This is a genomic window from Apilactobacillus sp. EABW-1NA (genome assembly GCF_030398685.1).
GTDB lineage: Bacteria > Bacillota > Bacilli > Lactobacillales > Lactobacillaceae > Apilactobacillus > Apilactobacillus waqarii.
In genome coordinates this window covers 1-57671 of record NZ_JAPDKO010000007.1, presented here as the reverse complement: position 1 = coordinate 57671, position 57671 = coordinate 1, and the positions used below count along the sequence as shown (strand labels likewise).

Annotated in this window: 43 protein-coding genes, 3 tRNA genes and 1 pseudogene (1 of these 47 running past the window's edge); 28 read left to right on the top strand and 19 right to left on the bottom strand. The window is 36.2% G+C overall.

Translation table 11 applies throughout. The features are described from left to right. The 3 genes from OEZ61_RS03230 to OEZ61_RS03220 form a co-directional block, all read right to left on the bottom strand. Positions 1-249, bottom strand: partial view of an ABC transporter permease gene (locus tag OEZ61_RS03230; protein WP_290046913.1) — the 5' portion only. Its footprint begins 819 nt before the window's first position; the window shows 249 of its 1068 coding nt (coding positions 1-249); the start codon lies at positions 247-249; the stop codon falls past the left edge of the window. Positions 250-260: 11 nt separating this feature from the next. After that, complete coding sequence (locus OEZ61_RS03225; protein WP_290046911.1) at positions 261-848, bottom strand: TetR/AcrR family transcriptional regulator; 588 nt, start codon at positions 846-848, stop codon at positions 261-263. A gap of 124 nt (positions 849-972) precedes the next feature. Next, a complete protein-coding gene (locus tag OEZ61_RS03220) occupies positions 973-2334 on the bottom strand; it encodes an FAD-dependent oxidoreductase (protein WP_290046910.1) in 1362 nt (453 codons plus the stop codon). Between the two features lie 398 nt (positions 2335-2732). On the opposite strand from OEZ61_RS03220, the gene OEZ61_RS03215 reads away from it, so the two are divergent. From OEZ61_RS03215 to OEZ61_RS03200, 4 genes are all read left to right on the top strand, one after another. Continuing rightward, on the top strand, positions 2733-3479 hold the full coding sequence (locus OEZ61_RS03215) for an SGNH/GDSL hydrolase family protein (protein WP_290046909.1): 747 nt from the start codon (positions 2733-2735) through the stop codon (positions 3477-3479). 328 nt (positions 3480-3807) lie between these two features. Next, positions 3808-3879 (top strand) — tRNA-Asn (locus OEZ61_RS03210). 55 nt (positions 3880-3934) lie between these two features. Continuing rightward, positions 3935-4006: transfer RNA gene (locus OEZ61_RS03205), tRNA-Asn, on the top strand. 47 nt (positions 4007-4053) lie between these two features. Next, a tRNA-Asn gene (locus OEZ61_RS03200) sits at positions 4054-4125 on the top strand. Positions 4126-4315: 190 nt separating this feature from the next. Here OEZ61_RS03200 and OEZ61_RS03195 read toward each other — a convergent pair. After that, the gene (locus OEZ61_RS03195) at positions 4316-5296 is read right to left on the bottom strand and encodes a GH25 family lysozyme (RefSeq protein WP_290046908.1); all 981 of its coding nucleotides are present in this window, start codon (positions 5294-5296) and stop codon (positions 4316-4318) included. Positions 5297-5506: 210 nt separating this feature from the next. Here OEZ61_RS03195 and OEZ61_RS03190 point away from each other — a divergent pair, with 210 nt between their 5' ends. Next, complete coding sequence (locus OEZ61_RS03190; RefSeq protein WP_140999831.1) at positions 5507-7420, top strand: ABC transporter ATP-binding protein/permease; 1914 nt, start codon at positions 5507-5509, stop codon at positions 7418-7420. 50 nt (positions 7421-7470) lie between these two features. Here the strand turns inward: OEZ61_RS03190 and OEZ61_RS03185 are convergent, their stop codons facing one another. Beyond that, the gene (locus OEZ61_RS03185; RefSeq protein WP_140999832.1) at positions 7471-8025 is read right to left on the bottom strand and encodes a TetR/AcrR family transcriptional regulator; all 555 of its coding nucleotides are present in this window, start codon (positions 8023-8025) and stop codon (positions 7471-7473) included. Between the two features lie 410 nt (positions 8026-8435). On the opposite strand from OEZ61_RS03185, the gene OEZ61_RS03180 reads away from it, so the two are divergent. From OEZ61_RS03180 to OEZ61_RS03160, 5 genes are all read left to right on the top strand, one after another. Continuing rightward, the gene (locus OEZ61_RS03180; protein WP_140967745.1) at positions 8436-9302 is read left to right on the top strand and encodes a mechanosensitive ion channel family protein; all 867 of its coding nucleotides are present in this window, start codon (positions 8436-8438) and stop codon (positions 9300-9302) included. Between the two features lie 66 nt (positions 9303-9368). Then, the gene (locus OEZ61_RS03175) at positions 9369-10241 is read left to right on the top strand and encodes a mechanosensitive ion channel family protein (protein WP_140999833.1); all 873 of its coding nucleotides are present in this window, start codon (positions 9369-9371) and stop codon (positions 10239-10241) included. 159 nt (positions 10242-10400) lie between these two features. After that, positions 10401-11102 (top strand): amino acid ABC transporter permease, encoded by a 702-nt coding sequence (locus tag OEZ61_RS03170; RefSeq protein ID WP_034531334.1) that lies wholly within the window; start codon positions 10401-10403, stop codon positions 11100-11102. Between the two features lie 14 nt (positions 11103-11116). Further along, the gene (locus OEZ61_RS03165; RefSeq protein WP_054450817.1) at positions 11117-11860 is read left to right on the top strand and encodes an amino acid ABC transporter ATP-binding protein; all 744 of its coding nucleotides are present in this window, start codon (positions 11117-11119) and stop codon (positions 11858-11860) included. Positions 11861-11873: 13 nt separating this feature from the next. Then, positions 11874-12686, top strand: a complete 813-nt coding sequence (locus tag OEZ61_RS03160; RefSeq protein WP_053795922.1) for a transporter substrate-binding domain-containing protein — start codon at positions 11874-11876, stop codon at positions 12684-12686. A 102-nt stretch (positions 12687-12788) separates the two neighbouring features. On the opposite strand, the gene OEZ61_RS03155 is transcribed toward OEZ61_RS03160, so the two are convergent. The 3 genes from OEZ61_RS03155 to OEZ61_RS03145 all read right to left on the bottom strand — a co-directional run bounded on the left by OEZ61_RS03155 (position 12789) and on the right by OEZ61_RS03145 (position 21000). After that, on the bottom strand, positions 12789-15755 hold the full coding sequence (locus tag OEZ61_RS03155) for an LPXTG cell wall anchor domain-containing protein (protein WP_290046906.1): 2967 nt from the start codon (positions 15753-15755) through the stop codon (positions 12789-12791). Between the two features lie 148 nt (positions 15756-15903). Beyond that, the gene (locus OEZ61_RS03150; RefSeq protein WP_290046905.1) at positions 15904-19125 is read right to left on the bottom strand and encodes an LPXTG cell wall anchor domain-containing protein; all 3222 of its coding nucleotides are present in this window, start codon (positions 19123-19125) and stop codon (positions 15904-15906) included. A gap of 993 nt (positions 19126-20118) precedes the next feature. Then, positions 20119-21000 (bottom strand): LysR substrate-binding domain-containing protein, encoded by an 882-nt coding sequence (locus OEZ61_RS03145; protein WP_034534234.1) that lies wholly within the window; start codon positions 20998-21000, stop codon positions 20119-20121. Positions 21001-21137: 137 nt separating this feature from the next. Between OEZ61_RS03145 and OEZ61_RS03140 the strand changes: the two genes are divergently transcribed. Next, positions 21138-22766, top strand: a complete 1629-nt coding sequence (locus OEZ61_RS03140; protein WP_034534231.1) for a malolactic enzyme — start codon at positions 21138-21140, stop codon at positions 22764-22766. Positions 22767-22826: 60 nt separating this feature from the next. On the opposite strand, the gene OEZ61_RS03135 is transcribed toward OEZ61_RS03140, so the two are convergent. Then, positions 22827-23594: a methylenetetrahydrofolate reductase gene (locus tag OEZ61_RS03135; protein ID WP_034534228.1), complete on the bottom strand. Its 768-nt coding sequence runs from the start codon at positions 23592-23594 to the stop codon at positions 22827-22829. A gap of 421 nt (positions 23595-24015) precedes the next feature. Here OEZ61_RS03135 and OEZ61_RS03130 point away from each other — a divergent pair, with 421 nt between their 5' ends. Next, positions 24016-24387, top strand: coding sequence for a GtrA family protein (locus OEZ61_RS03130; RefSeq protein WP_034534226.1), 372 nt, complete (start codon positions 24016-24018; stop codon positions 24385-24387). Between the two features lie 45 nt (positions 24388-24432). On the opposite strand, the gene OEZ61_RS03125 is transcribed toward OEZ61_RS03130, so the two are convergent. Next, positions 24433-26529, bottom strand: coding sequence for an ATP-dependent Clp protease ATP-binding subunit (locus OEZ61_RS03125; RefSeq protein WP_034534223.1), 2097 nt, complete (start codon positions 26527-26529; stop codon positions 24433-24435). 409 nt (positions 26530-26938) lie between these two features. Between OEZ61_RS03125 and OEZ61_RS03120 the strand changes: the two genes are divergently transcribed. From OEZ61_RS03120 to OEZ61_RS03105, 4 genes are all read left to right on the top strand, one after another. After that, the gene (locus OEZ61_RS03120) at positions 26939-28384 is read left to right on the top strand and encodes an amino acid ABC transporter substrate-binding protein/permease (RefSeq protein ID WP_034534220.1); all 1446 of its coding nucleotides are present in this window, start codon (positions 26939-26941) and stop codon (positions 28382-28384) included. Further along, complete coding sequence (locus tag OEZ61_RS03115) at positions 28381-29118, top strand: amino acid ABC transporter ATP-binding protein (protein ID WP_034534218.1); 738 nt, start codon at positions 28381-28383, stop codon at positions 29116-29118. Before OEZ61_RS03120 ends, OEZ61_RS03115 begins: the two co-directional genes overlap by 4 nt. A gap of 114 nt (positions 29119-29232) precedes the next feature. Beyond that, positions 29233-29655, top strand: coding sequence for a MarR family winged helix-turn-helix transcriptional regulator (locus tag OEZ61_RS03110; RefSeq protein ID WP_034534215.1), 423 nt, complete (start codon positions 29233-29235; stop codon positions 29653-29655). 2 nt (positions 29656-29657) lie between these two features. After that, positions 29658-31034 carry a DHA2 family efflux MFS transporter permease subunit gene (locus OEZ61_RS03105; RefSeq protein ID WP_034534213.1) on the top strand — a complete coding sequence of 459 codons (1377 nt, stop codon included), beginning with the start codon at positions 29658-29660 and terminating at the stop codon, positions 31032-31034. Positions 31035-31077: 43 nt separating this feature from the next. On the opposite strand, the gene OEZ61_RS03100 is transcribed toward OEZ61_RS03105, so the two are convergent. Next, positions 31078-31317: a hypothetical protein gene (locus OEZ61_RS03100; RefSeq protein WP_034532307.1), complete on the bottom strand. Its 240-nt coding sequence runs from the start codon at positions 31315-31317 to the stop codon at positions 31078-31080. A 160-nt stretch (positions 31318-31477) separates the two neighbouring features. Between OEZ61_RS03100 and OEZ61_RS03095 the strand changes: the two genes are divergently transcribed. Next, entirely contained in the window at positions 31478-32488 is a 1011-nt protein-coding gene (locus tag OEZ61_RS03095; RefSeq protein ID WP_034534247.1) for a putative sulfate exporter family transporter, read from the top strand. An 85-nt stretch (positions 32489-32573) separates the two neighbouring features. Here the strand turns inward: OEZ61_RS03095 and OEZ61_RS03090 are convergent. Further along, a pseudogene (locus tag OEZ61_RS03090) lies at positions 32574-33899 on the bottom strand (aldehyde dehydrogenase family protein); the annotation flags it as partial. A 327-nt stretch (positions 33900-34226) separates the two neighbouring features. Between OEZ61_RS03090 and OEZ61_RS03085 the strand changes: the two are divergent. Together OEZ61_RS03085 and OEZ61_RS03080 are read left to right on the top strand one after the other, a co-directional pair. Continuing rightward, the gene (locus OEZ61_RS03085) at positions 34227-35123 is read left to right on the top strand and encodes an ABC transporter ATP-binding protein (protein ID WP_034534211.1); all 897 of its coding nucleotides are present in this window, start codon (positions 34227-34229) and stop codon (positions 35121-35123) included. Further along, a complete protein-coding gene (locus tag OEZ61_RS03080; protein ID WP_034534208.1) occupies positions 35116-36360 on the top strand; it encodes an ABC transporter permease in 1245 nt (414 codons plus the stop codon). The genes OEZ61_RS03085 and OEZ61_RS03080 overlap by 8 nt, the downstream gene beginning before the upstream one ends. A gap of 45 nt (positions 36361-36405) precedes the next feature. Here the strand turns inward: OEZ61_RS03080 and addA are convergent, their stop codons facing one another. Then, positions 36406-40131: a helicase-exonuclease AddAB subunit AddA gene (gene addA, locus OEZ61_RS03075; RefSeq protein ID WP_034534207.1), complete on the bottom strand. Its 3726-nt coding sequence runs from the start codon at positions 40129-40131 to the stop codon at positions 36406-36408. Continuing rightward, positions 40131-43700 (bottom strand): PD-(D/E)XK nuclease family protein, encoded by a 3570-nt coding sequence (locus OEZ61_RS03070; RefSeq protein ID WP_034534206.1) that lies wholly within the window; start codon positions 43698-43700, stop codon positions 40131-40133. Before OEZ61_RS03070 ends, addA begins: the two co-directional genes overlap by 1 nt. A gap of 358 nt (positions 43701-44058) precedes the next feature. On the opposite strand from OEZ61_RS03070, the gene OEZ61_RS03065 reads away from it, so the two are divergent. After that, positions 44059-44865, top strand: coding sequence for a manganese catalase family protein (locus tag OEZ61_RS03065; protein WP_034532316.1), 807 nt, complete (start codon positions 44059-44061; stop codon positions 44863-44865). A gap of 160 nt (positions 44866-45025) precedes the next feature. After that, on the top strand, positions 45026-45175 hold the full coding sequence (locus OEZ61_RS03060) for a hypothetical protein (RefSeq protein WP_155453936.1): 150 nt from the start codon (positions 45026-45028) through the stop codon (positions 45173-45175). A 36-nt stretch (positions 45176-45211) separates the two neighbouring features. Here OEZ61_RS03060 and OEZ61_RS03055 read toward each other — a convergent pair whose 3' ends face one another. Next, on the bottom strand, positions 45212-45562 hold the full coding sequence (locus OEZ61_RS03055) for a hypothetical protein (RefSeq protein ID WP_034534205.1): 351 nt from the start codon (positions 45560-45562) through the stop codon (positions 45212-45214). 160 nt (positions 45563-45722) lie between these two features. Here OEZ61_RS03055 and OEZ61_RS03050 point away from each other — a divergent pair, with 160 nt between their 5' ends. The 5 genes from OEZ61_RS03050 (at position 45723) to OEZ61_RS03030 (ending at position 50154) form a co-directional block, all read left to right on the top strand. Next, entirely contained in the window at positions 45723-46916 is a 1194-nt protein-coding gene (locus OEZ61_RS03050) for a PucR family transcriptional regulator (RefSeq protein WP_290046888.1), read from the top strand. 15 nt (positions 46917-46931) lie between these two features. Continuing rightward, complete coding sequence (locus OEZ61_RS03045; RefSeq protein ID WP_290046886.1) at positions 46932-47516, top strand: hypothetical protein; 585 nt, start codon at positions 46932-46934, stop codon at positions 47514-47516. Positions 47517-48306: 790 nt separating this feature from the next. Further along, positions 48307-49038 carry a hypothetical protein gene (locus OEZ61_RS03040; protein WP_034534199.1) on the top strand — a complete coding sequence of 244 codons (732 nt, stop codon included), beginning with the start codon at positions 48307-48309 and terminating at the stop codon, positions 49036-49038. Then, positions 49022-49228, top strand: coding sequence for a hypothetical protein (locus OEZ61_RS03035; protein ID WP_034534196.1), 207 nt, complete (start codon positions 49022-49024; stop codon positions 49226-49228). Before OEZ61_RS03040 ends, OEZ61_RS03035 begins: the two co-directional genes overlap by 17 nt. 353 nt (positions 49229-49581) lie before the next feature. Beyond that, positions 49582-50154, top strand: a complete 573-nt coding sequence (locus OEZ61_RS03030) for a hypothetical protein (protein WP_034534194.1) — start codon at positions 49582-49584, stop codon at positions 50152-50154. Positions 50155-50910: 756 nt separating this feature from the next. Here OEZ61_RS03030 and OEZ61_RS03025 read toward each other — a convergent pair. From OEZ61_RS03025 to OEZ61_RS03010, 4 genes are all read right to left on the bottom strand, one after another. After that, a complete protein-coding gene (locus OEZ61_RS03025) occupies positions 50911-52296 on the bottom strand; it encodes an amino acid permease (protein WP_034534193.1) in 1386 nt (461 codons plus the stop codon). A gap of 154 nt (positions 52297-52450) precedes the next feature. Beyond that, complete coding sequence (locus OEZ61_RS03020) at positions 52451-53836, bottom strand: amino acid permease (protein WP_290046882.1); 1386 nt, start codon at positions 53834-53836, stop codon at positions 52451-52453. Positions 53837-54031: 195 nt separating this feature from the next. After that, a complete protein-coding gene (locus OEZ61_RS03015) occupies positions 54032-54388 on the bottom strand; it encodes a hypothetical protein (protein WP_034532328.1) in 357 nt (118 codons plus the stop codon). 14 nt (positions 54389-54402) lie between these two features. Then, entirely contained in the window at positions 54403-54957 is a 555-nt protein-coding gene (locus OEZ61_RS03010) for an NAD(P)-binding oxidoreductase (protein ID WP_053793112.1), read from the bottom strand. A 135-nt stretch (positions 54958-55092) separates the two neighbouring features. On the opposite strand from OEZ61_RS03010, the gene OEZ61_RS03005 reads away from it, so the two are divergent. Beyond that, positions 55093-56025, top strand: coding sequence for an aldo/keto reductase (locus OEZ61_RS03005; protein ID WP_263500777.1), 933 nt, complete (start codon positions 55093-55095; stop codon positions 56023-56025). Positions 56026-56201: 176 nt separating this feature from the next. Next, positions 56202-57512: an NCS2 family permease gene (locus OEZ61_RS03000; protein WP_290046880.1), complete on the top strand. Its 1311-nt coding sequence runs from the start codon at positions 56202-56204 to the stop codon at positions 57510-57512. Positions 57513-57671 lie beyond the last annotated feature (159 nt).

Below are 57671 nucleotides of genomic sequence, written 5' to 3'. Positions count from 1 at the left end.
GCGCTTGTCCGCACTGGCCTTTTTGGCTTGTTGTGCAGTAATGGTAGATTGATCCAATGAACCATTGGCATCAGAATTTAAAACAATTTTTTCAGCATTCCATGAATCGATTGCTTGACGATTAGCTTCGCTTAGGCCGTTAGCTAATGCGGTTAAAATAAAAATCAAGTATGCAATCATCACGATTACTAAACAAATTAGACTGTATCTAAATTTGCTCTTCTTAATTTCGCGAAGTGATAAAAACACGATGGTCCCTCCTAGTTAACTAAACCCTTATTAATTAGTTTTAACAAATCAGAAAAATCTGATAGCGCTTGTTTATCGTCGCCACCGTTCAATACAGTTCGAATGGTTTGATGAGCTGCTCGACTCGCCCACTTGTATGTCAAAACAATTGTTTTTCTATCAGAAATCTTTTGACCGTTAACCATCAAAATTAGTTTGTCATCAGGTAGATTATTGTAATCATATTCGACGTGCTTTAATTCGTATTGGTTAAATAGGACGTATTTACGATAAAACTGTTCGTAATCAGAATTTTCCAATTCATTGATAAAAGACTCAGTTGCCACATAAAAAGCATGAAGTGAATCAGTTGGTTCTGCCTTCAACTGTGCGAATACATCAAAATGAATCTCTCTTAAAACCCTCTTTAAAGCGTATTGATAACTATCATTAATATCATCGAAGTACTTGTAGAAAGAACCGCGCGCGATTGAACAATCTTTAATAATTCTCGCTACTTGTGCATCCATTAAACGATGATTTGAGAATTCGTTAATCAATGCAGTAAAAATTTGGTTTTGTTTGTCTTCATTTAAATTTAAAAAAGTTTGTGTAGGCATTTGTAACTACTCCTTTTTTATGGTGACATTGTGTCATTTTTGAATATCTTACTTTTATAGTGACACGGTGTCAACTAATTAGCATAAAAAAAAACACTGAAAAATTTCAGTGTCCTTTTTATTCTTACTTGTTAATATTTCTTACAGCAGCTTGTGCAGCTTCATTCATGATGTTCCAAGGACGATCAAATCCAGGTTGGAAGAAGAAGTCAGCGTAAGCTAAATCATAAACAGTTGCATGTTGTTGAATTGCAAATGAAATGGTGTTGATGTTTGCAGTAACATCTCTAGTTGACATGATTTGGCCACCCAAGATACGACCATCAGTTGGATCAAATGTAATCTTGAAGTAAACCTTAGCATTTCCTGCTTCTTGTGAAACAAATGGAGGAACTGCCCAATCTTCGATTAGTACTGATTCTGCACCAGTAACACCGCACTTTTCTTGAGTATCTTGCTTAACACCAGTTGAAGCGAAGTGGTAGTTAAATACTGAAAGTGCTGATGAACCTGAAACAGCAGTCATTTTTAATTCTCTTCCAGCAGCGTTAGCAGCAGCAGTACGTCCTTGACGACGGGCATTTGATGCTAAAGCGATTGATGATAATTCGCCAGTTGGTGCATATGGAACCTTAGTTGCATCACCAACAGCGTAAATATCTTTAACACTAGTTTCTTGGTGTTCATCAATCTTAATACGGCCACGTTCATCTAAGTCTAATAGTCCTTTTACTAATGAAGTATTTGGAATAACACCGGCAGTTTCAACAACTAATTCGGCATCAAAAGTACCTTGATCAGTCTTAACAGCTGAAACCTTACCGTCTTTTCCGACAAATTCAGCAACGTTAACGCTACCGACAAAGTTAACACCGTTTTCCTTAAATTCTTGAGTTAATTTTTCAGTAAATTCTGAATCTAGATAGTTACCTAATAGACGAGGATTGTGATCTACGATAGTAACTTCCTTACCTGCCTTAGCAAAAGCTTCAGCAGCTTCGATTCCAATGTAACCTGAACCAATTACAAAAACATGTTTTAAATCAGGATCTACCATTTTTTGCTTCAGTTTGATAGCCCAGTCACGACCACGCATTGCGTATAGGTTTTCTAGGTCCTTACCAGGAACATCTAGTCGGCGAGGAGTAGCACCAATAGCTAAAATTAGCTTATCGTAGCTTTCATCACGTTCTGAACCATCAGCTAAGTTCTTAACATGAACTGATTTATTCTTTTCATCAATACTTGCGATTTCTTGTTGTACAAATACATGTACACCATCTTTTTCAGCGTTTTCAACAGTTTCATAAGATACTGTATTTACATCCTTTACAGTACCTTCTAAGTATAATTCCATACCACATGATAGGAAGGAAATGAAATCTCCTCTTTCATACCATTGAATTTCTGCATCAGGGTTTTCTAAAAGCATTCCACGAACGGCTTCATATCCACCGTGTGAAGAACCAACTACGATAACTTTCATTAGTGTGTGGCCTCCTAATAATTTTTAATTAATATTTATATAACATTACTTTGTGATAAATATCACATTTGATTTACAAAGGTAATTTTACCTTTTGTGCGATTATATAGCAAGCAATATTTAACAAAAAAGTAAAAAAATATGAATAATTTTTTGTAAAAAATTAAAAAATAGTCATATTAATAGTCAAAATCGCTTTAAAACACTTTTATTTTAATCTTTTGTCTAATAATATCATCTAAAAAATCGATTAGTTCTTGAAATAAATGATATTTTCATCACAAAGTTTCTGTACAAATGTTTAAATATTGCTTAAGTTTCCCTATATGTAATTGTGATGGCCATAAAATGCTAGTAAAATTAAAAACAATAATAAAAACTATGAGGAGTTAATTACAATGAAATATGGGTTGATTAAAACTGCATTATTCACTGCAGCTGGCGCTGCGCTTGTAAAGTTATCAAAGAAAAGTATTGATATTAGAAGAGCTAACAGCGATATCTATCAACCATCTAGGGATTTCTTTGTAGATGACAACCTAAACGGCAAGAAAATAGTATTCCTTGGATCATCGGTAACAGCTGGACTTGCCGCCAAGGGAATTTCATTTGTTGATTTCTTGAGAGTAGAACATGGAGTTCACGCAATCAAGGAAGCAGTTAGCGGAACCACCTTAGCCGATGTTAATGATAAATCATACATTAGTAGAATGAAGAAGAATCTAAATTTTGATTCTCATTACGACTTGTTTGCTTGCCAACTATCTACTAATGATCAAAGAAACGGTGTTGAGATGGGAAGAATCAGCAAATCGTATGATGCTGAAGATTTTGATACTCAAACTACCATCGGTGCAATCGAGTACATAACAGCCACTGTTCAGGATACTTGGGACTGTCCATTGGTCTTTTACACCTGTTTAAGAAAGCCAGAACCAGAATACGAATTTTTACGTGAAAAACTATTTGAATTACAAAGAAAATGGCATTTCGCAATCATCGATATTTGGAATAACAAAGCATTAAAGAAAATGAATGAAGAGAACCCTTCTTTCATGCTAGATGATACACATCCAACCTGTGCAGGATATCGTTATGGTTGGACTCCTATTTTTGTTAAAGAATTAGATCAAATGTTAGAATAATAAAATGGTCACCAATAAAAAGCGTTGTAATATCAACGTTTTATGGGTGGCTTTTTATTTTCATTAATTTTTAATGAAAAAACAGTTGCATTTTTATAATAATGATGTATTATTATTAACAACGACAGAGATATGATAACTACATAAGCAAAAATTTAGATTGACGTCTTTATTGAGTTTTCAAGATGCTTCGGTTAAAAATTATCGTTGTTATTTGATATTTTTAATGAATTAAAATTTCACATTTTTCTCTCATTTTATATCACATACAAACACATTTTTACTCTATTGAGTAGTTGGATTAATTTCCAAGCACATATTTCATTCTTGCTCTATGGTTCAATGGTAGAACGGCGCACTGTTAATGCGAAGGTTACTGGTTCGAGTCCAGTTAGAGCAGTTGGGTAGGATGCTACTCATCAAAAAACTTAGATTTTTATTCAATTACAGATTCTTGCTCTATGGTTCAATGGTAGAACGGCGCACTGTTAATGCGAAGGTTACTGGTTCGAGTCCAGTTAGAGCAGTTGAGTGGAATCCTACTCATCAAAAAGATAATTTTTCACCTCATTTTTGCTCCGTGGTTCAATGGTAGAATAGCGCACTGTTAATGCGATGGTTGCTGGTTCGAGTCCAGCCGGAGCAGTTGGGAGAAATCCCAAGTTAGCTTTATCCCAATGTTAACTAATAAAGCAAATTGCTTTTCCATATTTTTATTCATAATTATCTATAATTCCACATAATAAGAAGACTTAGCCATTTGACTAGGTTTTTTTATTTGATTAAAAATAAAAAACGATAGTCCACAGACTATCGTTTTTTATGATCTTGTTTTCTTATGATGTTTTTTTCTTGTGATGAATCTTCTTAACATGTTTCTTTTTGTGATGCTTTTTCTTATGATGCACTTTCTTAACATGTTTTTTCTTATGGTGTTTTTTTACTGACTTTTTTGCATGTTTTTTCTTGTGGTGCTTAATCTTCTTGGAACTAGATTTCTTAGCTGCCAAAGAAATAACTTTAGCTGTCTTTTTCTTGGAAACAGCAGTTGGCTTTATTTCTGTATTTCCATTCCTATTACCAACTTTTTGTCCTTTACTAACATCGTTGTTAGTTACTTGATTAGAAACAGTTCCCAAGAACCACGATTTTTGCTCACGTAGTTTACTTGCATCCACTTTCTTATGTAGCGCAGAAGAATAATGGCGATCTGTGTATTGCCATAGTACATGAGCAATTGATGGTTCGTTCTTAGTGTAAGACGCTAACCAATACCCATCATATTTACTTAGTGCTTGTGAAGCATAAGTCTTCATAAAAATTAGGTATGAATAAAATAGAATTTTTCTTGATCCAACTAGTGGTCGTAAAGTATTTACCCATTTAGCAGTGGCAGCATTTGAACGGCTACGACTAATTGAAGCAACTTCAAAGTCATTGACATAAAACTTTGCATTAGGTGCTCTGTGGTATAAGTCACGAGCTTCTCTTGCAGCAGAAGCTGAAGAATTATATCTACTAAATGAATATACTCCATATGGAACATTATACTTATCTAATAGAGCTTTATTATGTTTAAAAGTCCTATCACTATAGCTTGATCCATATTGAACCCTAAGAATAGCAAATGGAACCTCTTTACTTAAATTTTTTGCCTCTTTATTAGTCAAACGCCCCTGCCATTCAGACAAGTCATAGACAGTTCGACTACTTGCGTTGGCATGTGTGTTATAGCTTTCAATTGCTCCAATCCCCGTTGTTAAAGCAAGAGAAGCGACCATTGTCATCAATATTGATTTAAATTTCAACTTAATCAATATAACTCACTCCCGTTTCTATTAATGAATCTTTGGTGCAAATTATAGACGTCAAATGTTGCAAGAATGATATAGTTATATTACAAAATATGACATTTTTATAATTTTTAACTCAAAATGCAACACTTTCTTTTATTTTGATGATTGTTTTAAAAAAAATCCCGCATATAATAATCTGTACAAATTAATTAAAAATAAGGAGTGAAAATAATGTCATTCTTAGAATTAAAAAACATTCAAAAATCATACTACCTAGGAAAAGATGAATTTAAAGTCTTAAAAGGAATTAATTTATCATTTGAGAAAGGTGAAATGGTATCAATTCTTGGTGAATCTGGTGGTGGTAAATCTACCTTAATGAACATCATCGGTGGATTAGATAGTAAATATGAAGGTGACGTTTTATTAAATGGTAGCTCATTAAAACACGACACTGATAAACAACTAGACGAATATCGTCGTAAAACTATTGGCTTTATTTTCCAAAGTTTCAATCTAATTAGTCATTTAACAATTTTGGATAACGTGTTGGTCCCACTTGAAATGACTACTCTTTCTAAAAAAGAACAGGTTGCTCGTGCCAAGGAACTACTTGCTAAAGTAGGACTAAGTGATCACATCAATAAATACCCTAATCAATTATCAGGTGGTCAAAAACAACGTGTTTCTATTGCCCGTGCATTAGCTGGAGACCCAGAAATGTTAATCGCTGATGAACCAACTGGTGCATTGGATCCAGAAAACACCACCGAAATTCTACAAATTTTGGATAACATTGCAAAAGAAGGAAAGCTAGTACTAACTGTTACCCACTCTCAAAAAGTTGCTGACTACGGTACTCGTATCGTCCACATGACTGACGGTCGAATTGATGAAGATAGAACTCTTCGTGATAAATACGCAGAAAGTGATGAACCATCTCTTGAATCCAAATCACTATCCTTAAAGTCAATCGTTAAAATGACATGGGATAATATCAAATACAACTCCAAACGAAACTTCTTAATCATATTTGGTGGATTAATTGGTATTTTCTCAGTTGTATTCATGCTAGGTCTTGGTAATGGTGTTAGAGGATACATTAACCACGAAATTTACTCTCAAGTTAATCCCAACAGCATTCAGGTTTCACATAAAAACACAAATGATCACTCACCATTTAAAGATACTGACGTTAAGAGACTAGAAGCTATTAAAGGTGTTAAGTCTGTCCAAAAAGCTTACGCTTCAACCGGAATTCAAATGAAATCTGGTAACAAAACCGCTCAATCTTCATACATGACGACTAGTTTAGCTACCATCAACGAATCTAACATCAAACACGGTTCCGCACCTAAAGATGGAGAAATATTAATTAACACTACCGCTGCAAAGTCACTAAACAAGAACAATCCTAATTCCTTAGTCGGTAAAGAAATTCAAGTTTCATTCAATGCTATGAAGGACGGAACTCCATTCCCAGTGACTAAAAAGCTAAAAGTCTCAGGGATTATTGATTCACAAAGTCCACTTACTATCATTAACTATGACACTGTCAAAGAAGCTTTATCTGACAACGGAATCCAAATTAAACCAAACTTCTTAAATGTAAATATTAAGGGTGGTGTAGGTAACGTTGATCCCGTTCAAAACAGAATCAAGGCCATTGAAGTAAATGGTAAAAAAGCTTACAGTATCCAAGGTGCCGGAGCAATTGTTTCAACTCTAAACACTTACATTAACCTTGCCGTATACGTATTGGCAGCAATTGCAGGTATTTCATTATTGGTATCAGCAATCATGATTATTGTTGTTTTATACATTAGTGTTGCTGAAAGAACCAAGGAAATTGGTATTTTACGCGCACTAGGTGCTACCAAGGGTAACATTAGAATGTTATTCGTTAGTCAATCATTATTCCTAGGTGTATTTTCATCTGTTTCAGCTGTCATTATTTCTTACCTACTTCAATTCGGTATTAACTCAGCTGTTCACGGTATGATTGATTACTCAATTATTCAAATTTCTCTTGGCAATGCCATCTTCGGAATTGTTGTTGCAATAATCATCAATTTACTAGCTTCTATCCTACCTTCTAACAAGGGTGCTAAACTAGATCCAATTGAAAGTTTAAGTGCTGAATAGCTAGTAATCCCCTATATAAAAAACACGCTATGAAATTCATAGCGTGTTTTTTAGTATTCTCTTGTCATTAAAAAGTTATACACATAGTCTTTATCATACTCATCAAAATGGTGAATCCAAAAAACAATTATTCCTAACGCTGTTGATGCATTAAAAGCCGAAAAGAGTTTTTTATCTTTACTGCTCATATCATGAGCGAAAACATTAGTGGTAGAAACTACCATTTCCGAAAAAAACTTCAACATCTTAATCGGGAATCGAATATCGCCATTCTCACTAATCATGACTTCCAAAACTGGTTGATTATTTTCGATAACAGTTAAAAATCTGTAAATAAATTTTTTGGTAGCAGAGTCGATATCTTTGTTATCAGTTTCTTTTAAATCAGAATTAGCAGCCTTTATCTCCCCAATAATTTGATCTTCAATCTGTTCTTCCAGGTCAATCTTATCAGTATAGTGTCGATAAAATGTACTCCTATTAATCTGTGCTTTTTTAATAATGTCGCTAACAGTGACACCTTCAACTCCCTTTTTCCTCGATACTTCAATAAAAGCATTAACAATTTTATTTCTAGTAAGTTCGCGCTTTTTTTCGTATTTCAAAATCTATTTTCCCCCCATAAAGTTTCTACTAGTTAATCTATGCAACATTAGTGTTATTATTAGTTTATTAAATATATTGAAAAGAGATGCTATAACATGTACAAGTTTGGCCTAATTAGTGGCTTTATTATTTTCCTAATTGCAGCTGTTTCGTTTATAACATTTATCTATATTATTATCCGTAAAATTTCATTACATCAAAAATTTGGCATTAATATCTGGTTCTTATTTATATCCCTAATCATCGGAATTGCAACATATGATATGGATAAAAGTTTCATTAATTTTATTCTATCACCGTTATAAGCCGCAATAAGTTAACATTTTATTAAGTTGATTTGTTTCGCTATCATCTAATTAATGCAGATGGTAGGATATTATATGTGATACTTTTTTAAGGAGTGAAATGTATGCTAAAGGTTGCTACTAACCCTAGTTTCATAGCAAGATATTTTCAAAGCTTTAATTGGGACGAAATTTTACATAACTTAACAAATATTGTTATTGATATCGTTTTAATTTCAATCTTTTTCCTAATTCTTAAAAGCATTGGTAAACGCGTGATCAATCATCTATTTAAGAACTATGCCAAAAGAGAGCGTGGTATTCCAGCAAATAGATTGAAAACACTACACTCATTATCCGTTAACTCTTACATGTATATTCTAGTATTTTTCTGGATTTATTCTGTGTTAACTTTTATTGGAGTGCCAATTGGAACACTCCTTGCTGGTGCCGGCCTATTCTCAGTTGCCATTGGTTTAGGTGCACAAGGTCTTGCTAGTGATATCATCAATGGTTTCTTCATTCTATTTGAAAAACAAATTAGCATTGGAGACTACGTTACCATCGGTGAAGTAACTGGTACTGTTTCTGAAATTGGCCTCAGAACTACTAAAATCAGAGGTAACAATGATTCATTAAACTACATCCCTAACAGATTAATCACTAATATCTGCAACATGTCTAAGGAACGTATGAAGGCAGATATCGATATTAGAGTTAATCCTGATACCCCAATTACTCAAGTAATTAACGTCATGAAGGAAGTTAATGCTAAATACATCCCTCAAACTGAAGGTATCATTGATGAACCAGATATTTTAGGTACTGTTGATATGGGTGATGGTACTATTGCCGTTAAGGAATTTATTCCTACTACCGATGAAGCAAGATTTGATGTTCAATTCAAATTCTTACAACTTTACCTTGAAGCTATTACCGCAGCTGGTATTAAGTTGCCAAACAATAAGGTAATTGCTGACATTTCAAAATAGAGTTTCAACGCCCATTTTTGGGGCGTTTTTTACTATCATATATAAATACGAAAGGAAGTCACCATTATGTTTATTTTAGCTGCCAAAAATCCAAGTATATTAAAGCAATATGTGGATAGTTTTAAATGGAGTGATATGCTTCATAACCTTACATTTGCCATCATTGATATTCTTTTAATTTCAATTTTCTTCATAGTTATAAAATTGATTGGTCAGATTATCATTAACCGTCTATTTGGTAGATATTTACAAAAACAAAAAAAGATTGGTCCTAAACGTGAGGAAACATTAAAGTCAATCTCATCTAACACCTACAACTACATTCTTATTTTCTTTTGGTTATATTCTATTTTAAGCATCATTGGTATTCCGGTTGGATCTCTTCTAGCTGGTGCTGGTCTTGTTACAGTTGCTTTAGGTTTAGGTGCTCAGGGATTAGCCAATGACATCATTACTGGTTTCTTCATCTTATTTGAACACCAAATTGATGTTGGTGATTTCGTTGTGTTAGACACAATTACCGGAACCGTTTCAGAAATCGGTCTTCGTTCTACACAAATTCGTGGTGTCGATGATTCTCTTAATTTCGTACCCAACAGATACATCACAAATATCTGTAACATGTCTAAGGATCGTCTAAAGGCTGAAATTAACATTCGTGTTAACCCTGACAGCCCAATTCAACAAATCATCGACATCGTAAAAGATGTGAATGATAAAAACATCCCTAACACTAAGGGAATTATTGATGAACCACAATTATTAGGTACTGTTGACTTAGGTGATGGAACAATTGCCGTAAAGGAATGGATTCCATGTACTGACACCGAAAAATTCAATGTTCAATTTAAGTTCCTTCAATTATATTTGGAAGCAATTAAAGATGCTGGTATCACTTTACCTAATAACAAATTAATCACTCCAATTCCACAAAAATAGTCATTAAATAATGTATGTTTTATAAAATACACAAAAACATAACTATTTTAGATTAATTCGTGTACTAATTATTTGTAACTAAATGCAAATAGTGTAAAATGGTGATTGGATTAAATTACGTATTTCCATAATTATAGTTAAAAATAAAGGAGAAGAGATATGAGCGCATGGGATATCATTCGTGATGCGACTCCTCAATTGGTCTCGGCATGTATTGCTTACACGATTCCAATTGCAATCGTATCATTTATTATTGGTTTAACTATTGCAGTTATTACCGCGTTAGTTAAAATCTCACATCGTGGTGGCCTATTCAACATTGTAAAAGCATTCTTTTACTTCTACGTATGGCTATTCAGAAGTACACCTTTATTGGTTCAATTATTCATCGTATTCTTTGGTCTTCCATACCTAAGAATTGCGGGAATCCTACCAGATGGGATTAGATTAACACCAGTAGTTGCTGGTATTATCACTTTCTCATTAAATACTGGTGCTTATGCTTCTGAAACCATCCGTGGTGCCATCCTTTCAATTCCAGACGGTCAATGGGAAGCAGCCTACTCACTAGGTATGACCAAACGAAAGGTACTATGGAGAATTATCTTGCCACAAGCTAGTCGTGTTTCATTACCACCTTTATCCAATGAATTCATTGGTTTGGTTAAAGATACTTCACTAGCTGCTTCAATTACTATCGTTGAAATGTTTGAGGTCAGCCAACAAATTGCTGCTGAAAACTATCAACCATTAATCATGTACATTCTGGTAGCTGCTATTTACGCAGTCATCTGTAGTGTTCTTACTATCTTACAAAGCTACCTAGAAAAACGAGTTTCTCGTTATTCTGTAAGTAACTAGAAAGGAGTACGTTAATGATTAACTTAAAAAACGTATCTAAAACATTTGGTAAACAACATGCATTAGATAACATCTCCCTTCAATTTCCTAAGAACAAAACTTCTGTAATTGTCGGACCATCTGGTTCCGGTAAATCTACTCTTCTTAGATCTTTAAATCTGTTAGAAACACCAGAAACTGGTGAATATGACTTTAATGATGAAAGTATTGATTTCTCCAAGAAACTAAGTTCTAAAACAATACTAAACATTCGTCGTAAAACTAGTATGGTATTTCAAAGTTTTAACCTATTTCCTCACCTAACCGTTCTAAAGAACGTTATGGAAGGACAAGTACAAGTTCTAAACAAGAGCAAGGAAGAAGCTAAGGAAATTGCTGAACAACTATTAGATAAAGTTGGAATGCTAGATAAAGCGGACGCATATCCAAGTCAACTATCAGGTGGACAAGCTCAACGTGTTGCAATTGCGAGATCATTAGCAATGCATCCCGAATACATCCTATTAGATGAACCAACCAGCGCCTTGGATCCTGAAATTGAACTAGAAGTTCTAAAAGTGTTATTAGATTTAGCCAAAGAAAAACAATCATTAGTTATTGTTACTCATAATCTTACTTTTGCTCAACGTGTTGCCGACAAGATTGTCTTCATCGAAGATGGTAAAGTTGGTTTCGATGGTGATACAAAAGACTTCTTTGAATCAGATGATCAAAGAATCAAAGATTTTCTTGCAGCAATGACTCTACAAAATATTTAAGGGGATTAATATTATGAAATTCAACAAATTATTCAAGTCTCTAGCTGTTACTTTAGCCGTATTTGGTACTGGTGCTATCTTGGCATCATGTGGTAACAGTTCAAGTTCAAAAAACTACAAATCAGAACTAACTAACAGTGGTAAATTAACCATCGGTCTAGAAGGTACATATGCACCTTACTCATACAGACAAGATGGTCAACTAAAAGGATTCGAAGTAGACTTAGCTAAAGATGTTGCTAAAAAATTAGGACTAAAAGTTAACTTCGTTCAAACTAAATGGGATAGCTTAATCGCTGGTCTTGGCAGTAACAGATACGATGCTGTTATGAACAACATGACTGTTACTCCTCAAAGAGAAAAGTTATACTCATTCTCTGAACCATATGCTTACTCATACTACACATTGATCACTAAGAGTGATAGTAAGATGATGAGCATTAAAGACATTAAGGGTATGAACATTGTTGATGGTGCCGGTACTGATAATGCAGTTGTTGCTAAGAAATTTGGTGCTAACGTATCATCAACTCCTGATAACTCAACTGGTTACCAATTAATTCAACAAGGACGTGCAGATGGTACTGTTAACTCTGTTCCAGCTTGGAAATACTTTGCTAAGCACAACTCAACTAAGGGGCTAAAAGAAATTGATGTTCCAACAAAACTACAAGCACCTGCTGAAACTTCAATTATGCTTAACAAAAACTCAAAAGCATTAACTAAGAAGATCAACCAAGCATTAGCTGAACTACGTAAAGATGGTACTATGAAGAAGCTTTCAATGAAGTACTTTGGTTCAGACATTACTACTAAGAACGATTAGTCTTAATATAGAAACAAAAAACACTCAATAATGAGTGTTTTTTTATTTTCCTAAAAGTCTAATGCAATAAAAAAGACTCCGCTTAGCGGAGTCTTTTTACTATTATTTGCGTCTTCTTCTTGATGCGAAGAATACCAACCCTAATGCCATTGCAATTAGTGCAGTACCAATAGCAACAAGAGCATTTTCATGTGTTTGATCACCAGTTTGTGGTAAACGTTTTGTATCTTTGTTAGCAGCGGTTGATACTGAAGTGTCGTTCTTATCAATAGCTGGATTACCGTCGTTGTTACCATGACTAGATGATGAAGTACTTGGAACAACTACATGGCTTGAAGCTGAGCTTTCTGCACTACTGCTTTGTGCTGAACTTTCTGCACTGCTGCTTTGTGCTGAGCTTTCTGCACTACTGCTTTGTGCTGAACTTTCTGCACTGCTGCTTTGTGCTGAGCTTTCTGCACTACTGCTTTGTGCTGAGCTTTCTGCACTACTACTTTGTGCTGATGAACTGGCAGAACTACTTTCTTGGGATTCTCCACTTGAAGCAGCAGAGTGATTTGTATCACTTGAGCTTGATGTGGCAATCTTCTTATATGAAACTGTATCTACTACATCAGAACCTCCACCATTAAGTGTTCCAGAAACAGTAGATTGAGATGAATTTACTAATTCGTATCCATCAATTTGAGGACTGGCTACAGAGTAAGATTGGCTGGCTGGTGTATAACCATTTCCATCCCAGGTTACTTCACCATTTTGATCATTTTTCTTACCTGCTTGGGTGAATTCAAAGTCCTTAGTGTATGGATCATGAATTGCTTGCTTAGTATCTTCATCGATGTAGTTAATTGAAACATTACCCTTAGTGGTTCTGGTTACATCTGACATTGGTTTGTACAAGAATGAGAAAATAATTTCTCTCGGTTTATCCTCTGTTGGAGCAAGAATCTTATAATCTTTTTGACCATTACTTATTAGGTAGTAACCTGGAATATTTGGAGCTGTAAATGAAACATTTTGACTATCTGGAGTGAAGTTACCCCATGTGATGACATTACCAGTCTTTTTGTTCTTAGTGCCAGTTCTAGTAAATGTAACATACTTAGTTTGTTGATATCCATCAATTGGAGCTGATTCAGTACTCTGCCCATTTGTTCCTGGAATAGTGACCTGCTTAGTTTTATCTTTTGGAACAGCAGTAACTTTGACTGTGTTAGTGCTTGTTACTTGTTCAGTTGGATCCATGTAAACAGTTCTAGTTACATCATTTCCTAGTGGATAAAGTTGACCGGTAACGTTACTGTTGTCTTCTGGTACATATCCATCGATAGTTGGAACAGTGAAGTTATAAGTACCATCTCCACTTACGTTTGACCAGTTACCCCATGTCACTTCGTTATTTCTTGTGTCTTTAAGGCCACTTGCCTTAAAGACAGATGAACCAGTATCTGTTCTTAGAACATTTCCAGTAACTGAATCAATGTAGTTAACCTTTACATTTCTAGTAACTTGTTGGTCTGGAATTGAAACATATGGATTGATAACGTGTAACTTAGCACTACTGTTAACAGCACCATCAGCACTGTAAGTTAAGTTAATATCCTTTGTTGATTGTTGAGCAACGTTGATAGTTTGGCCATCGTTGACACCTTCATCGTTAGAAACATTTAGTTTGGGATTGTCAACATGAACATATTTGGCTGGAGTACCATCAATTGCCTGAAATACATTTACACCGTTAGTTAATGATCCAGAATTATAAGTATAGTTACCATCTTTGTCAGTGTAAACGGTGGTATCTGGAGAAATAATCCATGATTTTCCAACATTATCACTAGCTGGAACAATTGAAACATTGGCATGCATTGGTGGTACATTGTTAATAGTTGGGTCATCACCCACTGTATACTTCAAGTATCCATCCACACCATAGTTAATTGATAAGTCGCTATAAGTAAGATATGCTACAAAATCAACTGTGTTATCCGTATATTTAGATGCAGAATAATCAAACATTGGATTTCCATATTCAGATTTTAAGTAAACACCTGGTTCATTGGTAATATCTTTGTATTTACCATCCACGATTGCATATAATCTAAAATTATTTGTGTCGAAGCTTGACTTATCTGCATTTCTATTTAGTAAAGTAATTGCTATACCATGCACGGTATTACCTTTGGAATTTGGATTCAATTCTGCTACAACAACAAAGTATGGTTTTCCATCTTTATTGGCTACTATTGGAGCGTATCCAGCGTTCGCTGTATCTCCACTATATTGAACAAGGTTTTTATAAGTGTTACTTAGTGGATAATCAGATACATCATCTGGATAAGTGTTCCAGTTAGATGGTGTGTCAGGCTTACTGTTGTCAGGTATGTTTAAGGGACGGGCTCCCATTTGTCCAGCTTGACTATCAACAGGTCTAACATCACTCTTTTTCTTTTGAAGAACCGAAATATTACCATTTGAAACAGAAATATTTGAATTTTCCCCTGCATAGTTCATTGATGCACTTACGGTTGCATTATAGGTACTATCAGGAGCGTCTTGTGGGCCCTCTTTAACTAGTAATGAAACGTTAATTTTACTATCACTTGGATATAAATCAGTGTTTGTAGTTAACGTTACCACATTGTCATTGGTAGAAACATCAAAAACATTAGCATTTCCATACTTTGTATAAGTGCTAATTGATGAGAATAAATCACTGAAATTTTTTCCTGATTGTGGATTTACGGTAAACGTAATCTTAGTTCCCTTAGGAATTACTCTTCCTAAATTGTCATTATTATTTAAAGAAACTTCATAGTTAACAGATTTACCAGCTGTTACATTTTGGGTAGATGCATCAACATTAGTAACCGTAGCAGATACATTATTAGGATCAGCTTGATATGAGCTGTTTTGTTCGTCAGCATGTGCAACAACAGCTGCTGGTGTAATATTGTTATCTTGAGAAACAACGTAACCTGTTCCTAATAGGGCAACTGTGGACATACCAATTACAACCCAGTTTTTCTTCACCTTATGTAAAATCTTCTTTTCTTTTACTTCTCTACTCATAAAATCTCCCCCTTTATATTATCTATACAGTCAGTCTAAGATAATAATGAAATAATATCAGTAGGATTTTATTTAAGTTTTTATAAAGATTTTTAATGTTTTTTTAACAAAAAAAGCCCGCCTAAGCGGACCTTTTTATTTTAAGCTATTATTTACGTTTTCTTCTCATTGCTACCATGAACAATCCAACTGCCATTGCAATTAAAGCAGCACCAATTGCTACTAGAATGTTTTCATGTGTTTGATCACCAGTTTGTGGCAAACGTTCATGATTAGCATTTGATTTAGTTGAATTATTTTCATGTTGAGGAGTAATTGTCTTCTCATGTTTATCAGAAGTAGCTGGTTTTCCACCGTTGTTACCATGACTTGATGGCACGCTAGAGCTTTGAGGTACAGAACTGCTGCTTTGTGCTGAACTTTCCGCACTACTGCTTTGTGCTGAGCTTTCTGCACTACTACTTTGTGCTGAACTTTCTGCACTGCTGCTTTGTGCTGAACTTTCTGCACTACTGCTTTGTGCTGAGCTTTCTGCACTACTGCTTTGTGCTGAACTTTCTGCACTGCTACTTTGAGTGGCACTTGAACTTGGTTCTGCACTACTACTTTGAGCGGCACTTGAATTTGATTCAGCACTGCTACTTGAAGCAGCACTTGAACTTGGTTCTGCACTACTACTTTGAGCAGCACTTGAACTTGGAGTTGCAACCTTCGTGTATCCAACGGTAGTACCAGTAAAATCATAAGCACCATCGATAGTTCCTGTTACATATAGTTGGTTTGGATCTGTTAATTCGTATCCGTCTATCTTAGGACTTTCCACTGAGTAAGAATAAGAATCAGGACTGTAACTATCATTCCACTTAATTACCCCAGTTCTTTCATTCTTAGTTCCTGTCTGTACGAATGTATAATCCCTTTCATAATCAGGAGCAATTTTTTGCTTAGTACTGACATCGATATGGTCAATAACCAACGTATCGACAACATTTCTTTGAACTGTAGTCGTTGCATCTGGTTCATATGGAACAAGCAAGTAAACGTCGTTACCATCTTTTGTTGGGTCAACTGTTCTATTTCTGACAGCATTTTTAGCATTTACTAAATGGTAGTCTTCTAGCTCAGGCGCTTTAATTGTGAACACTTTAGTAGCAGGTGTGTATGCACCGTATTGAACAATAGCACCTGTCTTAGTGTTCTTGATATTTGTACGAGTGAACGTATATGATTCTGAGACTCCTTTGTCATACATAGGTTTTGGACCAGTATAAGAACCAGTACTATTTGTTTCAGTAATTTGTTGACTTTTATCAGTAGGAATCACATGTACAGTAATTGTTTTACTTTCACTAACTTGTTCAGTTGGATCCATATAAACGGTTCTAACAACGTCTTCACCCAAAGGATTCAATGATCCTTTAACATCAGAACTGTCTTCAGGAACATATCCATCAATACTTGGAACTTTAAAGTCGTATTGACCTGTGCCATTTGATGGTGTCCATGCTCCCCAAATAATAGAGTTATCTCTAGTATCACGAACACCAGTGGCTGTAAATTGGACTGAAGAACTATCTGTGTGTAGAACCTTCTTAGTGTTTACGTCTACATAATTTACAGTAACGTTTCTAGTAACATTTTGACTTGGAACGGATACATATGGGTTTACAACAGTTAACGTTGCATTGGCAGTGTGAGCATTTTCAGATGTGTATGATAATTGAATTACTCTGGAAGAGTTTTGATCAACATTAATCGTTTGACCATCATTAATATTGCTATCGTTATTAATATTAACAACAGCATCATTCACTTTTTCATATCCAGCAGGTTCACCATCAACGGTCTTGAACACATTAACGTCATCTTTTAAATTGTTAGTATTGTATGCGTAAGTTCCATCTGGTTGAGTATAAACAGTCTTATTAGGAGCAACTACCCATGAGCTACCGATATCATTCTTTACAGGAACAATTTTGTAGTTCAAATCACCGATTGGTAGACTTTGTTCTCCTTCAGTACCCTCTTTATAGAAGCTACCATAACCCCTTACAAAGTAAGTAGAAGATAAGTCTGAATATGGTCTGTAAGCTACAAAATCAACGAAATCCTTGGTATATGCTGATTTTGAAAAATCTGCATATACTGCACCATTAGAATCAACTCCAAATGATACTCCCGGTTCGTTTGAAATATCTTTATACGAATAACTATCTGTGGATGCGTATAATCTTAGACTATTTAAGTCAAAGTCACTTCCACTAGTAAATGAAAGACGTGAACCAGAGAAACCAGGAATGTTACCCTTATTAAATTCTGCCACAGCTACGAAGTATGGCTTACCTTCTGCATTAGAGTATGCTGGAGCATAATTAGCATAACCGTTAGAAGTATTAACATAGTTACGGTCTGAGTTGCTTCTAGGATAATCCTTTACATTATCAGGATAGTTCTTTGTAATATTAGGTTGAACGAATCCTGGTGTATCAGTGTTATTGTAAGTAACCTTTTCATCTTCAGACTTAGTATTTGGCAAAACAGAAATTTGATTTGCATCAATATTTACAGTTTTTTCACTTCCACCAGGTAATTGCAATGTAGATGATAATGTTACGTTTACTGGGTCAGGGTTGGTTTCATGTTCTTCAGTATCACCATTCCAGTTATAACGAGGTCCCTTAACAACCAATGAAAGGTTCATATTAACTGTTCCAGGATAAAAATCTTTCTTAGTAGTTAAAGTAATTGTGTTTCCAGAAACACTTTCATCAAAGTTATTTTGGCTGGAATATTTTGAATAAACAGAGTAAGCAAAAACATCACTCATATTAAGTGGAGATTGAGGGTTAACATTAATCTTAATTTGTGTACCCTTAGGAATTACTCTACCCAAATTATCGTCATTATTTAATGCAATATTGTAGTTAATTGATGCATTTTTCTTAACGTCTGTTGTTTGTGATCCTAAATTAGTAATGCTTGCAGTTACTGCACTTTGAGGGGCAGTATAATCACCTGATTTATTTGAATCGTTACTACTAGTTTGGTTATCACTACTATTTGATTGTGATGATTCATTACTTTGTTGTGATGTTGAACTGCTTGCTTGACTTGATTGGTTTGAGGCATTGCTTTGTGAAGCTGATGAGCTATTGTTGTCCGCAGCTGAACTGGTTGTACTTGCAGATGATGAATCTGTACTTTGAGTAGCAGTTTCATCAGCATGCGCAGTAATTCCAGTTGGAGCTAAAGTTGAAGATTGTGATGCAACATAGCTTGCACCTAATAAGGCAACTGAGGTCATTCCAATAACAACCCAATTCTTTTTAACCTTATGCAAAATCTTTCTTGATTTAACTTCTTTGTTCATAATTTCACTCCTTTGAACTAAGTTTCAGTGAACATTCTATGGCAAAAGGATTGTGAAAACATCATTTATAAGATTAAATTAACTATGATAAGTTTAAGTATTTATTGAAATGTTTAATTATTCTTTTGATTCTTTTAAAATATTTGTCACTAATATATAAAAACATTGTCATCATTTAGAGATTGGTATTTTTATTATGTATGATTTTCTTTAAAGTGAGATATTATATAACAATGTAAATATGTTTATTAATGCACTTTATACAATAAGTTTGTGAAAATTATGATAGATTCTATGTTCAATTAGGTAAAAAGTTGACATTTTTTAAATTGAAAAATATTGGATAAGAATTCAATTGGGTAAAAAGTTTTAATTGTGTCTTTTTTTGATGCGTTGTAAGTGAATACCCAAGCACTCCAAAAGAGCATTCCACCGGCTATCCATCCTTTTTCATAACAAAAAATTATGTTAAAATAACAATTACTACATAATTAATTATAAGGATAGGAGCTGAAAACTATTCGTTTTATTTTAAATCTAACTGAACTTATACTATTAATTTCATTTCTTTTCACGGCGTACAAAACTGTAAAGGGTTCAAAACAACTTAAGAAAATTAAAGACAAAAATAATACATTTTCTCACAAAACAAAGACGGAAACAGAATTTACCAATTTTTCCTACATGCTTTTAGGAGCATTTTTCGCATTAATACTGTTTACTATGTTTAATGTTGTTGTCGAATATGATAAAAATTTTGTAATGATAATATTAATAGCAATATCTGCAATTATAGATGAGTGCCTATATATGATATTTATGAAAAAAAGAGGTATTGATACAAATATATATATAGATTATAAAAAAATATTTTACTGGTTTTTTGCTATGGTTGATATAGAATTGCTAATGATAATTATTGCATATATATATTATACATTTAAATAAAAACAGCATTCAAAAAAGCCTAAGCTTTCGCTTGGGCTTTTTTATTTATCTCTTAAGTGAATCCCTGATAACATCCAAGACTTCCTTTTGGAAATCATTGAAGTAATGGGACTTTAAGTAAACCAGATTGGTAACAAACATTGGCATGTCTTCATCTAAGAGGTCCAATTTAACTACCCCATCTGGCACTTGCACCAATGAGTTAAAGAATCCGACACCAACGTTGTTAGAAATCAAACTCATAATATTGTTGGTTTCATTTGATCTGAAAATCACGTTTGGATGGAATGAATTTCGTTTAGCCAATTGGTTAAAGGATTCGTTTTGGGTAAAACCTTGTTTAAATAGCACAAAGTCTTCCTTGGCTAGGTCAGCAAAATGAATCTTACCTTCATTAGCTAGTGGATGGTCCTTTGAAACGTACGCACAGAATGGAATTCTTTCGATTTCCTCTGTCTCTATGTCGGGGTCGTCCAACGGATTGTTAGAACCTAGTAAAGCTAAATCTAACTCACCATTTTTCAATGCAGATTTGGTTGTTTCTGAACCGTATTCATAGGTAATAATACTGTTTAATAATTTTCTTTCCTTCAAATGTTGAGCGATTGTAGGAAAGTATCTTGTTTCAATAATTGGTGGTAGCCCAATTGAAACTTTTTTAGCTTTCAAGTTGGCGATGTTTCGCTTAGCAACGTCAAAATGACGGATGATTGCGCGAGCATGATTTAACAATTGTTTCCCACTATCGGTTACAATGAGTTCGCCATGGGTACGATGTCTGATAATCAACTTAGCGTCCATCTCTTTTTCCAATCGTTGCAGAGCAAAAGTAATGGTAGGTTGACTTACTTTAAATTCTTCAGCAACTTTCGAAAAAACTTTTAATTCTGTTAAGCTTATAAAATATTCAAGGTCTCTAGTGTTCATAAAAAACGCCTCCCAGCGTTGATATAAAAAGGTTTATTTTTTAGATATAAATTATATTTATTATAACACTAAGTTTTGACTATCTAAATACCCATGTATTATTATCTATATATAAATTATGAAAAGAGGTAAGTACTATGTCTTTTGGATATGATATTTTAAACAATCCTTTCAAGAATAAGGGTACTGCATTTACTAAAGAAGAAAGAAAAGAACTTGGTTTAGAAGGAATGCTTCCACCATACGTTCAAACTTTACAAGAACAAGTGGATCAAGCTTACGCTCAATTCCAAAGCAAACCATCAGATTTAGAAAAACGTGTTTTCTTAATGACTCTATTTAACGAAAACCGTGTTCTATTCTACAAGTTATTCTCACAACACGTTGTTGAATTTATGCCAATCGTATACGATCCAACAATCGCTGAAACTATTGAAAACTACAGTGAACTATTCGTTCAACCACAAAACGCTACATTCTTATCAATCGATGATGATTTAGATTCAATCAAGACTTCATTAAAGAATGCTGCTGAAGGCAGAGACATCCGTCTAATCGTAGTTACTGATGCTGAAGGTATCTTAGGTATTGGTGACTGGGCTACTAACGGTGTTGATATCGCTGTTGGTAAACTAATGGTTTACACTGCCGCTGCTGGTATCGATCCTAGCCAAGTTCTACCTGTTGTGCTAGATGCTGGTACTAACAACGAAGAATTACTTAAGGACCCAATGTACTTAGGTAACAGACACGAACGTGTTTACGGTGAAAAATACCACAAGTTCGTTGATACTTTCGTAGAAGATGCTGAAGAAATGTTCCCAGAAATGTACTTACATTTCGAAGACTTCGGTCGTAGCAACGCTGCTGAAATTCTAGACAGATACAAAGACAAGTACACTGTATTCAATGATGATATCCAAGGTACTGGTATCATCGTTCTAGCAGGTATCTTAGGTGCTTTAAACATTTCTGGTGAAGAAATGAAGGACCAAACTTACGTATCATTTGGCGCAGGTTCAGCCGGTACTGGTATCGTTTCTCGTGTATACGATGAATTCGTACAACAAGGTATGGACCCAGAAGAAGCTAAGAAGCACTTCTACCTAGTTGATAAGCAAGGTCTATTGTTCGATGACGACGATACTTTGACTCCTCAACAAAAACCATTTGCTAGAAGCCGTAGCGAATTTGATAACGCAGATTCACTAACTACTCTAGAAGCAGTTGTTAAAGAAGTTCACCCAACTATTTTAGTTGGTACTTCAACTCAACCAAACACTTTCACTGAAGAAATCGTTAAGGAAATGGCTGCTCACACTGAACGTCCAATCATCTTCCCTATCTCAAACCCAACTAAGTTGGCTGAAGCTAAGGCTGAAGACTTACTAAAATGGACTGACGGTAAAGCTCTTATCGGTACTGGTATTCCAGTTAACGATATTGAATACAACGGTACTACTTACCAAATCGGTCAAGCTAACAACGCCCTTGTATACCCAGGTCTAGGTCTAGGTGCAATTGCTGCTACAGCAACTGTTCTAGATGACGAAATGATTTCCGCAGCTGCCCACTCACTTGGTGGTATTGTCGACACTGACAAACCAGGTGCTGCTGTCTTACCTCCAGTTTCTAAGTTGGATCAATTCTCAACTACTGTAGCTAAGGCCGTTGCCGATAGCGCTGTAAAACGTGGTCTTACACGTGAAGACATCAAAGATGTTGACAAAGCTATCGAAGACACTAAGTGGGAACCTAAGTATTAATCTCTCTTTTAGATGATGTGTGTATAAAAAAAGACGCCGAAGGGCGTCTTTTTTTGTGCGCTAAATTATATTAATAATCTTTTCGGTATTTTCCGCATTATTTAATGAATACAAATGAATGTGGTTAGCACCCGCTTGTTTAATTTTATTAATCATCCCCGCGGTGTATCGAACACCACCTTCGCCGAACTCATCTTTATATTGATTCATCAAAGCATTTAGTTCATCTGGAGCAGTCGAATGGGTTAAACTCAGCATATTTTCTGCTTGTGATCTCGAAATCAGTGGCATAATCCCAAACCAGATTGGCGTATCAATTTGGTTTTGATTTAAATAATCAACGTAATCATTCGCGTCAAAGCTAAATTGTGAAATTAGATTCGTGCATCCCTTTTCAATCTTTTGTCTCAACCATTTCATTTCTTCGTCACTACTATTTAGATAGCAAGTTCCAGAGATATTCACATGTGGATATTGTTGTTTGATAAATTCAACTAGTCGATCTGCATGTGGAAATGTCACCGCCGTATCATTTTGAGACAACTTATCACCACGCAACGCCAGCACACTGTGGATATTGTGTTGTTGCATCAAATCAATCATCTCTTGAACTCCCTTTTCATCCTTGTCGATTCCGGTCAGATGAATGACGACATCAACGGATGAATTAGCATGGATGTAGTCAGCGATTTGAATGCTTTGTAGCAGGTTATCCATGTCGTGGTTTCTATCAGTAATCGAGATGAATTCTGGATGTAGTTTTAATAAACCATCCAGGTTAACTTGATCAATGTTGGGTGTAATCTCAAAAGAATATTGTAAGGACATGCGAATCTCCTTTTTGATTAGTTATTGATTTCATTATATACCATCCGTATAAAAAAGAGGCCTCCTTTTATTGGAAGCCTCTTTTATCTTTATTTACACAAGTCAAATCGTCTGCATAATTTATTTACGTTTTTTGCTGATATATGTCGCAGCAAGGCAGATTAAATTCAATACAAATAGAATAAAAAACGCAGTATTTTGATATTTATCTGGACCAAATAAGTAAATCCCTGTCAAAATCGAAACTATTACCAAATTAATATATCTTAGAAGCTTAATCATACTAACTTCCCACTTTCGCTTTTTAATATTTAAATTTTTTTGAAATCATAATAGCATACTATTAAAAGATTTCCATATAAAAAATAATTTTGGTATATACTACTATATAAGTTCAAATGATTTCACACGGAGAAGATAAATGATTGATATAATTAAGCAATTTTTCAAGTTTGGTATCGTTGGATTCATTAACACAATACTAACCTATTTAATTTATACATGCCTATGGCGGATTACATCTCCTACCATTGCCATGGCAATCGGATATGGTACCACTACTTTGATTGGTTTAACCATTAATAAAAAGTGGGTATTCAAAACTAGCGGAAACGTTACTAAAACCGCGATTAAATATTATTCTACCTACGTGTTCACTTGGTGTTTAACAGTACTATTAACATACCTATTGTCTGTCTACACATCTATTAACGAACAAATTGTCCCAGTATTAACATTAATTGTGACCGTTCCAGTTAACTTTATACTAAGTAAACTATGGGTATTCAAATAAAAAAGAGGCCGTTCCTACAAAACGGTCTCTTCTTTATTATTCAGATTACTTGTTTTCACTAATTACGACAGTACCATCTTCCATTTCAGCCTTTAAGTGCTTAATGTCTTCATGGTCTAGGTAGAAGTCAGTAATCTTGTCTCTAATTTCTTGTTCAACTACACGACGTAGTGGACGAGCTCCCATGGCTTCGTCGTATCCTTGTTCGATTAAGTGATTCTTAACGTCATCAGATACGACAACATCCATGTCTTTCTTAGCTAATGTAGCATTTACGTCTGCTAACATTAAGTCGACAATTTCTTTCAAGTCATCCTTTGTTAAGTGGGAGAATTCAACGATTGCATTGAATCTGTTTAAGAATTCTGGGCGGAAGTATGGAGCTAAACGATCCATTAACTTCTTGTCCTTGTCGTCATCACCAGTAAGCGCTTCGTTACCGAATCCGGCATTTGAAGTAGCAATTACAACGGTGTTCTTGAAGTTAACCACATTCCCTTGACCGTCTGTTAAACGACCATCGTCTAATACTTGTAATAGAAGTGTTAGCACTTGTGGGTTAGCCTTTTCGATTTCATCTAGCAATACGATTGAGTATGGGTTTCTACGGACCTTTTCAGTCAAAGTATTGTTGTTGTCGTTGTATCCAACGTATCCAGCTGAAGCACCAATCAACTTGGAAACAGCAGTTGGGTCGGAGTATTCTGACATATCTAGACGGATAATATTGTTCTTGTTACCAAACATGTCCTTAGCTAATTGCTTAGCAAGTTCAGTCTTACCTACACCAGTAGGACCTACGAATAAGAATGAACCAATTGGACGGTTACCTTCGTCAAAACCAGCACGGTTTCTACGAATAGCACGAGCGACTGCGGCAACGGCTTCGTCTTGGCCAATCACCTTGCCCTTTAGACGGTCACCCATAGTCTTTAATCTTTCGATGTCAGTGCTGCTCATCTTAGCAACAGGAACACCAGTCAATCTTTCAACTGACTTAGCAACATCATTGACAGTAGCAGTGACTTTCTTTTCGTCACTCTTGTTGTCAATTTGCTTTTGTAGTTCTTCAATCTTGTTCTTGTGGTTTAAAGCTGATTCGTAATCTTCCTTAGCTGCAGCATCTTCTTGAGCTTTCTTTTCAGCTTCAATTTCGTCTTCGATTTGCTTTTGATCTAAGACTGGGTGTTGCGCAGCCAAGTGTGCAGCAGTCATATCTACTAAGTCGATGGCCTTATCAGGTAGACTTCTTTGTGGAATGTATTGAACTGAGTAGTCAACTGCAGCCTTCAATACTTCGTCAGGTAAAATCACATTGTGGTGTTCTTCGTATAATGGACGAATACCTTTCAAGATTTCTAAAGTAGTTTCTTCACTTGGCGCCTTAATTTGCACTTCGTTGAAACGACGAGACAAAGCAGCGTCCTTTAAAATTGTGTTTCTGTATTCATCTTGGGTAGTAGCACCGATAACGGTAATTTCACCACGAGATAATGCAGGCTTGATAATGTCTGCTAATCCCTTGGAGCCACTTTCGTCGCCGGCATTACCAGCACCTAGGATTTGGTGGATTTCATCGAAGAATAGGATAACATTACCCTTTTCTTGGACTTCCTTAATTAAGTTTTGAATGTTTTCTTCAAAACTACCACGATATTGAGTTCCGGCTTCTAGACCAGAGATATCAATACTAATAACTTCTTTGTTCTTAATTGATGCAGGTACGTCACCCTTAACAATTGCTTGAGCTAAACCTTCAACAACGGCAGTCTTACCGACACCGGCATCACCAACTAACACGGGGTTGTTCTTGATTCTTCTTGATAATACTTCAGCAGTTTCTTGGATTTCCTTGTCTCTTCCAATTACTGGATCTAACTTATTATCTCTAGCTTCTTGAGTTAAGTTTCGGCCTAACTTTTCAAGAATTCCTCCTTTATTAGATGTAGCTTTTTGTTGGGTATTAGGTTGACCACCTTGTAGTTGGCCACTTCTTCTTAGTTCTTCTAATTGTTCTGGGGTAACTTCTTGACCATTAATCATGTATCGACGTTGGGCACTTGAGTTACCTGTATCGCCTAAAAATTGGTTAAAAATTTTGTCAAAATCATCGTTAAATGGATCAAATGGACTTCTTGCCATAGTACATCCCTCACATTTCATATAATATTTTATTTTCAAATACATTAGCCAAACACGGCATGTATTAGATAAGGCTTTTAATTATTCTCTTATTTCCTTATCTAAAGAATATAATACCACCCAAATTACATAATTCAATACTAAATTTGACCTTTTTTGACCTTTTCCTTACATAAGAGTCGAAAACCCTTGATACATAAAGGTTTTATCAAAGGTAAAATTTTTATAAAGTTTTGACTTCCAGCTTATACATCCATTAACATGTCATATTTTATAACATAGAAGCTTAACTTTTTTAAAAAAATAGTGTTTTCAGATATACAACGCTTGCCGGTTCTGATATGATAAAAACATACAATGTTATGAAAGATAACGTGGAAAAGATTTTACTTGAAAAGGGGTTTTACTAATGAAGCGACATTCATCAGTAATTCGATGGTTAATGGTATTAACTGTTGGATTAGTCGTTGCATTCGGTTTATTCTCAGCACCTACTAAATCAAATGCTGCAGAAAAGACTTATCAAATTGGTACAGATGTTACTTTCCCACCATTTGAATATGCAAACGACAACAATAAATACGTCGGAATTGACATCGACTTAATGAAAGCAATTGCCAAGGATCAAGGTTTTAAGATCAATCTTAAGCCTACTAGTTTTAACGGTGCTATCCAAGCCGTTCAATCTGGTCAATTAAACGGTATGATTGCTGGTATGTCAGTTACTCCCGAACGTAAAGGATCATTCGATTTTTCTACACCATACTACAACTCAGGAGTTGTTATGGCTGTATCACAAACTAACAACGACATTAAGAGTCTAAATGATCTTAAGGGTAAGACTATTGCAGTAAAGACCGGTACTACCGGTGCTCAATACGCCCAATCAATCCAAAAGAAATACGGATTTAAAATCAGTACTTTCGATGATTCAAGCAACGTCTATGAAGATGTTTTAACTGGAAACTCTGTTGCATGTTTCGATGACGAACCCGTATTAAAGTACGGTATCAACCAAGGTACTAAGTTAAAAATTGTTACTAAACCTGCTGCAGGTACACCAATTGCATTTGGTGTAAAAAAAGGTACTAACCAAGAATTAGTAAAGAAATTCAACGCTGGTCTTGCTCACCTAAAGAAAACAGGTGAATACCAAAAGATTATGGACAAGTACTTAAACTCCAAGAAGAATGCTGAAGACAATCACTCATTCTTTGGTATCTTGAAGCAAAACAAGACTTTCTTATGGCAAGGTTTCCTACAAACACTATGGTTAACAATTGTTTCAATCTTCTTCGCTACAGTATTTGGTATAATCTTTGGATTGTTCGGAGTTCTACCTATCAAGTTCTTCCGTTGGTTATCCGCTACAGTTATCTACTTATTTAGAGGTATGCCTCTATTGGTTCTAGCATTATTCATCTACACAGGTATTCCTACATTAACCGGTACTAGAATCCCTGCATTCATAGCCGGTGTTATCACATTGATGTTAGATGAAGGGGCATACATTGCTGCCTTCGTTAAGGGTGGTATTGAATCAGTTGATAAAGGTCAAATGGAAGCCGCTAGATCACTTGGTTTACCATTCGGTAAGTCAATGAGAAGAGTTATCCTACCTCAAGGTGTTAAGCTAATGGTTCCATCATTCATTAACCAATTCATCATTACCTTGAAGGATACTTCAATCCTATCAATTATCGGTATTCTAGAACTTACTCAAACTGGTAAGATTATCATCGCTAGAAACCTTGAAGGATTCAAAGTTTGGGCAATGGTTGCAATTATCTACCTAGTTGTAATCACCCTATTAACTTGGCTATCAAACTGGGTAAAAAGGAGAGCTAAGATATGAGCAAAATTAAAGTAACCGATTTACACAAGCAATACGCAGACAACCATGTCTTACGTGGTGTAGATCTTGAAGTTAAAGATAACGAAGTAGTTGTTATTATCGGCCCTTCTGGTTCTGGTAAGTCAACTCTATTAAGAACTTTAAACAAGTTAGAAGAACCAACTTCAGGTTCAGTTGTTGTTCATGGCACTGACATCGCCAAAAAAGGTGTTGATATTGATAAGGTTCGTGAACAAATCGGTATGGTGTTCCAACACTTTAACCTATTTAACAACCTATCAGTTGGTAAAAACATCATGTTAGCCCCTGTTGAATTAGGTAAGCTAACAAAAGAAGATGCTGTAAAACAAGCTAAGAAGTTACTAGAAGTTGTTGGTTTGGAAAACAAATTTGACGCTTCAGTAAGTTCACTATCCGGTGGTCAAAAACAACGTGTTGCTATCGCCCGTGCTTTAGCAATGAACCCAGACATCATGCTATTCGATGAACCTACTTCTGCCCTTGACCCTGAAATGGTCGGTGACGTTTTAAACGTTATGAAGAAGCTAGCTAAAGAAAAAGGTATGACAATGGTTGTTGTTACCCACGAAATGGGCTTCGCTAAAGAAGTTGCTGACCGTGTGGTATTCGTTGATGACGGTATCATCCAAGAAGAAGGTACTCCAGATGAAATCTTCAACCACCCTAAGAACGATCGTCTAAAATCATTCCTATCAAAGATTTTGGAAGTATAGTAAAAAAGAACCTCGCTTATGCGGGGTTCTTTTTTTGTTCATTTTTCGCTTGCATTTTTATTTTTTCCCTTTTATAATTGTTAGCATGCTAACAAAATCTAGGAAGTGATATTCATGACAGAAAATATTGGAAGACAACTAAAAATTGCATCAACCCAACTTACCAAAAAATTTGATAAGTTTGCGATTCAATACGATTTAACAAGTATGCAGATGTCCGTAATCGACTTCTTGACCCTGTTTTACGATCAAGAAATGTTTCAAAAGGACATCGAACACGAATTCAACATCCGTCGTTCCACCGCTTCAACGCTATTGAAGCGAATGGAAGATAAGGGATTAGTCCGACGTGTTGAATCGAACAAGGACGCTCGTCAAAAACAGGTTATCCTAACCGATTTAGCTGTTCAATACGAAGACGACATTCAAAAGTTCATGGTTGAAACGCAACAGCAAATCCATAGTTTCTTGTCTGATGAAGAGTACGATGCCCTAGAGAGTAGCTTAGATAAAATCATTAAACACATGGGGGATTAATAATGGATAGCAAAATTTCATTAAAGACATTACTATCAGTCATCGCAGCTGGAATCATGTCCTTTAGTGGTGTTGTCATTGAAACTTCAATGAACATCACATTTCCGACTTTGATGCACGACTTTAACGTCGGTACCAGTACTGTTCAATGGATGACCACAATCTATTTACTAATCGTTTCAATTGTTGTACCACTTTCCGCAATATTGAACCGTAATTTTAAAACCAAGCAATTATTTATCGTTGCCAATTTACTATTTATTCTAGGGGTTGTGTGCGACCTATGCGCCCCAACATTTTCAGTATTATTACTAGGTCGTGTTATCCAAGGATTTGGAACAGGGATTGCACTACCATTGATGTTTAACATCATCTTGGATCAAGTTCCTGCCGAAAAAATCGGTGTGATGATGGGGGTTGGTAACTTGATTACCGCCATTGCCCCTGCCGTTGGTCCTACTTTCGGTGGAATTGTGGTATCTTCAATCGGTTGGCGTTACATCTTCGCCATCCTATTACCAATCCTAGTGATTTCTTTAATCTTGGGTGTTTTGAACATCGAACAAAAACGTGCAATTGAAAAGACTAGCTTAGACTTTGTCGGCCTAATCCTAATCGTGATTACCTTCACCGGCCTAGTTTATGGTTTCTCAAACATGGGTGCTGGCAATATCCTAAGTGCCGTTGTCACTCTTCCAATCATCATTGGCGTGATTGCTTTAATTACCCTTTACATTCACTGCATTAGAAGTAAGAATGCCATCTTGGATCTTTCAGTTCTTCAAAACCACAAGTTCGCTGGTCACATTGTTGGATTCTTTATCCTACAATTCATTACACTAGGTTTATCATTCATCTTGCCTAACTACGTGCAAATCGTAAACCACTCATCAGCATTCATCGCTGGTTTATTGGTATTACCTGGTGCCGCAATTGGTGCAATCTTTGCCCCACTATCCGGTAGTTTGTACGACCGCTTCGGCGCTTACAAGCCACTAGCATTAGGAATGTTATTCGGACTAATTGGTTTGGTATTATTCACCATCTTCGGTACTCATTTGAGTAACGCCATGATTTTAATCTTCTACGTAATCTACATGCTATGCATGGGATTATCATTTGGTAACATCATGACAAGTGGATTAAGCCAACTAAATGGTGAACAAAGAACCGACGGAAATGCCGTCTTCAACACCATCCAACAAATCTCAGGTGCCATCGCCACTTCCATCGTTTCAGCTATCATTACTATCAGTCAATTGAGTAGCGGTAACGAAGCAAACGGAACTGCGGTTGGATCACTTCACGCGTTGATTCTATTACTAGTATTAATCGCGATTGCTAGTCTAATCTTAAATTCCGTTGTAAAACGCAAATAACAAATAAAAAAAGCCTAACGTGTTAAACGTTAGGCTTTTTGTTTTACTTCATTTTTTTGACACTCATAAAAATTCTAGTTGCAGGATAGAATCTAACATTGAATTCATCCTTAATAGCGTTAACAATCTCGCTATCATCATTATGTTCTTCAATCATGGCACGTACTTTAACGACGTTGTCATAATTGTTCAAGATGTCTCTGACGACACCACGGTCTTTAATACTCTTGACCACTTCATAAATTGCAAAAATAAATAAAAGAATCGCAATTATATTCCACATATATAAATTATCACTCCTATTACTTATAATTATACGTGATATGTCAATATTATCAAAATCATATTAACTAAAGCTTAATAATTCAACGGTTTAGAAGCCTTGCCTCACGTGATATAATTTAAATATTATAAATAAAGGAGAAATTCATATGATTGATACGATTAAAAAACGTACCATTGGATTTCTAGCTGCAACCATTATTGCAATTATTAGTCAATTTCTTACAGCTATTATTCCAAACATCGGTGGAGCCACCATCGCAATCCTAATTGGAATTGTGTTGGGTAACACCGTTTTAAAGCAACCAGTTCTAAGTGCTGGTACCAAGTTTGCTGAAAAACGATTACTAGAATACTCAGTAATGCTACTTGGTCTTACCATCACTTTCCAAACCATTCTTCAATTACACTGGTCTGGATTACTATTCATCATCATCCAAATGGCCATCACCATTATCGCAGCCATCATGATTGGTAAATGGCTTCACTTCGGTGAAGGAATTTACCTTTGCATGGCCGGTGGTAACGCGGTTTGTGGATCATCCGCAATTGCTTCCATCAAGCCAGTCATTAACGCTTCCGATGAAGATGCCGGTATGAGTATCACATTGGTAAACCTAATGGGAACCGTAATGATGCTAGCTCTTCCAGTCATCGGTACCATGGTATTTGGTCACGTTGACATGCTACGTGGTGCCTTGATTGGTGGTACCGTTCAATCAGTTGGACAAGTTATCGCCAGTGCAACAATGGTTAACCAAACTACTGTCCAATTCGCGACTCTATTCAAGATTATGCGAATCATCATGTTAGTAGTTGTGGTAACTGTGTTTGCACGCATTCATGCTAAAAACGAAGCATTAGCTAACGCCGAAAAAGAAGTTGAGGCAGAAGTGAAGAAAGGTAAGATTGATTTCCTACCATGGTACGTTCTATGGTTCTTAATCTTCTGTATCCTAAATAGTTTCTTCCACCTTCCAGCTTTCATCGGAAACACCGCTCACCTATTGAGCTCATGGTGTGAAATCATCGCGCTAGCTGCTATCGGTTTACGTCTAAACTTAAAAGCGTTCCTAAAAGCCGGAAAGCGTTTTGCTATCTACAGTGTTTCAGTTGGGCTAATTCAAACCATCGTGGCACTAATCTTAATCAAACTATTAATTCACGCATAATAAAAAGACTAGGCAAATGCCTAGTCTTTTTTAATTACATATACTTTTTAATAAGTTCTTCAAAGTTACTATTCTTACGTGGGTAAGCAATTTTCTTAAGGTTGAGTAAATCAAAGTCTGTAACGTTATGTGAAATAGAGTTAAATCCCCATGAACCAGTTCCTAGAGTTAGTGAAGGTTCCAATCCGTTAACGATGCTACCAACACCACCTAGACAGCAAGGAGTATTGACTAGGATACGGCAGGCTTTCATCTTGATACCGAATTGTGTAATCACATCAGAATCAGTTGATCTAATTCCGGCAGTGTGACCTAATCCACCATAGTTTAGGATTGATTCTAGAGTATCGTATGCATGGTCAGAATCAGCTACCTTGTATACTGATACAACTGGTGAAAGCTTTTCACCTGAAAGTAAGTGGTCAAGACCAACTTCAGTTAGTTCTGCGGCCAATACCTTAGTACCTTCTGGAACTTCAATTCCGGCCATGTCAGCAATTTGCTTAGCTGAACGACCAGCGATTGGTCCGTTAACACCACCAGTTTCAGGGTTAAACATAGTTTGTGCTAACTTGTCTTGATCTGATTCAGCAATGAAGTATACACCAGCGTCACTTAGGCGTTTCTTCATGTCATCATAGATGGATGAATCGATTACCAGACTGTTTTCAGTGGCACAAATCATACCATTATCAAAGGTCTTTGATAATACGATGTCTTTAACTGCTGCATCTAAATCTGCGGACTTTTCAACATATAATGGTGCGTTACCAGGACCCACACCTAATGCGGGTTTACCACTTGAGTAAGCGGCTTTGACCATGGCAGGTCCACCAGTCGCTAAAATCGTTGCAACACCAGGGTGGTGAATCAAAGCATTGGTTGCGTCAATGCTTGGTTCACTAATCCATTGAATTGAATTCATTGGCGCCCCTGCTTTAACGGCTGCATCTAATACAATTTCAGCTGCTTTTATTGAGGACTTCAAAGCTTGTGGATGGAAACTAAATACGATTGGGTTTCTAGTCTTCATCGCTATGATTGCCTTAAATAAAGTAGTTGAAGTTGGGTTGGTAACTGGAGTAACACCAGCTAGAACCCCTAATGGTTCTGCAATTGTAACTGTTTTGGCTTCATCGTCTTCATCGATAATTCCAACAGTCTTATGATTCTTAACGAAGTTACCAATTTGACCACTGGCAAAAATATTCTTCATAGTCTTGTCATGCGTGTTTCCACGACCAGTTTCTTCATGAGCCAATTTTGCCAATTCCGCACTGTTATCCAAACCAGCTTGGACCATTGCATCTACAATTGAGTCTACCTGTGATTGATCTAAACCTTCTAATTCAGTTAATGCAGTATGTGCATTACTTACTAAATTGTTAATCATTTCATCAACTTGAACCATCAAAAACGCCCTCCTTTAATTTAGATACTATTAACGTTTCCAATTCGATTGTATCAGTGTCAATAAAGGGTTTCAACCCATTGGCAGCTAGAAAATAATTAATTTTCACTATGTTTTTTTACATAAAATATCAATTTTTAATTAAAAAATAGGTCAACTTTGTTCACCTAATCACAAACAGAAAGCACTATAATTAAGTGTTTCCATTTCCGTAAATCCGGTAATGATATCCATACTCAATGTATAGTTTTACTCGTTAAAAATTAAATTTTAATTTGAATATCATTATGATATTATTAGGCTTATCAAAATAGAGGAGATGAGCTTATCTTAAAGATTGAAAATATTTCGAAATCATTTTCCAAAGTCCAAGCTTTAAACAACGTTTCATTTGAGGCGAAAGATGGCCAAATTCTAGGTCTAATCGGACAAAACGGAGCTGGTAAATCAACAACTTTTCATAGCATTCTTCGTTTTATCGAATTTGATGGGAAAATTACATTAAACAATCACGAAATCACTGTTAAGGACTTCAACGAAGTGGGATATCTTCCAGAAGAACGGAGTCTATTCGAAGACCTAACAATTGAAAGTCAAATTACATATTTTGCGGAACTAAAGGGCCGCGATAAAAAATGGGTCAAAGAACGTATCGACTCATGGTTAAAACGCTTCGAGGTTAAGGGAGAAGCAAAGGACAAAATCAAATCACTATCTAAAGGTAACCAACAAAAGGTCCAATTAATCTGTACCTTAATTCATGAACCAAAGTTGGTAATCTTAGATGAACCATTTAGTGGTTTGGACCCAGTTAATGCCGATCTTTTAAAGAAAGAAATCATCAAAACTAAGGAAAATGGCTCTGCCATCATCTTCTCAAGTCACGACATGAACAACGTTGAAGAACTTTGTGATCACGTCGTCATGCTTAGAAACGGAAACGTCGTTTTAAACGGTAGCGTTGACGAAATCAGAAACCAATTTGGCAAGAAGCACGTCTTTGTGACAACCGACATGTCCGTAAATGAACTAGCTGCACTTGATGGTGTCAGTGAAGTGGTTGCACGTGGTCATAACCGTTACAAGATTACCCTTACCGATGAAGAATATGGTAAGGCCCTCTTCAACGCCGTGAGTCGTGGTGAATACATCGAAGAATTCAGCCAACAACCACCTACATTAGATGAAATCTTTAGAGAAAAGGCGGTGGCAAAACATGCATAAGTTCAATATTGTCTTCATGAGAAACTACCTACTCCACTTAAAATCAAAGAGTTTCATCGCTTTACTAGTCACACCAATTATTTCAGTCTTAATTAGTGCTGGAATCGGTGGATTAGTTGCCAGTTCAACCAGCAACTTTGACAACTATCAAGTCGCCGTTGTCGGGGATTCAAACGTTAAAAGCGAACTAGTATCCAAGGATAAAGATTCCATTGATTCCAGCATCAAGTCCGAAAGTACTGCCAAAAAAGAACTTAAGAAGGACAATATTGATGGTTATATCAAGGTTTCCAAGGAAAACAACCAATACAAGATTAACTTTGTTGGAAGTAGCTCTTTGGATAGCGACGTTAAGGCCGATTTATTATCAATTGTGAACCAAAAGCAAGCTGCCATTAACGTTAAGACCAGTAACGTTACTAGTGAACAATACAAGCAATTGTCTGTAAAACCAGCGTTTAAGTCATCAATCACTGATAAGGAAAAGAAGCAAAAATCTGAGCAAACATCCAATGCTAATACAGCATCAATTTACGTATTAATCTTTATTTCCTACTTCTTTACCTTAATTTATGCTTCCATCATGTCCACCACTATTGCCAAGGAAAAAGGCACCAAGATTTCAGAAGTTATCTTCAGTAGTGTTTCACCTAGCACTTACTTCAGTGGTAAAGTTGGCGCAGTGATTGCTTTAATGGCAACTCAAATGGTAATTTATAGCGGTGTCGGAGTGGTTGCATACTTCATCTTGAATATGTATCCATTCTTCAACTCATTATTCTCATCCCAACACGTATTAATTAGTACATTTATCGGTAATATCTTTAGTATTAACCTGCTATTCATCTTCGTTGGCTTTGTAATCGCAATTGTGCTTGCGGCGATTTGTGGTTCTCTTTCAGCCAATGTTGAGGGAGCATCAAAATCATCACAACCACTTGTATTCTTGATTTTATTTATCTTCGTACTTTCATTTAATTTTGTTAATAATGGCGCTTCCGATTCAATCTTTTCACAAGTTGGATCATATATCCCACTATTCTCATCATTCTTGATGCCAATTAGATTAATTAATCATAATGCAAACTTCTTTGAAGGAATCATTTCACTATTGATTGCGATTGCCTTCATTGCCTTCGTGACTTACAAGTTCTCAAATGTTTACAAGCTATTCATGCTAAACAGTGAAGAAGGAAGCTTCTTCAAACGAATTAAATCAGCTTTAAACAATAAATAAACCCATAAAAAATAACCCTGAACGATTATGTTCAGGGTTATTTTTTTACTTAATTTTGACTGGTTTATTAATTGATAGTAGGTAGATAAATTTATCGGTAACCGGTTTATGCAAGATGTTTTCCAATGCCTTGGCATATAGGTTAATTTGACCCTTGTACTTCTTAACGGCCTTTTCAATGCTTTTATCACTATCATTTGGCACATAGTCGGTCTTGTAGTCAAACAAGATAACTTCATCGTCTAGTTCGATATAACCATCAATAATCCCATGAATTAGGATTTTTTCTGGTGAATCCGCATTAAAACCTGGGAATACAAGGTTGGCATCCATTAGCATCGAGAATGGTGCTTCACGATGAATTCGTTCCGGATGAGCCAGCATTTGTAGTCCTAATTCACTATCAAACACATTGATAACTTCTTGAGTTTGAATTAAGTCAGCGATTTCTGGGGTAACGACCTTATCGGCAACTAAACGTTGTAGCATCCCTACCACGTCACCTACTTCTGGCTTGTGGTCCAATGGCACCTCTTGTAGCAACAAGTGGGTGGCAGTACCAACTTCGGCGGCACTCGGTTTCACAACAGATTGCATGAACTTAGGCACCGTGAAGTTAGAGCTGACATACATGTTCTTTTGCTTATTATTTTCTTGCCAATGTTCATCATAGTTACCCAATTGAATGCTATCTGGATCTTCAAATAGTCGTTTAATTTCGGAAACTGATTGATAAGCAGTGGTATGGGTCGCAACTTGATTTTGATAAGTGAAGTCCAAGACCTGGTCGACATCATCAACATTGATGTCCTTTGGTACCATCTTTTTGGCACTTTCAACGATGTGGTTTAACCACTTGGCACTAACGGCACTGTCGCCTGATGGACTGTGTTGAGCTAGGTCGTTGGCATTCACGAATTCAACATCGAAGTTAGTCTGATCATCATCTAAGCCTTTGTAGGTAACGTCGTCTCCGAACTTGTTTCTAAAGTTTGGATGACGAACCAATGCAGGACCAATCCAGTCTAGGTAACTCTTGGCACCACTTCTTAAGGCGGCATCGACTAGCAAGGTGTCACCACTGGCAGCCTTGTTCCAGGCATCGATGACCTTAGTTCTGTCGTTTTCATTCTTGCTGGCACCAACGATGAATAGTTGTTGTTCGGCACGGGTTAGCGCAACGTATAGTTTACGCATTTCTTCGGCCAACAAACCTTGGTTTTCGATTGCACCAACCACTTGGCGTTGCAATGAATCCTGTTTGATTCGAGTTTCTGGGTCGGTGTAGGTAATTCCTAATCCTAGGTGGTCATTTAGGATGTAGGCCTTATTGCTGTCTTGTCTGTTGAAACCATGTGAGGCATCCATTAGGAAGACGACAGGGAATTCCAGTCCCTTACTTCCGTGAATGGTCATTACTGATACTGCATCTTGGTTGTCATCAGCGTTGGCTTCATCCAAGTCTTCGTTTCTTTCTTGCATGCGACGCACAAATCGAACGAATTGGAATAATCCCTTAAAACTAGTTTGTTCGTAGTCATATGCACGTTCGTATAGTGCATGTAGGTTAGCTTGGCGTTGTCTTCCGGCAGGCATTCCTCCGACGTAATCCAAGAATCCGGTGGTTTCGTAGATGTCCCAGATTAAATCAACAATCGCATGCTGTTGGGCAACGTCTCTGAAGTGTTTTAATTGTTCGACAAATGTCTTTACACGTGAGAATACTTGGTCACCAAATTCGGAGTGATCCATATTTTCGTAATTATCGTAGAAGTTAATAACGGCATTGAAGTAATCACCGGTCTTTTGGTTAATTCTCAAGTATGCCAATTGGTTTTCGTTTAGCCCTACCATTGGTGAACGCAATACCGCAACCAATGGAATGTCTTGGTATGGATTATCAATGATTGATAACATCGACATCATAATTTGAATTTCAGTAGTCTTAAAGTAACTTTGCGCTCCATTGATTAGGACCGGAATGTTGTATGAACCAAAGATATCGGAAATAATTAAGTTGTTATTTCTAGTCGAGGAAATAATTGAGATATCAGAATATTGAATTGGACGCATCACTTGTTTATCACGGTCAAATACTGGTAACTGCTTTTCAACCATTTCGTTAATCTTTTGGGCAACCATTTCCACTTGGCCATGCGCACTGTCTTGGACTTGGAATTGGTCATCGATTGGTTCTTCTTCATCGTCCTTACTTTCGTAAATCATCACATCGACGTTGGATTGTAATTCATCTGGATAGTATTTCGCACCTGCCTTTAGTTTGGCATCCCCAGTGTAATCAATTTCACCAACTCGTTTGTCCATTGTTTGGGTGAAAACTAAGTTGATGAAGTCATCGATGTTTTCTGCTGAACGGAAGTTATCGGGTAAGACAATGGTGTGGCCATCTTCGCTATCCATGCGTTCGATAAACATAGAAGGATCGGCTAAACGGAAACGGTAGATGGATTGTTTAACGTCTCCCACCATGAACATATTGCTGTGTTCTGGGTTCGCCAATGTTGATAAAATCGCGTCTTGTAGACGATTATTATCTTGGTATTCATCGACCATGATTTCATTATATTGATTTTGGAGGTTCACTCTGACAGCCTTAGATTCGCCGTCTGAGCCAGATAGAATATCGTAGGCATAATGTTCCACATCAATGAATTCTAGACAGTGACGCTTCAATTTAGTCTTTTGATAGCTATCGGTGAATGCTAGGACAACTTGTATCAATTTCTCGATTAATTGTTTGGAAGCCTTCATTACTGAAAGGTTTTCTTCTTCGTTTAACGTAAAGTACTTATCGGGTAGTTTTTGAACCGCCTTCTTGGCGTTGTCTCGAATGTCTTTGATACGGTCGTGAAGTCCCTTAGCAATGTCGTCATAGTCCTTGGTAACACGTGGGAAAGCCTTGAACTTAATGTCTTCAAAGGCTTGCTTAATGTCATTCCAATCTGAATCAGGCAACATGTCATATAGGACATTGATATTATCAATATCGACTTGAACGGAAGCCGCTTCTTTTTCCATCAAGTTTTCGTCAGCAATTCGTTTAGCTGATTCAAAAGATAGACGTTGTTGGGTCAAATCGTTTTGAATGAAGGGTAATAGATTGTTTTGGTAAAAGTCGGAATGAACCAAATCATCTCCATCGATATCGTAAATCTTGGTGGTATTCTTCAACCAATCGACCGGGTCACGATTTACGTTGGCGTAATCATAAATTCTAAATACTAAGTCTGTTAAACCATCGTCGGAACGGTCATTGGAGAAGTTTTCGGTCAATTGAGCAAATAAGCCATCACTATCGTTGGCGTATAGGTCTTCTCTAACTGAATCCCAAACCTGTTCTTTTAGCATTTGGCTTTCGGTTTGGTCCGCCAACAATCTAAAGTTAGGGTCCAAATCAATAATGTAGTAATAACTTTGGACGATTTTTTGACAGAATGAGTCCATTGTTGAAATATCAGCGACCGGCAAACGACGTAATTGACGCACTAAAAATGCCTTAACGTCGGAGTCGGTGGCCTTTTTCAATTCTTGTTGTAACGCCTTTTGAATACGGTCACGCATTTCCTTGGCAGCGGCCTTGGTAAAGGTAACGATTAGCATTTCATCAATGTTGACGCGGTCGTTTAATAACTTGTTAATCACACGGTCAACTAGGACACGGGTCTTACCAGAACCGGCTGAGGCTGAAACGAGGACGTTTTCATCAAAATGTCCGGTAACGGCTTCTTTTTGTGGCTTTGTGTATTCCATTATTGATTGTCCCCCCTTAGCATTTTCAAGACGTCTTCTAACGAGTAGTTAGGCACGTCTCTATAGTTGTTTTCATTCAATAGCGGATCGAACTGCATGATTGAACGATAAGGTGTAAATTGCATTGCGTCTTGGTTTTGACCAAAGCGCGCTGGTTTCAAATCGATGTTTCCAGTAAAGATTTCCAATCCGGCCTTCTTAATTAGGTCCTCGTTGTGAGATAGCAATAGGTCCAAGTCTTCAGGTTGCACGATTGGACTGGACTTGTAGAAACTACCGTCCTTTTTCTTTCTCAATGGGTAAACATTGGATGAACCGTACTTGTCATCTGCGATGGTCTTATCAATCTTATCCAATAACTCACCGTCGTTAACTAGAATCCCTTGGTATTTTTGTTTGCTTAATACCGCTTCTTCAAATGATTTCTTCAAATCATCCTTGGTGTACTTAGGATTGTAGATGTGCATGTATACGGCACCGGCCAAGGCGGCCTTTTCTTCTTCATCGATGATGCCTAGGTTGTGCGCTAACACATCGATGTAGGTCATCATTTGCATAGAAGTTCCGTCGTAGACACGTGAGAAGTCCAACTTACGTTCACTGGACTTGTAGTCGACAATTCCTAGGTAGTTCTTGCCATCGACGTTCATTGAATCGATTCTATCGATTCGACCACGAACGTTAACCAACTTTGCAGTGGTTAGTTCGTTGCTCTTAGGCAATTCAAAACTAAGTGGTTTCAAATCATCCTTATGACCAACTTGACCGAATGAGATTTCGGTCTTTTTCGCACGCATTGGTGTGTACTTACTTTGTTTTTGAATCGTTTCGATTGTGTGTTTAACGGTCTTAATCAATTGATTCTTGATGTAATTCATTCGACTAGAACTGCTCAAGATGGTGTATTGGAAGTCGTTTGGATCTTCTAACATCTTGGCAACAACAGTATCAACCAATTCATTGATTGCTTGTTTGTCCAAGTTTTCCAAGTCGATGTGTTCTGAATTTACGATGCGCATCAAGTGGTCCATTGATTCGTGATAGAACTGACCGGTACTTGCTGGAGATAAGTCAAAGACATCACGTTCTTTTAGCTTCAAACCATAGCGCAAGAAGTATTCGTATGGGTTGCTGTAAAATTGTTCCAACTTAGAGATGGAAGTATTGATTTTATCGCCGTATAAACCAGTAACGATTTCTGGCAACAATTGCGTTGGTGTGTTGTTGTAGTCCAAACCACCCAATAGTTTGTTGGTTAAATCACGGTAGTTTAGGTTTTGATCTAGTTTGTTGTATACATATTGCCAGGCAGGGGCCAAATTAGAATTGTTCAGTTTGGCGTCTTGGCTAGCTTGAACCAGGTGACGAAGTGTTGAACGATAAGTTCCGACATATTCGTAGATATCCTTGGCATCAGCGGTTGGATGACTGGAAATGTGTTGTATATCAATGCCGAAGTGTTCAGCAATTCTGGAAACGTATGGGGAAATGGCGACTGATGATTCGTCACTATCGCCTAAACTATAGGAAAAAATTAGCTTTTCACTACCTGATAGGAATGCTAGATAGTTTAGGAATGGATCGTTGGCCATTTGGTTTTCAGATGTTTCACGCAAGTATTGGTCGTCGTCAAAGAAGTCACGCAAATCATCACGGTCCGCGTCACTAAATAGTGCTTCGTTGGTAATTTTATCTGGCATTACTTCGTCGGTCGCACCCATCATGAAGACCACTTTACGATTGTTCATTTGAACGATTCCACTTTCAGAAATGGCAACTTGGTCCAATGTTGATGGAATTTGTGAGTAGTTGGCACCTGAGAATCCACTTTGAAGAAGACTCAAAAAGTCGTCCGCGACAAATTCACGGTTCCCCAAGATTGAAACGTAGTCATCTAACAAATTACAGAATGTTTGCCATACCTGTTCTGGTTGAGCCGCATCCAATAGGTTGTCCTTTAGGATGGATTCGTTACGCCATTCTTTTAGTCTTCTAACCACTCCAATGTCCACTAGGAATTGGAATAATATGGCAGCAGCTTCTTGACCGGTTTTGGCGTTTCGCATCTTCTTGAAGAATGGTGGGAAGTTATCACCAATAAAGTGTCTGATCACATTAATTTTACCGGAAATGTTACGCATTCTATCTGCTTGAACACCAAAATCACTGTCGGATAGCCATGCGTATTGCCAGTCTTCCTTTTGAGTCCAGCGAGAGCCTTCATACCCATTCTTTAGTACCAAGTTTTCGGTTAAGGCCACGTATTGACGGTAATCATCACCTTCAATAAAGTTACCATTACCATCACCTGGGACCATTAATTCGGTCTTTAGTAAACGCATGACGTCTTGGTATTGGTACTTACGAGAACCATTTTCCAGACTAAAAAGTGCATCGATTAATTCCACCAATGGATGGTCTTCCATTGATTTGGCAACGTCGTTAAACGCAGGAATATCGAGTAGTTTAAATACCGGTTTGATCACGTTTTGATACTTGTCCAAGTGACGAGTCAAGATTAAGAAGTCGGAGTATTTGTAGCCACCATGGGCGACCATTTGGCGAATCTTGACCGCGATATTTTCCACCTCAGCAAACGGACTATCGGCACGGTAGACCTGAATGCTGTCAGGATTACTTAGTGCACTCTTGTCGATATCCCCTAGTCCAGTGGATTGTGCCCAGTATGTATCTAGTTTGTGTAAATCATCTGACACGCGAAGATTCTTAGCCATTTTATCGACCAATACGGGAACATTATTGGCACGGGCAACGTTGTAAAAACGGTTGTACCACTTGGCTGATTGGAAGAATAAGTTTGGTCCTTGCGGTAGTTCGTCGGGGTACTTACGATCCAAGTTCAGACCAATGGTAACACCAGCGGAACGCTTGATTAGTAATTCGACTAGCTTGGCTTCTTGAGCGGTAAAATGGTTAAATCCATTGAAGTAAAAATGACTGTGGGATAGGTCTAGTTCGTCATTTTCGATAAAACGACAGAAAAGGTTTAAAACGTCTGATTTATATAGGTAGATTCCTTGAGTTTGTTCCTCAAAAGCGCGGTAAATGATGATGAAGTCATGCATTTTATCGCGTAATCCAGCGTTTAGTTTATCGTTATTGTCGACAATTTTTTCAAGATTGTCGGCAGAAATTTGGCCGGCTTGCATTTCACTGATTTGTTGAGCTAATTTTTGAATAAACCCCGGTTGGCCGGTTTCACCCCTAAAGACGGTCAATTCATCCTGGTGGTCGATTAAGATTTGGTAAATCAGCATACTGATACCGGAGTCGCTTAGTCTTGTCTTTTGGTATTCTTGGTTATTCTTCATGTAATACCAGACAAGTCGGGTAATGGAGAAAGTCTGGAACTTACTTTCGGCATAAATTGGTTCGTTGTCGGTGTTTAAATCCTTTAAAGCTTGCACTTCGGATTCGAACTTAATGTGGTTAGGAACTAGATAGAAGAATTCGTCGTTAGGGTGATTATTGATTGATTCTTTTAACGAATCAACGATGACTGCTTCATGATCATAGCTGGCGGTTCCCAAAATAAATTGTAAAGACATTTCATTACCCCTTTTTCATGAATTAATAGTCTAATTATATAATACGTGAAAACATGTGTCAGACTTTTCAAACATTTAATTATTCTCCCAAAAGATGATTAAGTCGGCGTTTATGCAAACGATAATTTTTAATCGAAAAAAATTTAGATTTTTCGAGTCATAATCTTTGGTGCAGTTATTTGGTTGTGGTATATTAAATCGTACACAAAATATTAATACAAAACGTATGGATATTTTGGCAAATAAAAAATAATTATGATGTAATATAGGATCGATTTTTTATTTATTGGGATAAAGCCCTAACTTGGGTTTTAAAAATCGTCTACCGCCTTGAGCATCAAAGAAAGAGGTAAAGTTTATGTTCAGACATACTCGTAAATTACAATACAACGCTAAGCCAGATCGTCCAGATCCAATTATGGCTCGTCGTCTACAAGAAGCCCTAGGTGGTCAATGGGGTGAAACTACTGGTATGATGTCATACCTATCACAAGGTTGGTCATCAACTGGTGATGAAAAGTACAAAGACTTACTATTAGACACTGGTACTGAAGAAATTGGTCACGTTGAAATGATTTCAACTATGATTGGTTACCTATTAGAAGGTGCACCAACTACTATGACTACTGAAGAAATGAAGAATGACCCAGCTAAGGCTGCCCTACTTTCAGGTATGGACCCAGAACATGCATTAGTTCATGGTCTAAATGCTGGTCTAAACAACCCTAACGGTGCTGCATGGAACGCTGGTTACGTTACTTCATCAGGTAACCTAGTTGCTGACATGCGTTTCAACGTTGTTCGTGAATCACAAGCTCGTCTACAAGTTAGCCGTCTATACGACATGACTGATGACGAAGGTGTTCGTGACATGTTGAAGTTCCTATTAGCTCGTGAAACTCAACACCAACTACAATTCATGAAGGCTCAAGAAGAACTAGAAGAAAAATACGGTGTTATCGTTCCTGGTAACATGCACGATATCGAACACAGCGAATACGCTCACGTTCTAATGAACTTCTCTGATGGTGACGGCTCACGTGCATTCGATGGCCAAGTTGCTAAAGACGGTCAAAAGTTCACCTTCCAAGAAAACCCAGAAGCTATGGGTGGTATTCCAGAAGTTAAACCAGCTGACCCTCGTCTACACAACGACCAAGGCTAATTTCTGTCTTTTATCCTACAATTTTCGAAATACGACAATTAAACTTATTAATCCAAACAAAAACTCCAACTTCGGTTGGAGTTTTTTATATTTTCTTAACTTGTTATTTTTTCATAATAGAATTAGAATTATATTAATAAAATTCATAGGAGTGTTTGTCGTGCAATTTATTTTCGCTTTACTTCATGGAATCGCCGAAATGATTTCAAACTCAATTGCTTTTCACTTAACCCTATTACATATTGAACCTTCAGACATCTTTTTGAAGCTTCCCCACATTATTCAATCAATCGTTAACTTTATTAGATAGATCAAAAAGACACTCCTGTTTAGGAGTGTCTTTTGTTTATTTGCTTAAATCACTATCATTAAAAATTTTGGTGATTTTAGTTCCGCTACTATCAACTCTTCCGTCAACACCAATGGTTAAAGATTTGTTTCTATATGTAACAACATAGTATAAAAGGTTTCCCGACCCCTGGTTATCAGTAAATTTCGGATGTTCTTTACGATGTTTTTGAATGAACTTAATAACTGCTGGTTCCTTACAATATTTCTTCAAACTTTTATCGTTTTGAACGATACCGTAATATTCATTTTGCACACTGAAATCAGATTGCTTGTAAATATTAAAGGCAAGAACTGCCACTACCAAGACGCCAATCGCTGCCACAATTATGAGAACTGCTTTTTTCATCTTATATAACCTCTCTCTAATCCAAAATTAATGTTAGCCTTAACCGTATCACTTTCACACATCGATGTAAATAACTTTAATATGGAGTATCTTTTGTTTAATATCAAATTCATTGTGGTAATATTAGGCACAATAAAAACGTAAATCAGGAGGAATGCCCATGCCATCAAATAATGAAGCTGAACAGTTAAAGAAAATCATGAACGATACTTTAGACATATCAAAATACATATTAGCCAGCAAAGACGATGACGAAATTCTTACCCATATTGCCAAATTAATAAATTGTGATGCATATATTATGGATGTTTTCGGTCGCCTTCGTTCATACAGTGAAAACGCAAAGATGGATGCATCCCTCTTCGAATCCGTAACTCATGATCTAAAACTCATCGAACTAACCGAACCGGTCACCCTTTTGGACAAGTACAGCATCTATCCACTAAAGACTATGGACAAGTTGACCCGCAGATTTGTGGTATTTTCGATGAAGATGCCAGAAGATTTAAGCTCTCAATTATTGATTGAAAACATGGTCAACCTCCTAAGTCTAGAAAGCATGCAGGTCAGCATTAATTTGAACCAAGTTAGACAACGTCGCAACGAATTGTTCGACACCATCTTGGCGCAAAACCTACCGGAAAATGCCTTCGAAGATACTTTGAAACTAAACGGACTAGACTCTAATTCAATGTATAAGGCGTTTGAAATCGACGAAATTAATTCCGTCGACACCGGACACCACCAAGAAGATATGCACCGTGTTAACGACTATATCTACTGGTACTTTGAAAAGTTACAAATCCCAATCATCTTGATTTCATGGCATTTCAAGCCATTCATTTTGGTCGAAACTAAAAAGAGTTTGTTACCATTATTAAACGAACTAAGTAAGTTCATCCACGAAAACTTTGTTGGATCAAAGACGCAAATCGGATACACCAACGATGCTAAGCCACTGATTCAATTCAAGAAGTTACTTCGTGAAGCCGATGAATCCTTGGATGTCGCTAAACGTGAAAACATATTGAAGCCAAATAAGTTCATCCCGCAACAGGTTGAAGATATCTTGAGCCTAGTACCAAAGAAAGAAGCCGACATGTTTGTCGACGCCATCCTCGGTCCTGTTTTAAACCTAAAGGATGACGAAAAAGATGAATTAATCGAATTGCTTTCCTACTACTACGCCGATAATCAATCGATTTCAATGGCGGCCAACGATCTATTCATTCATAGAAATACCGCCGTTTATAGATTAAAGAAGCTGGAAAAACTACTTAACATGAGCCTAAACGATGTTTCAGATAGTGAACAACTCAGAATGGCTACCAAATTATACTTAATTCACCACTAAGGAGGGCTAATTTATTTGATTGATAGCAATATAAATAAGTATATCGATAATAATGATGTTTTAGAGATATACTCAAAATCCAGGGATAACTTTGAGTTTGAAGATTTTATTTTGGGAATTATTGTGTCAGAAAAAGGTAATTATCTATTGGTTGAAACACTAGATGATTCTGGACTCTTAGATTCATATACATTATTACTAAAAAACGATATTTCTAAAATATCTTCAAATACCAACTATACAAATGTTTTTACTCATTACGTCAACAGCAATAAAAAGAATGATATATACGATCCTTTTGAGTTGAAAAAAGAAATGAGCAGTATACGTAATAAAAAACTGGATGATATTATCCAAACTTTCTTGAGTAACAGAAAAGTTATATCACTTTGTACAAGTGTTGATGAAAACTTCCATAAAGGAAACATAATCGCATATGACAAGAATCACATCGTTTTAGATGAAGAAAGGTATCAACAAACTTTTGAAAGTGAAATACAAGAAAAAAATAATTTAATAAAATTAGATACTATAACTGCTTTTGACTTGTTAAGTAAAGAAAATAAACTATATGAACAATATTTAAACAAAGACATATAGTTCTTAATTAATATTCCGAAATTCACAGAATTTATAGGAGAAAACACAAACGAATTTAATCTCTCTATTAGAAACATTTTTCTGTATAATTTCTATTTTCAAAAAAAAATTAAATAAAAAAGGTCAGGACATATTCCTGGTCTTTTTTAAAATTCACTATCATCTTGATTTTCAGTAATTTCACGAATGAAATTCTCTGCTTCATTGGAAATAATTAATTTTTTCTTATCCTCAATCCCTGCATTTCTGACAACTGTAAAGATATAAAATTCGATATATGCAATAAAAAAAGAGCCAATCGGCTCTTTTTTAATAGTTAATCACATTGTTTTCTCCAATTGATAACTTAGGAACTTTTACTCTAACACTTTTTTATGAAATTCCTTTTGATCAATTGTGATTGAATTGGATTTTCTTAATTTCTTTTGGTTAATAAAAACTATATTTGCACTAGAATCTGCCACGAATTCTTTAATTACCTTTCCTCTGTTAAAAACTCTGATGGTAGATGGAGCTACATTGCTAAGATAAATTTTTACGCCCTTTTCGTTTCGTGTATTTTTATAAACGACAGGCTTTTCAGTAATCTAATTGTGGAGAACACAAAAAGCGTAGATAACTTAATAATTAGGATGCGTCTTTATTTGTATAAAAATTCAAAAATAAAATATTTTAATTTAATCAACAAATAATTCTATAATTAGGTTATTTAAAAAACTTATTTGACAATAAGTTAAAAATGATGATATTTTGTATTAGTTACATAATTAATTTTTAGGAGGATTTCATTTTGAATTTAAACAAATCTTTAAAAAGAACTGGAATTATTCTTTTCTCAACCATCACTTTAGCAGGAGTTACTGTCCCAGGAATGTCAAACGCTAAAGTTTTGGCTGATTCAGTAAAATCTACTCATGTTGAACAAAATAATTCTATTTCTAAAGATTCAACATCAAAACAAGGAAATAATATTTCAAAATTATTTAAAAAGGCTGATAAATACATATCAATGGATGGTAATCAATACGTCTTAAGTGATGAAGCATCTAAAGATTTTTCAAAACAAGAACTGGATACAATCCAATCCCAAATCAACAATGCTAATGAATCTATAAAATTATCATTGAATAATAAAAAAGTTTTTACTACAGTTAATCATGCAAGTAAGTCTATAACTAATTATATTCCAAACACAAATACGAATAACAATAATAGAAAATTTGGTCATATGTTATATCGTTATGGTTCTAATAAAGTAACAATGGGTTGGAATTATGTAAGACTTTACATGAATAAGACTACAACACAAGGTGTAATAACAGGTGGAATTGCAATTACAGCAAGAATAACTGACATGCTTGCAACAGTTTTAACAGATGGATTAGCATCTGTTCTAGCAGACCTAGTTATTACAGGATTAGCTGCATATTTAGGTTATGTATCAGTTACAGCTATTAAAGGTGGTACATATGTAGATCTTAACACTATAGAAATGGAGATTAATAATGCTGGATGGCAATAGAAAAAAAATATTTATCGTAGCAGACCTTGTGCTTACATTCTTAATTGCTGCTTCTGCTGGATATTTATCAGGTAAATTTAATTTTTCTTCAAGTCAGAACATTATAGCTACTATTGCGGTAGTAATTATAATATCAACTATAACTCATATAATACGTTTAAAAATGAATGATAAGCAGAAAAAAAAGTAATTTAATTAGTAAAAATTAAATATATTCTTTTAAGCATGATATTTATTAACTATACAAAATATAATAGACATCATGCTTTTTATATATCTTATGATTAGGTATCTATTTGTTTTATAGAAGTGGGATATATCCATAGAAAGATGTGATCTATTCAAAGTTTGGATAGATCATTTATTAAACTGCAAAATACTTAATAGTTATTTGCATATTATGTAATCTCTTTTATATGAGTATTTCTTTAATGCAATTAAATTATGCAATAAATAGGTTAAAATTAAACTTTTTTTAAACCAATATCAGTATTTTTTATAATAAAATAATTATGAAAAATATAATTATAGGAGTGATTAGAGTTGCAAAAAAATAATGTATTTAAGCTAGCAATTATTTTTTTATTAACATTAGTTGTAAGTACCGCCACTGTTATTCCAGCTGCTAATGTTCGTGCTAATGCTAACGCTAACGAACAACAAGAAAACATTTCTAAGGTTGTTTATAATGATTCAATAAATCAAGCTACTGTAAACTATTTTACAGATAATAATGGTCAAAATTTTTATAATGATCTTACTAATAGTTTAGCTGCTGAAGGCAAGTATCCAGAAAGCTTAGAGCTTCGTTGGTTCGACTCTGCTGCAGTAAAAGTCGGTGTAAAAGCTATGATACTTGCTATGAAACGTATTGGAAAAAAAGTGTGGGATGCAGCAATTGAAAGAGTTGTTAAGCACATTCCAACGAAGGAAACAACTAAAAAAGCTTTATTTAAATTTCTTCAATTTAAATCTTTGATGACGGCTCTTGATATAGCTACTGGCATTAATGGTAAAATTGAGGACATTTTGACAAGTATCCTATATAAAGGAGTTCATATTCCTAAATTTATCGCAGGAATTATTGCAAGAGCGGTGGTGGACATTGCCCTTTGATTAAATCATTAAATATAGCCATTGTTTTTAACATTATCTATGCATTAATCATATCATCCTTATTTGTGTATGTACTAAAACCATACTTCTCGATTATTGATATGAATAATCCAATTATTGCAGGAACTAACATTGTTTTTATAATACTTTTAGTAATTACCATTCTAAAGGTATATAGTTGGTTTATAAATGCGGATATCCAAGTAATTAGTTACTGTATATTTTTTATATTATGCTGTTTATTCATAATCCTATTTAAATGGTTATAAATATTATTGAAAAAGGTTGAAGGTAGATTATATTACCTTCAACCTTTTTCAATAATAAATAATAATTATAAAATCAATTTTAAGAGGAAGGGACGTTCAAATGAGATATGGATATGCAAGAGTTAGTACTTTAGGACAATCGCTAGATAACCAAATTCAATCACAATTGATCAAAAGGAATTTAATAAAAAAACAAGTGTTAGAGTAAAAGTTCCTAAATTATCAATTGGAGAAGCTAATATGATTAACTATTAAAAAAAGAGCCATTTGGCTCTTTTTTATTTTATCCATTGACGGCATTTAATCCGACTGCAATACCTGCTAAAAAGCCAATAATTACAATAGCGGTAAATAAAAACCAATATCTGTATTTATAAATTTCTCTCATAATAAGCACTCCCCCATTGATTATGTTGATTATTTGATATCAATGATTATAAATTAAACATCAAAAAAGAGCTAGCTATATTTAGCTAGCTCCCTTTTTTTAGGCATATGCTTTTGAGTTTCTTTCCTTTAGATATAGAGCTCCGCAGAAAACGATTGACCAAATAATTGCACCAATTGCTCCAACCACGTCACCTGGGATAAAGAATAGACTCGCGAAAATGACGAAGAAGAATAGGATTGTTAAAGGACTGGTAATTGTGTATCCAGGCATCTTGAAACCATCGCTTAGGAAGTCGTTTGATGCGCGGTACTTTCTGTGAGCAACCATTGTTAGTAGGTAAACAATGATGTACATGTCACTTGATGATCCAGCCACGATTGTAAATACAGAACTAATGCTGTTACTTACACTCATGATTGGAGTAATGAAGATTAGAGCAGCCGAGATTAGAATTGCGGCACTAGGGATTCCGTTTTTAGAAACCTTACCGAAGTGTCTGTTCATGAACCCTTCCTTACGTCCTTCAGTAGCTAGTTGGTAGAAGTGACGTCCGGCAGAGAAGATAATACTGTTTAGAGAAGATGCAGCTGATGTTAATACAACGAAGTTAATAATAGCAGCGGCGGCAGGTAGTCCAGCAAGTGTAAATACTTGAACGAATGGACTCTTATCTGGAGTGATTGATGTCCATGGAATAACTGCCATGATAACGGCTAGTGCTCCAATGTAAAAGATCATGATTCTCCATAAAGTTTCGTTAACAGCCTTCTTAACAACTTTGTGTGGGTTCTTTGATTCACCTAGGGTAATACTTACGAATTCAATACCTTGGAATGCGAAGAATACCATTGGGAAAGCAGAGATGAAGTTAAATGAACCATGTGGGAATAAAGTAAAATGATTAGTAATATTGCTAATTGATGCGTGTCCCAAAGGTGTTGATGTGTGAGCAAATACCATGATAATTCCAGTTACAATCAATGCGACGATTGCCACAATTTTGATCATTGCAAACCAGAATTCAGCTTCACCAAATAGTTTGGCGGCAATTAAGTTAATTGATGCTAGTACAACCAAGAAGGCAACTTCGACAATCCACGATGGAATGTTTGGGAACCAGAAGGCAAAGTATGTAGCAATGGCGGTTAGTTCGGCCATGCTGGCAAACAAAAGTCCTAACCAGTAACTCCAACCGGTGAAGTATCCAGCAGTTGGTCCGAGGTATTTGGAGATAAATGATACGAAGGTGTGTTGAGAAGGATCGGCGTAAAACATTTCACCGATGGCTCTCATCATTAGAAAGAAGAAACATCCTAATACTAGGTACACTAGCATTACTGACGGTCCAGTCTTTGAAATGGTACTTCCAGATCCAAGGAATAACCCGGTTCCGATGGTTCCACCAATCGCAATCATCTGAACGTGACGGTTGCTTAGTGAGCGAAGTGTACCATCCGCATTTTTCGTTATCTTTTCTTGCATAAAGATTCCCCCTTTTAAGCTTATTGATTTATTCGCTAATCAACTTAACTTTGATTGTTGAAAATATTATCATCATTTTTCTAGATGACAATAGCTTTAAAGGAGTTTTGGTAAATGTCACAAGGCGATTGTAATATCTTACAAAAGCGCTCAATTATGCTTTAGAACGGGAAACAAGACGTTTTATACCGATACCTGCATAGAATGCAACTGTCCAAATTACTGCACTAATTGCGCCGAGTTCATCCCCTGGAATGAAGAACAAACTAACGAAAATGAAGACGAAAAATGCAATGGTTAGTGGACTGGTAAATTGGTAAGCTGGCATCTTGAATCCATGATCCAAGAAGTCGGCTGACTTTCTGTATTTACGATGCGCAAACATGGTAAATAGGTAAACGATAATACACATGTCACTGGTTGCACCGGCAACTAAGGTGAACATGAATGAAACGCTATGCGTAACCGTTAGGATTGGGTTAATCAAGATTAAAGCAGCGGTTAGACCAATACTTGAGATTGGAATCCCGTTTTTTGAAACGTGAGTTAGGTTTTTATGAATAAATCCATCGGTATGAGTATCCTTAGCTAGTTGGTACAAATGACGACCAGCTGAGAAGATAATACTGTTCAATGAAGAAGCAGCTGATGTTAATACCACAAAGTTAATAACAGCAGCGGCTGCAGGTAACCCTGCAATTGAAAATACCTGCACGAATGGACTGTTAGTTGGAGATAGTTTTGTCCATGGAATTACCACCATAATTACTGATAGTGCTCCAATGTAAAAAATCAAAATTCTCCATAGAGTTTCATTAACAGCCTTCTTTACAACGGTCTTTGGATCCTTGGATTCCCCCAGCGTGATGCTGACGAATTCGATTCCTTGGAAGGCAAAGAATACCATTGGGAATGCGGCAAAGAAGTTGAAGAATCCGTGTGGGAACATTGTAAAGTGGTCAAAAATGTTACCAAATGAAGCGTGACCAACTGGGGTTGAAGCGTGGAAGAACGCCATGAAAATCCCGGTCACAATCAACGCAACAATGGCAATCACTTTAATCATCGCAAACCAGAATTCAGCTTCACCAAAGACCTTAACGGCAATGATATTCAATGTGGCTAAGACGGCTAAAAAGACGACTTCGATTAACCATGCCGGAATGTGTGGGAACCAAAAGTTCACATATGTAGCGATTGCTGATAATTCGGCCATGCTGGCAAATAGCAAACCAATCCAGTAACTCCATCCGGTGAAGTATCCGGCGGTGTGACCTAGATATTTAGTAATAAATGCAACGAATGTATGTTGGTTTGGATCAGAGTAAAACATTTCTCCGATTCCTCTCATCATCAAGAAGAATAGACAACCAATCACTAGATATACCAATAGTACGGAAGGACCGGTCTTTGAAATGGTACTACCTGAACCTAAAAATAGCCCTGTTCCGATGGTTCCACCAATCGCAATCATTTGAACATGACGATTACTTAGTGAACGCACCGTTCCATCGGCGTTTTTCTTATTTTTATCATGCATAGAAATGCCTCCAATATGGCTTTTCCATTATTCATAATTTAAATTTATCCCATGTAATTGTTGATAATACTAGCATTTATCGATATTTTAATAAGCAAATCTGGATGAATTTGTAACATTATACATACGACTTGTAGAATCATACAAAAAAGCCACACCATTTATTGGTGTGGCTTCGTTTCATGTGAAACATCTTTATTTATTTTGTGGCAACTTGTTATCTGCTAAAACATCGTTAGTGTATTGTTCCACTTGTAATGCCACTTCAGCAGCGTTTGGATCGTTTGGTTGTAAATGACTAGCAGTGTCTTGTGCAACTGCCCAGTAAGCCAAACTATCGGTAACTGGAACGATATCTCTAACAATTTCCATCTTTAATTCTGGACGTTGCTTTTGTAGAGTTTCAAAAGTTCCATAGTTGGTAATCATGTGAATTTCACCGCCTGATTTTGGTGAAACACTCTTGAAGATTACCAAGTGTGATTCCTTTTGAGTGTCAGTTAGTTGTTGTTTAATTTGTTTCAATTGTTCTTTGTTTAATTGTAATGCCATTTTAAGCACCTCACTTATCTTTCGATTAATCCAATGGATTGATTGATAAATTGTTGATATTCTACTACTTTCACGGCAGTGTTTGCAACATTATCGGCAGAAACACGACCGTATTGCATTGAGATTCCTTCATCAATTACGTCCAATTCACCAGTTTGTTCATCAACAATTTCGACCGGTCTTAGGATGGTGTATGGAATTTCGTATTCGTCCACCAACTTAACGGCGTATCTTTGTTGATTCAAGTATTCCTTATTATTATCCACATCTGGATAAGTCACTTCTTCGGTTAATTCATTATCGATACCGGCTGTTGATAACATAATAAACTGTTCAAGTGGTGGGTTAACGCGGTCCAATGCTTGGATGACCGCACCGATTTGTAAATCGACATCAAGTGGTCCCAAGAATGTATAGATAACGTTTACACCTTCCAAATTGTCGGCATAAGCATTAACATCCTCGAAATCGATGCCATCTAGTAAGTTTACTTCATATTGATTTGATAATTTATCGTAGACCTTTTGGCCTAATTGATGAAAATTACCAATAATCAAAACCTTCTTCATGGTTAACCCTCCTTCATTCATTAAATTTATTTTATCAAAAATTAATGCCTAAGTTAACGCCAAATGGTTTAAAAATCAGCGATTAGGGTTCATAATTAGTATGAACGTATAAAAAATTTGAGGAGGCCTTTTTACATGGTAAAAATTGGTAAATCAAACGTAGAATCAACCCCACTTGGTTTAGGAACCAATGCGGTTGGTGGTAACAACTTATTCCCAAACTTAAAAGATGAAACTGGTATTCAAATCGTAAAGACCGGTCTAGATTCTGGAATCACCCTATTAGATACTGCATTTGCATATGGTATGGGTCATTCAGAAGAACTAATTGGTCAAGCAATTAAAGGCTACGACAGAAGCAAGTTCGTTATTGCTACAAAGGCCGCTCAAGACACATCAGACGGCGATGTAAAAATTAACAATAACCCACAATTCTTAAAGAAATCAGTAGATGATGCATTGAAGCGTCTACAAACTGACTACATCGATATCTTCTACATTCACTTCCCAGACGACCAAACTCCAAAGGATGAAGCGGTTGCTGCATTAAACGAAATGAAGAAAGAAGGTAAGATTAAGGCTATCGGTGTTTCAAACTTCTCACTAGATCAAATCAAGGAAGCTAACAAAGACGGCTTAGTTGATGTTGTTGAAGATCAATACAGTCTATTACACCGTGATGCTGAAACTGAAATGTTCGATTACTTACGTGAAAACAACATTTCATTCGTACCATTCTTCCCATTAGCATCTGGTCTATTAACTGGTAAGTACTCAGAAGTTGTCGACTTCCCTGAAAATGATATCAGACACGGTAACCCTGACTTCACCGGTGAACGTTTCGAAAAGATCGTTGAAAAGGTTAACAACCTAAAGCCACTTGCTGACAAGCATGGCATTACCACTGCTCAATTAGTATTAGCATGGTACATCAAGAACCCAGACGTTACTGTTGTTATCCCTGGTGCAAAGCGTCCAGAACAAGTTGAAAGCAATGCAAAAGCATTGAACGTTTCACTAAGTGACGAAGAATATGCACAAATTGATAATGACTTTAGAAACATCTAATCGATTTTAACTCCAATGTTCGGATTTTACTCCAACATTGGAGTTTTTTTATCATAAAACGTCAATTTTCGTTTAAATTTGTCTAAAATAGTTCGCTTTTTAGTGGACTTAAGTTCTAATTATGGTAATATATACGTATAATATTAATAAATACGAACATTAAAGGAGAATGTTTCATGTTAAAGGGAATTGCTAATTTCTTTCATTTTGATGAACTAGGTACTAACTACCGTACTGAATTCATCGCTGGTTTAACTACCTTCGTTTCAATGGTTTACATTCTATTCGTAAACCCAAACGTTATGAGTGCTTCAGGTATCGATAAGGGTGCCATGTTCACTGCAACTGCTCTTGCAACTGCTCTTGGATGTTTCTTAATGGGGATCATCGCTAACTACCCAATCGCTTTATCTACCAGTTTGGGTACTAACGCTTTCTTCGCCTACTCAGTCTGTGTGGGTATGAAGGTTCCTTGGCAAACAGCGCTAGCCGGTACATTTATCGCAGCTATTATTTTCATGCTTTTAACAGCGTTCAAGCTAAGAGAAACAATCATTGACGCTATTCCTGCTGATTTAAAAAGTGCCATTGCCGGTGGTATTGGTCTATTCATTGCCTTTCTTGGTTTAAACCAAGGTGGCCTAGTTGTTGCTGACAAATCAACTCTAGTAACTCTTGGATCACTTCACGTTGGTAGTACTTGGTTAACCATCTTTGGTTTAATCCTAACCGTTGTCTTAATGAGTGCCCGCGTTCCTGCGGCTATCTTCATTAGTATGGTTGCTACTACTATTTTAGGTATGGTTACTGGATTAATCGCTTTACCAACTCACGTTGTTTCAAGCGTTCCAAGTATCAAACCAATCTTCTTAACTGCAATTTCACACGTTACTGACATCAACACATTACAACTATGGATTGTTGTATTTACATTCTTATTAGTTACCTTCTTCGATACCACTGGTACTCTAGTTGGTTTAGCTAAACAAGCTGGTTTCATCAAAGACAACAAGATTCCACGTATCGGTCGTGCCCTAGGTTCTGACTCATTAGCCATGGTTGGTGGTTCTCTACTAGGTTCATCCCCAATGGGTGCCTTCGTTGAATCATCAGCAGGTATCGCCGTTGGTGGTCGTTCTGGTTTCACAGTAATCGTTACTGGTATCTTCTTCTTACTAGGAACATTCTTCTCACCACTTCTTGGTGTAATTACCGATCAAGTTACTGCTCCTGCATTAATCGTTATCGGTATTCTAATGGCTAACGCCCTACGTGATATTCACTGGGACAAATTCGAATTAGCTGCTCCATCATTCTTGATTATATTAGGTATGCCACTTACTTACAGTATCTCAGATGGTATTGCTTTAGGTTTCATCGTATACCCAATCTCAATGTTGGCTGCTAAACGAGGAAAAGAAGTTCACCCACTAATGTACGTGCTAGGTGTAATCTTCATCATCTTCTTCTGGCTATTAAACGAATAATAAGACAAATAAAAAGAGACCTCTGTGGAGGTTGAACTGAACCCCTTGAGTTGGAGAAATCTAACCTAAGGGGTTCTTTTATGTTTTCTAAAGAATTAAAATTAGCTGCCATTAAAGATTATTATAATGGTTTAGGATTTACAAAAATTATTAATAAGT

What these genes read in the sequence shown, in the direction of transcription:
- OEZ61_RS03225 (WP_290046911.1), bottom strand. Translation starts at nt 848, where the DNA reads ATGCCTACACAAACTTTTTTAAATTTAAATGAAGACAAACAAAACCAA.
- OEZ61_RS03220 (WP_290046910.1), bottom strand. Translation starts at nt 2,334, where the DNA reads ATGAAAGTTATCGTAGTTGGTTCTTCACACGGTGGATATGAAGCCGTT.
- OEZ61_RS03215 (WP_290046909.1), top strand. Translation starts at nt 2,733, where the DNA reads ATGAAATATGGGTTGATTAAAACTGCATTATTCACTGCAGCTGGCGCT.
- OEZ61_RS03190 (WP_140999831.1), top strand. Translation starts at nt 5,507, where the DNA reads ATGTCATTCTTAGAATTAAAAAACATTCAAAAATCATACTACCTAGGA.
- OEZ61_RS03180 (WP_140967745.1), top strand. Translation starts at nt 8,436, where the DNA reads ATGCTAAAGGTTGCTACTAACCCTAGTTTCATAGCAAGATATTTTCAA.
- OEZ61_RS03175 (WP_140999833.1), top strand. Translation starts at nt 9,369, where the DNA reads ATGTTTATTTTAGCTGCCAAAAATCCAAGTATATTAAAGCAATATGTG.
- OEZ61_RS03170 (WP_034531334.1), top strand. Translation starts at nt 10,401, where the DNA reads ATGAGCGCATGGGATATCATTCGTGATGCGACTCCTCAATTGGTCTCG.
- OEZ61_RS03165 (WP_054450817.1), top strand. Translation starts at nt 11,117, where the DNA reads ATGATTAACTTAAAAAACGTATCTAAAACATTTGGTAAACAACATGCA.
- OEZ61_RS03160 (WP_053795922.1), top strand. Translation starts at nt 11,874, where the DNA reads ATGAAATTCAACAAATTATTCAAGTCTCTAGCTGTTACTTTAGCCGTA.
- OEZ61_RS03155 (WP_290046906.1), bottom strand. Translation starts at nt 15,755, where the DNA reads ATGAGTAGAGAAGTAAAAGAAAAGAAGATTTTACATAAGGTGAAGAAA.
- OEZ61_RS03150 (WP_290046905.1), bottom strand. Translation starts at nt 19,125, where the DNA reads ATGAACAAAGAAGTTAAATCAAGAAAGATTTTGCATAAGGTTAAAAAG.
- OEZ61_RS03145 (WP_034534234.1), bottom strand. Translation starts at nt 21,000, where the DNA reads ATGAACACTAGAGACCTTGAATATTTTATAAGCTTAACAGAATTAAAA.
- OEZ61_RS03140 (WP_034534231.1), top strand. Translation starts at nt 21,138, where the DNA reads ATGTCTTTTGGATATGATATTTTAAACAATCCTTTCAAGAATAAGGGT.
- OEZ61_RS03135 (WP_034534228.1), bottom strand. Translation starts at nt 23,594, where the DNA reads ATGTCCTTACAATATTCTTTTGAGATTACACCCAACATTGATCAAGTT.
- OEZ61_RS03130 (WP_034534226.1), top strand. Translation starts at nt 24,016, where the DNA reads ATGATTGATATAATTAAGCAATTTTTCAAGTTTGGTATCGTTGGATTC.
- OEZ61_RS03125 (WP_034534223.1), bottom strand. Translation starts at nt 26,529, where the DNA reads ATGGCAAGAAGTCCATTTGATCCATTTAACGATGATTTTGACAAAATT.
- OEZ61_RS03120 (WP_034534220.1), top strand. Translation starts at nt 26,939, where the DNA reads ATGAAGCGACATTCATCAGTAATTCGATGGTTAATGGTATTAACTGTT.
- OEZ61_RS03115 (WP_034534218.1), top strand. Translation starts at nt 28,381, where the DNA reads ATGAGCAAAATTAAAGTAACCGATTTACACAAGCAATACGCAGACAAC.
- OEZ61_RS03110 (WP_034534215.1), top strand. Translation starts at nt 29,233, where the DNA reads ATGACAGAAAATATTGGAAGACAACTAAAAATTGCATCAACCCAACTT.
- OEZ61_RS03105 (WP_034534213.1), top strand. Translation starts at nt 29,658, where the DNA reads ATGGATAGCAAAATTTCATTAAAGACATTACTATCAGTCATCGCAGCT.
- OEZ61_RS03100 (WP_034532307.1), bottom strand. Translation starts at nt 31,317, where the DNA reads ATGTGGAATATAATTGCGATTCTTTTATTTATTTTTGCAATTTATGAA.
- OEZ61_RS03080 (WP_034534208.1), top strand. Translation starts at nt 35,116, where the DNA reads ATGCATAAGTTCAATATTGTCTTCATGAGAAACTACCTACTCCACTTA.
- addA (WP_034534207.1), bottom strand. Translation starts at nt 40,131, where the DNA reads ATGGAATACACAAAGCCACAAAAAGAAGCCGTTACCGGACATTTTGAT.
- OEZ61_RS03070 (WP_034534206.1), bottom strand. Translation starts at nt 43,700, where the DNA reads ATGTCTTTACAATTTATTTTGGGAACCGCCAGCTATGATCATGAAGCA.
- OEZ61_RS03065 (WP_034532316.1), top strand. Translation starts at nt 44,059, where the DNA reads ATGTTCAGACATACTCGTAAATTACAATACAACGCTAAGCCAGATCGT.
- OEZ61_RS03055 (WP_034534205.1), bottom strand. Translation starts at nt 45,562, where the DNA reads ATGAAAAAAGCAGTTCTCATAATTGTGGCAGCGATTGGCGTCTTGGTA.
- OEZ61_RS03050 (WP_290046888.1), top strand. Translation starts at nt 45,723, where the DNA reads ATGCCATCAAATAATGAAGCTGAACAGTTAAAGAAAATCATGAACGAT.
- OEZ61_RS03035 (WP_034534196.1), top strand. Translation starts at nt 49,022, where the DNA reads ATGCTGGATGGCAATAGAAAAAAAATATTTATCGTAGCAGACCTTGTG.
- OEZ61_RS03025 (WP_034534193.1), bottom strand. Translation starts at nt 52,296, where the DNA reads ATGCAAGAAAAGATAACGAAAAATGCGGATGGTACACTTCGCTCACTA.
- OEZ61_RS03020 (WP_290046882.1), bottom strand. Translation starts at nt 53,836, where the DNA reads ATGCATGATAAAAATAAGAAAAACGCCGATGGAACGGTGCGTTCACTA.
- OEZ61_RS03015 (WP_034532328.1), bottom strand. Translation starts at nt 54,388, where the DNA reads ATGGCATTACAATTAAACAAAGAACAATTGAAACAAATTAAACAACAA.
- OEZ61_RS03010 (WP_053793112.1), bottom strand. Translation starts at nt 54,957, where the DNA reads ATGAAGAAGGTTTTGATTATTGGTAATTTTCATCAATTAGGCCAAAAG.
- OEZ61_RS03005 (WP_263500777.1), top strand. Translation starts at nt 55,093, where the DNA reads ATGGTAAAAATTGGTAAATCAAACGTAGAATCAACCCCACTTGGTTTA.
- OEZ61_RS03000 (WP_290046880.1), top strand. Translation starts at nt 56,202, where the DNA reads ATGTTAAAGGGAATTGCTAATTTCTTTCATTTTGATGAACTAGGTACT.